Raw genomic sequence first — 57,671 nt, 5'->3', positions numbered from 1 at the left:
CTGACGTTTCTTTGATGGAGAACATTACATTGTCGCTCATCATATGGGCCTCCTCCACATTCATTTCTCTCCATATTACAACTTGGAGTTAACTCCAAGTCAAGCATGATCCGTTGAAGCCACCCTCTTGACTTGGAGTCGACTCCAAGTTATAGAATGAGCGCATCATACAGATTCGTTCTGTAATCCCATTCTTCTGGAGGTATATATGAATAACCAAAATCTGCTTCGCACCGCTCTCATCACAGGCTCAACGTCAGGAATTGGTCTTGAACTGACACGCAAGTTGCTGGATGAAGGATGGCAGGTAATCGGTCTCAACCGGTCGGCTTTCCCATCCGAGGATACCGATATACAGAACGCCTTACGTTCAGGCAAGCTTCGTTGGGTTCAGGCTAATCTGACCAACTACGATAGTCTGAGAACTGCACTGGATCAGATCAAATCCGATACCGATTCAATTGATATCTTGTTTAACAATGCCGGGGGTAGCGCTTCCGAGCTTCGTTTCTCTGATCAGGGGCATGAACTACACTTCGAACTTCAGACGGTAATTCCATACATCATCTACATGGAATTAGTTGAGCTATTGCTCAAAGGACAGATGAAAACAGTCGTTAATACTTCCACCACCGCGTTCAAAATGGTCAAACAATTTGATCTGAATATCTTGGAGCGTCCAGTTGAATTCAAAAAGCTGTTTGGTCCCTATGCCATTTCAAAGCTCGGCTTATCTCTGTGGACACGCGAGGTTGCCAAATCTGCCAAGGCAGACGGTATTCAACTGCTAAGCGTAGATCCCGGTGGAAATAATACGCTACGGGGCAACAAAACATCCGGTCTGCCCTTCTATATCAAACCCATTATGAAATGGTTCTTTCCCCATCCAAGTCATGGCGCTTCATTGCTCTACAGTGCGGCTTTATCACCCACCAGACATGAATCCGGTACATTTCTGGTGAAAAATAAAGCGGTAGCGCTTCGTTTTACAGAGCAAGGCCCTGCCGTTCTCCAGCGTGTAAACGAGATCTACGAGCAGCGTTTTCGTACAACGCAGTCTGGAAAGCCCGCCTCCAACCCATCCACATGACGGACAGACCGCCGAACGGCTGATGAAAGAGCATCTTCAGTCCAATCTGGAATTCTGACTTTATTTGATTCGATCACCGGATTTATGGATTGTTTGACCATCTCATTAGGTGTAAAGACGTGACCACATGCGGTCACGTCTTTTTTTGTCGTTTGTCCCTCATATTATCCAGGCCCTGATTCATAAGTGTAAACATAACGATACAATGTCGCGTGTGACATGCCACTGAATCTGGAGGGATCACTCAATGACCAAAGGACAGCAACCAAATGATAAACCTCTTATCATCCCGCAACCCATTCGCAGTGATGGCGCTGGAGGACCTGATCTGGGACCCAGAGACGTCATGAGAGATATACAAAACCCCGATATGCTGGTACCTCCAGCTACTGATAACGGGTTATTGCCCAATCTGAGAATGTCTTTTTCCGATACCCATATGCAATTGAACCATGGGGGTTGGTCACGTGAAATCACCGTAAGGGATCTTCCTATTGCCACAACACTGGCTGGTGTGAACATGAGCCTGACTCCCGGCGGTGTACGAGAACTCCATTGGCACCAGCAATCCGAGTGGGCCTATATGATCTGGGGAACAGCGAGAATTACCTCGGTAGATCAGAACGGACGTAATTTTATTGCAGATGTTGGGCCGGGCGATCTCTGGTTTTTCCCAAAAGGTCTACCCCATTCCATTCAGGGACTGGAGGATGGTTGTGAATTTCTACTCGTGTTTGATGACGGGTCTTTCTCCGATCTGAATACGTTATCCATATCCGACTGGTTTGCCCATACGCCACCGGAAGTATTGTCTGTCAATTTCGGCGTGCCTGAATCTGCTTTTCAGTCGATGCCGAAGGAACAGGTGTACATTTTCCAAGATACTGTCCCAGGTTCCATCGAGAGCCAGGAAGTTGAGTCTCCATACGGTACTGTTCCTCTCACTTTCAAACACCGATTGCTGGCCCAGGAACCACTCATTACACCTGGCGGAAGCGTTCGAATTGTAGATTCCACCAACTTCCCCATCTCTACCACTGTTGCAGCCGCACTTGTTGAGATCCGGCCTGGGGCCATGCGTGAACTGCACTGGCATCCTAATGCAGATGAATGGCAATATTATCTGACAGGACAAGGAAGAATGACCGTCTTTGGAGGTAACGGCATTGCTCGCACCTTTGATTATCGCGCCGGTGATGTGGGATATGTTCCCGTCGCATTGGGACATTACATACAGAATACCGGTACCGACACCTTATGGTTTTTGGAGATATTCCGAAGTGATCGCTTCGAGGATGTATCGCTGAATCAGTGGATGGCCTTAACCCCTCGGGATCTGGTCCGTGACAACCTGAATGCACCGCCTGAGTTACTCGATGCCTTGCGTAAAGTGAAATGGCCTGTAGTTTAATTTAGTATGTTCCTCTATCATTTGTGCTGAAAAGGGGTAATTGTCAGAGAATCCCACTATACAAGGAGGAATATGAAGATGAGAGCCGTTACGTTTCAGGGAATGAAGGACATTCAAGTCAAAGAGGTTGAAGATCCCACACTGCAACAGAAGGATGATATTATCGTTCGTATTACTTCCACCGCCATATGTGGATCCGATTTGCATATTTATCAGGGAGCTCTGCCTGCTGCCAAAGATTACGTTATCGGTCATGAACCGATGGGCATTGTAGAAGAAGTCGGTCCGGAAGTGACACGTGTGAAGAAGGGGGACCGGGTGGTCCTGCCTTTTAACATCGCTTGTGGTGAATGCTTCTATTGCAATCATGACATGGAGAGCCAGTGTGATAATTCCAATGGCAATCCGGATATTCATACAGGTGGTTATTTTGGATTCACCGAACGCTACGGCAACCACCCGGGAGGTCAGGCAGAATTATTGCGTGTCCCCTACGGAAACTTCACACCGTTTGTGATTCCGGAATCCTGTGAACTGGAAGATGAAGCTTTATTGTTTCTGTCGGATGTTCTTCCAACCGCTTACTGGAGTGTCGAGAATGCCGGAGTTAAACCGGGAGATACAGTCACTGTACTCGGTAGTGGCCCCATTGGGCTGATGACGCAAAAGTTCGCCTGGATGAAAGGTGCCAAACGCGTTATTGCTGTGGATCGTCTGCCCTATCGACTGGAGAAGGCCAAACGTTTGAACGATGCAGAAATTTTTAATTTTGAAGATTACGATGATATGGGTGAACACATTCGTGAGATTACACAAGGCGGAACCGACGTTGTGATTGACTGTGTAGGTATGGATGGCAAAAAAACCACGCTGGAGGAAATTGGACAGAAGCTAAAACTTCATGGCGGTTCACTGAGTGCGATTGAAATCGGCATGAAAGCGATCCGCAAATTCGGTACACTCCAGCTTACGGGTGTATATGGCTCTTCCTACAACATGTTTCCATTAGGCAATCTGTTTGAACGCAATATCAATCTCAAAATGGGACAAGCTCCTGTTATACATTATATGCCTGAGTTATTCCGTAAAATCACTGCTGGTGAGTTTGATCCGACCGAGATCATCTCCCATCGGATTCCACTGGAGAATGCAAGCGAAGCGTATCGCATTTTCAACGATCATGAAGATGAATGTACCAAGGTTATATTAAAACCCTGAACCTTCGCTTTGATTATTATATATGCCAAATAAAACAAGCAGATCTACCTGTTCAAGGTACTCTGCTTGTTTTATTTATTTTATTGTCATTCATCCTTCTACTCGTTCATAACCTGCTAACCTTAATGGTTTGCTCTATCGAATCAGACATGAGTCGGCTTAATCGCTTGGATATATACACTTTCTCCTTGGAAGCTGTCGAGCTTCCCGTTCTTTGTCACTTCAAAATCAAAAAATTTTCTGATGATGGACGGCGCGCTCAACATGCTTGCTTCAAGTTCACTTCTCTCCCGTTCCGGCAGTGCTGCACGGTTGCACCACTCTTCAAACTTAAAGCGCTTCTGGAAGGAAACCATCGTTTCCATTCGGAAGCCCGCATACTCCAGCATATGAATCCATTCCGTCTTGCGCCATGCTCGAACATGGCTTGCATCTCGGCACTTCTCCACTTCATTGTAAAACTGGTCATTCTCATCACGTTCAGGTGCCACGTTGTCAATCAATAACAACTTTCCACCGGGCTTCATGACTCGTAACGCCTCATGAACAAATGAAGAAACGTCCGGAAAATGGTGAGCAGCGATTCGACAGGTCACAAGGTCAAAGACATCATCATCGAATGGCAGCTTCTCAGCATCCCCGGCTACAAAATCTACATTATCGTGTCCATTCCCCAGGATAAACTGTTCAGCGGCCTGCAGCATCTCCTTCGTTAAATCCAGAGCTGTCACCCGCTGAACAAGCGGAGCCAAAGCGTTGGCGACATGCCCTCCTCCAGTGGCGATATCCAGCACGTTCATATCTGGAGTGGCTTGAGATGAAGCCACGAGCAACTCGAGATCCTCACCTTTAGCATGTCCCGTACTCGTCACGTATTTTCCCGCATTCTTCGCAAACTGCTTCTGCACCTGACTCTTGATTACATCAGACATTCGAATTCCTCCTGCACAAGTTTCATTAGTCGAAACACGGTTTCATAATATATTTTTATTTTACCACATATTCGTAGGAATGCTAAATAAGCATTTTACACAAACGCAAATTCAGAGGCAACTTTCCATTGCCTGATGAAAAAGTTGAAACAAAAAAACATCCCCCAGGTGAAGTCCACCCAGGAGATGTTTCTAATATTCCTTACTTCACAAGCGTTGGTGCCTTCTTCCACAGTCCCAGAATCAGACCGGAGATCACCGCACCAATGGCAACGGCAAGCAGGAACAATATTGCGTGGTTCGCCAGTGCAGCAACAAAGATGCCGCCGTGCGGAGCTGGTACATTAATACTCCACAATTGTGTCAGTCCGCCCGCAACAGCAGAACCAATGATGCACGATGTCAATACACGAAGTGGATCAGCTGCTGCAAATGGAATTGCACCTTCCGTAATGAAAGACAATCCAAGAACATAGTTGGTCAAGCCCGATTTGCGTTCTTGCTCCGTAAATTTGGATTTGAAGAACGTCGTTGCCAGGGCAATTGCCAGAGGAGGCGCCATACCACCTGCCATAACTGCTGCCATCCATGCACCGTCTGTGTTACCACTGGATGTGAATACCCCAATCGCGAACGTATATGCCGCTTTGTTGAACGGTCCGCCCATATCGATCGCCATCATGCCACCAAGCAACAAACCAAGCAATACTTTATTTCCTGTTCCCAGATTACCAAGTGCATCTACAAGCCATGTGTTCAGGGAACCAAAGATTGGATCGAAGACGTAGAAGCTGATTGCACCTACGATCAGCAAACCGAATACCGGGTACAGCAAGATTGGTTTCAAGCCATCAATTGCTTTTGGCAAACCTTTCAATGCCTTACGAAGACCGATGACTACATAACCCGCCAGGAAACCGGCAGCCAGACCACCAAGGAAACCGGCGTTCGAGTTAACCGCCATCAATCCACCGACCATACCAGGCATCAGGGCTGGGCGATCACCGATACTCATCGCGATAAATCCGGCAAGGACCGGAATCAGGAAGTGGAATGCACCTGTTCCGCCACCGATCGTTTGAAGCAGTTGCACAATCGGATTTTCAGGACTAGCAATCTGCTCGAACAAGAAGGAGATTGCAAGAAGGATACCGCCACCTACAACAAATGGCAGCATATGAGAGATACCATTCATCAGATCTTTATAGATTTTGCTACCTACGCTGATCTTGCCTGTGCTTGCTCCCTCTTCCTTGGTATTTCCGCCTTGACTGCGATAGATAGGTGCATCACCGTTAACAGCTTTGCGAATCAACTCTTCGGATTTGCGAATTCCATCGCTCACCGGTCTTTGTAGTACCGGTTTGCCATCGAAACGTGCCATCTCCACATTTTTGTCTGCGGCAACGATAACCCCTTTGGCGCGGGCAATCTCATCAGCCGTCAACACATTCTGCGCTCCTTCGGAACCGTTTGTCTCTACGCGAATGTTAATGCCCATTTCCTGAGCTTTCTTTTTAAGTGCATCTTCAGCCATGTACGTATGCGCTATACCTGTCGGACAAGCTGTAACCGCAACAACAAAATCTTCCGAATTTTCATTACCTACAATGACACCAAAGGTATTCTGTTGCTGACCACTAGCAGAGCCGGATGTGGCATTTGCTGCTTTTTCCGCTTTTGCTTTCTCTTTGGCTGCTTCTTTTTCTGCTGCTTCCGCCTGTTTGGCATCAAACAATGCACTGACTTCGGCGGGTGTATCTGTACTCATCAACTGTGAGATGAAATCGCTATCAATCAACAACCTGGAAAGAGCTGCAAGCGTACGCAGATGGGTATTACCTGCGCCTTCTGGAGCGGCAATCATGAAGAACACATGAGCTGGCTGGTCATCCAACGCTTCAAAATCAAGTCCATTCCTGCTCTTGGCGAATACAACCGTCGGTTCATTCACTGCTGTTGTTTTGGCATGCGGCATCGCAATTCCGCCACCGATACCCGTGCTGGATTCAGCTTCTCTTTTATAGATCATTTCCTTGAACAGGACCGGATCATTAATACGTCCGCTTCGGTTCAGACTTGCAATTAGTTCATCAATAGCCTCATCTTTGGTTGTGGCTTGCAGGTCCATGATCATCGTTTCCTGGATCATCAAGTCTGTTATTCTCATCTTGGTACACTCCCTTAAGTTCAGTCGGCCTGCATAGGCAGGCCTCACTACATTACAATTACATTTACAATGAAAACCTTTTATATGACGTTAGACTAGATCGTCGTAATGGTTACTTGATTGCGTAATTCATCAATCAATTCACGTGTTGCCAGATCATCCGAGAAAGCAGTCGCGCTTCCAGATGCAACACCTGTACGGAAAGCTTCCAGCAGATCGCCGCTCTGTACATAGGTACCTACGAATCCGCCAATCATGGAGTCACCGGCACCAACCGAGTTTTTCACAGTACCTTTTGGCACACTCGCATGATGAACTTCCGCTTTGGTAATGAATAGTGCACCCTCGCCTGCCATGGAGATCAATACATGTTTGGCTCCGGCTTCAAGCAACTTACGCCCGTATAAAACCAGTTCCTCGCGAGTCTCAATGGTTACACCGAACAGTTCGGCCAGTTCATGATGATTCGGCTTCACCAGCAATGGTGCATGTTCAAGAGCTTCCATTAACGCAGGGCCAGTGGTATCAATCACGAATTCCGCACCCGTTTGCTTGCAGACTTTAATGAGACGATCATAGAAATCTGTTCCAAGAGAAGGTGGTACGCTTCCGGAGAGAATGACGATATCTCCTTTTTCCAATGAAGACAATTTGTGAAGTAACTTCTCTGCCTCTTCTGCGCTTATCGCAGGTCCAAGACCATTAATCTCTGTCTCTTCTCCATGCTTCAGCTTGATGTTAATACGAGTATCGTCTGCAATTGTGACAAAGTCTGTCCGGATGTTATCTTCTTGCAACTTATCATTAATGAAGCGTCCGGTGAATCCACCAAGGAAACCAATGGTCGTGTTATCTGCTCCAAGTTGATTCAATATGCGAGAAACATTAATGCCTTTGCCGCCCGGGAGCTTCAAGTCCCGATTCATTCGATTCAATCCACCAAGCTTCAGCTCATCGACTTCCACGATGTAATCAATGGACGGGTTAAGTGTTATTGTATATATCATCGTTATCCCTCAATTATTTTAGTTTTCTGGGCGATTCCAGGCCGCCAGTGTTCTGGCATCCGCTCGGTAATCAAATCAGCCTCCTCCAAATCAAACAATTTGGCAAAAGTAATTTCCCCTATTTTGCTGGAATCAGCCAGCACATAAGATTTTCCCGACAATTGATGTGCACGCCTTTTAATCAAGGCTTCCTCCGGATCCGGTGTTGTATACCCCATTTCGGGGTCAACGCCGTTGCTTCCCAGAAAACATTTATCAAAACGGAAGTTATCCATGTTCTGTAATGCGATACTGCCAATGACTGCTTTCGTATGAATTTTCATCATACCTCCAAGCAAGTAACTGCGAATACGCTTGCTTACCAAAGCTTCAACATGTGAAAGTCCGTTGGTAACAACCGTTACGTCCTTCGCTTCAATAAAGGGAATCATGGCTAACGTTGTCGTTCCTGCATCCAGATAAATGCATTCGCCATTTTCGATCTCCTGTGCAGCCAAACGGGCAATCGTTGTTTTTTGTTGAATGTTTTTGAACGTTTTTTCTTCCATGCCCGGTTCCAGCGTTTTTTCGTTCACCAGTGCGGCACCGCCGTGGATGCGTTTGAGCATCTGACGACTCTCCAGATCGATCAAGTCACGCCTAATCGTTGATTCAGAAGCACCTAACACATCAACAAGCTCTTGCAATTTCACAATCCCCTGTACATGTAAGCGCTCTATAATTGCAGCATATCGTTCTTCAGTCAGCATCTTCATTCCTCCAACTGCTTCTATAGTATCATAATCTCCTCAAAAAACAACCATTTTCATTCAAAATAATTTAAAAACCTTCAAAAAGTTGCATCTTTCGACTTATTTTCTTGTCCAATTGTCCCTTTCCCCAGCTACTGAACACGCATCTGATAATCTAGACCCTATGTTACCAAAGGTGGTGACCTGATGACAGACCGTCCACACAAACGGCGAAAGCCCTGTGCCCTGTAAAAGAAAAAGAAAGATTCCCCTTCTCACTTTGGGTGGATCTCCTCCAACTGGAGCGGCTACGCTCGTTCAGGAACACGGAATAAATACCGTCGCATCTCAGCGGAATGGACTGTCCCTTATGTTCTACCTAGCACACACTCCTCATATTCATCCGCATGGATTGGGATAGATGGCTTCAAGAACAGCAGTCTGATTCAGACCGGAACAGGTCACGACTGGATTCAAGGCAAGCCCAGCTATTATGCCTGGTGGGAGATCCTGCCTGACGCGGAGACCATTATTCCACATCCCGTTTCCCCTGGTCATCGCATTCGAGCAGTCATCGCCAAATTAACGCGTAAAACCTGGTGCATTACGCTCTCTAATCTAACGTTAGGCTGGACCTTCCGCACCATTCAGTGTTATTCGGGTCCGCAATCCTCTGCGGAATGGATTGTTGAAGCACCCACTGTTGGAAGCTCCATCGGCTCCATGGCGCGGCTTACCCCTATAACCTTCAACAAATGTCGCCTGAACGGACAATCTCCTGCTTTTCGTGCCTGCCAGAAGGGAATCATGATCCAAGGGCGGGGTATTGTCTCCATCCCTGGCCCCCCTAATCGTTGCAAAGATGGATTTACGGTTCGCCGCAACACTTAAGTATTTAATGATCGAAAGATGTTTAATACTTCATGTTTTTAAAGTCGGGGTCTCTAACGTTTCGGATCTCCATTAAAAATCCTGCAGCTCCAGCGCTTTATGCGCGGCGTTGCAGGATTTTGCTTTTCATGGGAATCTCATGACGCTTATGACTCTACAAGCCTTGCATCCGGTTTGGGTTTAAGCCATTTGCCATCCTCATTAATAAACGCCCCCTTGAAGCGGCCCATCTCCAATTGTTCAATCAGCCTCTCCTCGTCCATGACGAGAATCTCAGCGAGCTGCCCCGAGGTGTAATAATGAGCGGGATTGTAATCAAGCAGCACAGGAACAGACGTATCATATAGTTCTTTGATCAGATTCTCAAAGGAATGCCGCCCCAAGTTATCCATATCTCTATAAAACTGCAAATGTTGGGACACCATATTACGAAAAGATTTATTCTCCAGATGCAACCACAACGTATTGCAGGCCTGAACACTCATATGATTTTGTTCCACATCAAAATATTGCACTTCTTCAATCTTCATGTATTTCTCCTGAAATGCAACGATTTTAATCAAAGGTACATTTCGTTTACGTGACGCTTTCTTCACATGGGCTCTAAACTGTTCATAGTTCATTTTTATTTCATTCATCTATTATCCCTGCCTTTAACATGTTCCAACCGACATTTTACAACAAATTAAAGGCAAGTGTAACCTTCATCATGTGAAAAACAAAAAAACGTGCAGCATCAGGTGCCACACGTTCGCTATCTTAAGGGGTGCGTTTACTCAGCAAGGGCACCCGTTTTCACCCACGTAGCCGTAAATTCCTGTTCTTCATAAGCATAGAATTGTTGCAAAATAACCTCCCGATCATCGAGGAACAATTGATCCGCGATGGCAGTGACCAGTTTGGGCACCGCACTCTTGGTCCCGGATATGGCAGATGCCGACAGACCACAGCTGGCGAGTGCAGAGTAATTGAATACAAACAGTCCATGCAACTGCTTCTCACCTTGTTCACTCCTGCTAGTCATGGCAAACCCGGAACTCAGGTATGGATGTGCATCCAGCAATGCATTGCGATGCTCTGGCGGAGCCTGATAACAGTCCTCCCAGCGCGCGATATATGGCTCCACGAGCCTCAGTTCAGGACGAAGTGCTGGATCACTGAGCAGACCTGTGCTAATAATTAGAAAATCAAACGTATATGCTCCCTGTGCTGTATGCACAATCGCGCCTTGGTCCGTCGCTTCTACGTTCAGCCAAGGCGAGTTCAAATGCAGTTCGAATCCAGGCCAGGCTGCCGCACGATTAAACGTATCGTTGGTTGGCGGTTGATTGAATTTGAAGAAATGAGAAATCACTTCATATTTATCGGCAACCGGAAGAGCGTGGTATCGCTCAATCATACCGGATTGCTCCATCTGACGTATAGGATTAACACTAGGCAATTGTTCCCGCCGTACAAATACATGAGCTTCCGCCACACCCGTGGCAAGAGCATAGCTCGCATTATCGAATGCAGAAGCGCCGCCGCCAAGCACAGCAACCCTTTTACCTTTTAACCGATCAAAATTAATCGCTTCAGACGTATGGGCATACAGCTCCCGAGGTAATCTATTCGCAATCAAGGATGGCACATGCCACTCTCCGCCACCTTGTATACCCGTAGCAAACACGACTTTGCGAGCAAGTATAACATCCATCTGAGTTCCTGCCTTGTTCACATGAAGTCGATGTATTCCGTTCTCTATTGGCTCAACAAGTGTCAATTTCACCTCATTCAGCACAGGCAGATTCAGCACTTCCCGATACCAGCGCAAATAATTCATCCATTCACCACGCGGGATCTTGTCTACCTCTTCCCAACCTTCCCGTCCAACCTGTGCTTCCCACCATGAACGAAAGGTTAACGAGGGGATACCCAGATCGATGGAAGTCAGATGCTTGGGAGTACGCAAAGTTACCATACGCGCATAAGTCTCCCAAGGTCCTTCAAGCCCTGATGGATTCTCGTCAATGACGACAATATTGGAGATCCGTTCTCGAAGAAGTCCAAAGGCCGCCCCTAATCCACTCTGGCCCCCGCCGACAATGACAACATCATAGACATGACCATCTGCATGTTCTCTTGGACGCACCCAATTCGTACCACCAAATGACAAATAATCCAGATCATTCTTCACACGCTCATTCAAAGCTTCCAGGCTCATGATTCATCAACCCTTTCGAGATACATATATGATCTAGTCTTTTTTAATTGTTTTGATGTAAGTTTGTTGTCAGTTAATATAAGAATAATGGTCCTATCCCCTTGTATTCCTGAAATATATTAGCGTTATTATATGGGTTATCGGAGATGAATTGAAGTTGGCGGTAGCTTTATTGTCATCAAAACTAAAAATAACTGACATGCTTGTTAATCTGCACGAAATACTTAACGGATAGTACCTTCCTCTTTTGATGTACTTCCTTTTAGACGGAAGATTCGCAGAATATAAAAAAAGACAGACCAAGATGTAATCTTGGTCTGTCTTATTAAAGGAATGCTATTGGCCGGCCTGTTCACGGCGCTGCATTTTTTCAATGGTTAATTTCTCGGGGGTCACATCATGACCCAGTGGGTCCACAACGGATACTGCCAGCATGGTTGTCAGTACCTGACCTCGAATAGCCTGCAAATATTGTTTTCTAAGCTCGTGCTGCTCACTTTGTTCTTCTTTGGTCAAACCAACGCTGCGTTGTTTTCGACTTAATTCGTTAATGCGTCCCAAAATAGGAATCATGAAATCCACCTCACTTGTTAGTCCACTTTCCAAAAGATATTTCGAATATCTTCAAACTAACTTATTACAAGTTTACGAATTTGTCCATAGGCACAATCCGTTGGAAAGTTATTAGGTGATCTCATGTACAGACCAAAAAATACCATTTGTTGCACCGCTGCCCAAGTTCAACGTAATCGTTAGCCCGTTTGCGGCATAGAACAATCCAATTACATCTCCAGCATTCAATGCCACTTCTACCGCCAAAGTAACTGAACTGCTCCCCAAGACAGCCCGTAGGGTAAGCAATGTAACGGCTACGTTCAAGATAGGCAGCAAGCCACTAACAAGCGTAGTTACCGTAGGTGATGTTCTCTGAACAAGAAAGGCTGGGTTAACCCCAGCGCCCAGTGATAAGGCGATCGCTGCAGTCGTTGCATAATTGATCGTGGCGACAATGGAATATCTTCCTGTCACGGGCACCGTATAATTTCCTGTCGTTGCGTTGAAGTTGGCGTTACCATAATAAGGACTCGTTGTTGTCCAGTTGGTTAACTGTGTGCTCGTTGCTGTAGAAAGTGTAGCCAAGAAGGCCGAGAACCCTTGTGTGGCAAAGTTAGGCCCTGTTGGCCCAGTGGCCCCCGTTTCCCCGGTTGCACCTGTAGCCCCTGTGATACCTGTTGCACCCGTAGTGCCAGTTGCTCCTGTTGCACTCGTTACGCCAGTAGCACCCGTAATTCCGGTAGCTCCAGTTGGTCCTGTCGGGCCGGTTGCTCCTGTAATACCTGCTGTTCCAGTTATTCCTGTAGAACCAGTCGCACCCGTGCTTCCTGTGGCCCCAGTGGCTCCCGTATTTCCAGTCGTGCCTGTAACTCCCGCAAGACCTGTGATTCCTGTTGCACCCGTGGCTCCTGTGATTCCCGTAAATCCAGTAATTCCTGTTTCGCCAGTTGCACCTGTAAATCCAGTATTTCCAGTTACCCCTGTTGCTCCCGTAACGCCAGTTATCCCTGTAGGTCCTGTCGCGCCAGTAACTCCCGTGCTACCTATTGCACCCGTAAATCCTGTGATTCCCGTTACGCCTGTGACACCTGTTGACCCGGTCACACCCGTCGTACCTGTGACCCCGGTTATCCCTGTCTCTCCTGTAATACCCGTGGCACCAGTTATCCCTGTCGTGCCAGTGGCACCTGTTGCTCCAGTCAATCCCGTCACACCTGTCGCACCCGTGATGCCCGTCGTGCCGGTAGATCCGGTAGCCCCAGTCGATCCTGTTTCTCCAGTAGAACCAGTAGGCCCGATAACACCCGTTGGACCTGTGACGCCAGTTATACCGGTAACTCCTGTGGTACCTGTGACTCCCGTAAACCCCGTCTGTCCAGTAATACCAGTTATCCCAATTGCTCCTGTAAATCCAGTATTTCCAGTTACCCCTGTTGCTCCAGTCGGTCCCGTCACACCTATCGCACCCGTGATGCCGGTGGTACCTGTTTCTCCAGTTTCCCCAGTTATCCCTGTCGCACCTGTAACTCCTGTGCTACCTGTTGCTCCCGTTGCTCCCGTTGCTCCTGTGATTCCCGTTACACCTGTTGGCCCTGTTACACCCGTCGTACCTGTGACTCCGGTTATCCCTGTCGTGCCCTGTTCGCCAGTCGTGCCAGTGGCACCTGTTGCTCCAGTCGATCCCGTTTCTCCAGTAGATCCAGTGGGTCCTGTAACACCAATTGGACCTGTGACGCCGGTTATACCGGTAACTCCTGTGGTACCTGTGTTCCCTGTTGCACCCGTAGCTCCTGTGATTCCTGTTACGCCTGTGACACCCGTAAATCCAGTAATTCCTGTTTCGCCAGTTGCACCTGTTGGCCCTGTTACACCCGTCGTACCTGTGACTCCGGTTATACCGGTAACTCCTGTGGTACCTGTGACTCCCGTAAGCCCCGTCTCTCCAGTGATACCAGTTATCCCAGTCGAACCTGTGATACCCGTGGCACCAGTTGCACCTGTTGACCCAGTCACACCCGTCGTACCCGTGATGCCGGTACTACCTGTTTCTCCAGTAATTCCAGTTTCTCCAGTGGTTCCTGTCTCGCCAGTAACTCCCGTGCTACCTGTTGCTCCCGTTGCTCCTGTGATTCCTGTTACGCCAGTGACACCCGTAAATCCAGTAATTCCTGTTTCGCCAGTTGCACCTGTTGGCCCTGTTACACCTGTCGGACCTGTGACTCCGGTTATCCCTGTCTCTCCTGTAATACCTGTGACCCCGGTTATCCCCGTCTCTCCTGTAATACCCGTGGCACCTGTTATGCCTGTCGTGCCCTGTTCGCCAGTTGTGCCAGTGGCACCTGTTATGCCTGTCGTGCCCTGTTCGCCAGTTGTGCCAGTGGCACCGGTTGCTCCAGTCAGTCCCGTCACACCTGTTGCACCCGTGATGCCCGTCGTGCCGGTAGATCCGGTAGCCCCAGTCGATCCTGTTTCTCCAGTAGAACCAGTAGGTCCGATAACACCAGTTGGACCTGTGACGCCAGTTATACCGGTAACTCCTGTGGTACCTGTGAATCCCGTAAGCCCCGTCTCACCTGTGATACCTGTATTCCCTGTTACACCCGTAGCGCCTGTGATTCCCGTTACGCCGGTGGCACCCGTAAATCCAGTAATTCCTGTTTCGCCAGTTGCACCTGTTGGCCCTGTCACACCCGTCGTGCCTGTGACCCCGGTTATCCCTGTCTCACCTGTAATACCCGTCGTGCCGGTAGATCCCATTTCTCCAGTAGATCCGGTGGGTCCGGTAACTCCTGTGGTACCTGTGACTCCCGTAAACCCCGTCTGTCCAGTAATACCAGTTATCCCAGTTGCACCTGTAAATCCAGTATTTCCAGTTACCCCTGTTGCTCCAGTCGGTCCCGTCACACCTATTGCACCCGTGATGCCAGTGCTACCAGTTTCCCCAGTTATTCCTGTCGCACCTGTAACTCCTGTGCTACCTGTTACACCCGTAGCTCCTGTGATTCCTGTTACGCCTGTGACACCCGTAAATCCAGTAATTCCTGTTTCGCCAGTGGCACCTGTTGCTCCCGTATTCCCAGTTCCCCCTGTGACTCCCGTAAATCCCGTCTCTCCAGTGATACCCGTGGCACCAGTTGCACCTGTTGACCCAGTCACACCCGCCGTACCCGTGATGCCGGTGCTACCTGTTTCTCCAGTGGTTCCTCTCTCGCCAGTATCTCCCGTGCTACCTGTTGCTCCCGTTGCTCCTGTGATTCCCGTTACGCCAGTGGCACCCGTAAATCCAGTAATTCCTATTTCGCCAGTTGCACCTGTTGACCCGGTCACACCTGTTGGACCTGTGACCCCGGTTATCCCTGTCTCTCCTGTAATACCCATGGCACCGGTTGCACCCGTGATGCCGGTCGTGCCGGTAGATCCGGTAGCCCCAGTCGATCCTGTTGCTCCAGTAGAACCAGTGGGTCCTGTAACACCAGTTGGACCTGTGACGCCGGTTATCCCTGTCTCTCCAGTGATACCCGTGGCACCAGTTATGCCTGTCGTGCCCGGTTCGCCTGTCGTGCCAGTGACACCTGTTGCTCCAGTCAGTCCCGTCACACCTGTCGCACCCGCGATGCCCGTCGTGCCGGTAGATCCGGTAGCCCCAGTCGATCCCGTTTCTCCAGTAATTCCTGTTTCGCCAGTTGTACCTGTTGGCCCTGTCACACCCGTCGTACCTGTGACCCCGGTTATCCCTGTCGCACCCGTGATGCCCGTCGTGCCGGTAGATCCCATTTCTCCAGTAGATCCGGTGGGTCCGGTAACTCCTGTGGTACCTGTGACTCCCGTAAACCCCGTCTGTCCAGTAATACCAGTTATCCCAGTTGCACCTGTAAATCCAGTATTTCCAGTTACCCCTGTTGCTCCAGTCGGTCCCGTCACACCTATTGCACCCGTGATGCCAGTGCTACCAGTTTCCCCAGTTATTCCTGTCGCACCTGTAACTCCTGTGCTACCTGTTACACCCGTAGCTCCTGTGATTCCCGCTACGCCTGTGACACCCGTAAATCCAGTAATTCCTGTTTCGCCAGTTGCACCTGTAATACCCGTCGCACCGGTTATGCCTGTCGTGCCCTGTTCGCCAGTCGTGCCAGTGGCACCTGTTGCTCCAGTCAGTCCTGTCGCACCTGTCGCACCCGTGATACCGGTCGTGCCGGTAGATCCCGGTTCTCCAGTAGATCCAGTGGGTCCGGTTATCCCAGTTGCACCTGTAACTCCTGTAGTTCCCGTAACGCCAGTTATGCCTGTAGTTCCTGTCTCGCCAGTAACTCCCGTGCTACCGGTTGCTCCTGTGATTCCCGTTACGCCAGTGGCACCTGTTGGCCCTGTCACACCCGTCGTACCTGTGACCCCGGTCGTGCCGGTAGCCCCGGTCGATCCCGGTTCTCCAGTAGATCCAGTGGGTCCTGTAACACCAGTTGGACCTGTAACTCCGGTTATGCCGGTAACTCCTGTGGTACCTGTGAATCCCGTAAAACCCGTCTCTCCAGTGACACCGGTTATTCCTGTTGCTCCTGTTGGACCCGTCGTGCCTGTTTCGCCAGTGACCCCGGTTATCCCCGTAGTCCCGGTTAGTCCTGTCGTGCCAGTACTTCCAGTTAATCCGGCAACCCCAGTCGGACCTGTAACACCTGTTACACCCGTCACCCCTGTGATACCCGTAGTTCCTGTTTCTCCAGTAAATCCAGTTGCTCCGGTCGCACCAGTAGTGCCGGTAAATCCTGTAGCACCTGTAACTCCGGTGAAACCTGTGGTACCGGTTATACCAGTAATTCCAGTCGGACCTGTGCTCCCAATTAGACCCGTCTCTCCAGTGACGCCTGTGGCTCCGGTCACACCAGTTGTACCCGTAACGCCAGTTATGCCAGTCATACCTGTCATGCCAGTAACTCCGGTAATCCCCGTGATCCCAGTAAGTCCAGTTGCACCGGTCGTTCCTATGGTTCCTGTATCTCCCGTAGATCCAGTAATCCCTGTCGTTCCGGTTGCACCAGTGATTCCGGTTATCCCAGTAGGGCCCGTTTCCCCAGTCACCCCGGTTACCCCAGTCCCTCCAATGGCTCCGGTTAAGCCAGTAAGTCCTATTGCACCTGTTGGACCCGTCGTTCCTGTATCTCCAGTTGAGCCGGTAGGGCCTGTAATTCCTAAAGCACCAGTACTTCCCGTTGCTCCTGTGCTACCTGTTTCTCCAGTTATTCCTGTTTCACCGGTTATGCCAGTAATTCCAGATGCACCCGTCGGGCCCGTGATTCCTGTAGTTCCGGTTACACCTGTGATGCCTGTGGTTCCGGTAATGCCAGTTGAACCTGTAACACCAGTCGGACCGGTGACCCCAGTTAACCCCGTTTCTCCAGTGACACCTGTTACTCCAGTGGCACCCGTAATGCCAGTAGTCCCGGTAACGCCTGTAACTCCTGAAGCACCAGTACTTCCAGTAGCTCCAGTTACACCCGTGATTCCCGTCATTCCGGTTATCCCAGTAGCCCCCGTGGGTCCCGTGGCACCATCCGTACCTGCAACCCCGGTCACCCCCGTCTCTCCAGTGGCTCCGATTGGGCCCGTTACACCTGTAATCCCAGTTAGACCCGTTTCTCCGGTGACGCCAGTAATTCCAGCTGCACCAGTCGGACCCGTGACTCCTGTTTCACCAGTTGGGCCCGTAAAACCAGTTACTCCCGTCACACCTGTCGTACCTGTGATACCGGTGGTGCCTGTAACACCCATTAGACCAATAGCTCCTGTGATACCGATGCTTCCTGTTGCTCCAGTTATGCCAGTAACTCCCGTTTCACCCGTAACACCAGTTATACCGGTCAATCCGGTCGGTCCTATTGTGCCAGCTTCCCCTGTAGCTCCTGTGTTTCCAGTAGTCCCCGTTGAACCGGTCAATCCGGTTAGTCCTGTCTCACCAGTTGCTCCAGTTAGTCCCATCACACCAATTCCAGTTGGACCAGTAGCTCCTGTAAATCCGGTGCTGCCCGTAAAGCCAGTTATACCAGTATTTCCTGTAGCACCGGTCACGCCTGTAATACCAAATCCAGTTATTCCAGTTTCGCCGGTTGTTCCTGTGACTCCAGTCGATCCGATGCCAGTTGCGCCTGTAGCTCCTGTGCTTCCTGTAGATCCTGTTGCTCCCGCCTCACCCGTTGGACCGGTCTTACCTGTGCTTCCTGTAGTTCCAGTCACACCTGAAATCCCGATTAGTCCGGTAGCTCCTGTTGCACCTGTTGTAGCTGTGGCTCCAGTTACTCCGGTACTTCCCGTGATTCCAGTTACTCCAGTTCGTCCTGTTAGACCGATTGCTCCCCTTTTGCCTGGAGACCCAGGGTCTCCGATTAACCCTGTAGCTCCAGTTGCTCCGGTGTATCCTCTCATTCCCCGATAACCCCGTGGGCCTCGAAGGAAAGGGCTTCTGTGGCTTTTCTTTTTTTTGCATGAACGTCTGATTTTCTTACAAGACTTACTCTTCTTCTTTGAAATAGAGTGCTTTTTGGATTTTTTGGATTTCCGTTTAACTTTGCTGATTGATGAAATTTTACGCTTCTTTCTGAATACACCGCTCACAAGAACATCCCCCCTCCTTGTACACCACGTCAAATCTCCGCTTTTTACAATAGTACACTCTATGCCCGGGACTAGCTTTGTGCGCCCTATTCAATAAGCCTAATGAAAGCCACAAAATTAGTGATCAATCAATTACTTCTTAACAAAAAATATATTCCTCTCTACTCTCCCTGCAACTCCTTAATCGTTAACGCAATTCCTTCTTCAAAAGATGTTGCCACAACCGGGCCAATCCGTTCCTCATACTTTTGTCTACTCAAGATCAGCGGGTCCTCAGTCAGATATAACATCTCTACAATTTCTTTCATAACGGGTACACCCAGTCCAATTAATGACAGTCCCATTTTTCCTAACGCGATCACAGGCTTTCTTCTTCCCGCAGCCTTCTGTGCCATATGCACAATCTCATGACCCGAGATGATCCCTGATCCAGGAATGTTCCAGTTCTGCCGATATGTCGTCTCCCTGCTTGCCAACTCCACCACCATGACCGCAGCATCCGGTAAATAGATATACTCTCTGGGTACCTTCATATTTCCGATAAAAAAAGCCATCTTGCCTTTCGCTATTGCTTCAAGCGTCGAACCCAGATAGGAAGCCTGATTGGCCGTTGGGCCATAATAGTCCGGCAAGCGAACGATCATCACCTGAGCTCTGCTCCATCTTGTGCTGAATAACATTTGTTCATAGGCGAGTCGTGTCTTGCCTTTGCGGGTATGTGGCTGTTTTGGATGTTCTTCCGTTACCTCTTTCATCTGTCTTTTGCCATAAGGGTAGATTCCGTCTATTACAACCACGTTCAGACCCAAGTGTTCTGCCGCCGCCATTACGGATTCACCCAGCGGAATCAGCCTGCTCTCCATCTCGTTATACGGAACGTTTGCACAATGGAACATGACATCAATTTCCTGGGAAGCGGCAATAATATCATCCGACCGAAATGCATCTCCCACTGCGATGTGCAGGTGATCCGGAGATCCCAGCTTTACCGCAAGTTGCTCCAGTTTTTGACGGGAGCGCCCAAATGCAATCGTAGAAATTCCCCGTCTAATCAATTCCTCCGTAATCGCTGCACCTGTTCCACCAGTAGCTCCAATAACAATAGCTTTTTTCATCATATACCGACCTCTTTCATTAATTTAGTGATTGATCAATTACTTACCTAGAACTAATATAAACCATATTTAGTGATTGATCAATAACTAAAATTAAAAAAGGGAATTTCCCTCCCTCTCTATCTCTCCTTCAGCTCCGGCATATCCAGTGCTGTAGATACATTACACAACATCCCGATCGCCAGGAAAATCATGGTCCTTTTAAGTGGTTCCGCAATTCCTGCAACTGTGAAAGCTTCCAGTACCATGCTTCGTACATCACTAATGCCCTTTTGCATGGCCTGACGAATGACTTCTTCCCGGATCGTTTGCGCCTGCATTTGAAGCAAGATTTCGCTCTTGTGAGATTCCAGAATCTTATCATAGGCTTCAATTAGGTCATTTTCCAACTGATCAGGCGTCGCCGTCTCCACAACGATTCGGAACGATTCAATCACTCGTGTCCATGAGACTTCAATAGCAGTTAATAATAAAGCTTCTTTTGTTTTAAAAAAACGAAAGATATACGGCTGTGAAATCTCCGCCCGTTCAGCCACTTGAGCTGTAGTCGCACGATAATAGCCAATTTCCGCGAAGACGTCAATCGCTGCAGAGATAATATCATTTCGCCGATTAACCGATGCTGCTGTATCTTTAGCCATCATTTTTCCCCTTCCAACGCACAGTTATGAATTGATCAATAACCTGAAGTATATCCGATTCATGTAATCAACGCAAAATCCAAAAGCGTGAAAAGTCATTCATTTTTGAGCTTACTGGAATTTTCCATACGTTTGCCTGAACCTTCTCTCCAAAACCAACAAACCCGCAGACGTTGGCTTAAGCCGCTGCAGGTTATGGAACATGTCGATGTCCAGACCGATTCCTTATAAAGAGGATTTTGGACATGGTCTCTCCCAAGCCTCTGGCGTCAGTTTCGAAGAGAACAAGGATCGTCGAAATAGATACGACGATGCGGTACGAAATGTCAGTTCACTCCTGTAGAAGATTGTGCAATCGGGATTCCGAATCTAGCTTCGGACAACTGTTGCAATAACCATGTGTATGACTGCCGTCTCCAACTTGATAAGCCAAACAACAATATCGACGTATCAAGAAAGGCGGTCCTTGCCACTCGGGGTGATCAAAGCGATTCAGCTTCATGGCAAATGTAAATGCATTTTCATTTTGTTCGTCAAGCCATATGCTCTGATCTTCCTTGATCTGTGCAAGCCGTTGATCCGTCTTCCATATTCTTTGATCATTAATCATACGTGCATACAATTGTTGCACATTATGCGCAACCAGAGACCACATGACCTTATCACTCGCCCCTGTACTAATAGCTACCGCTCGCAGAACAGGCACCAGATGTAACAGCATTCTCTTCTTGAGCAAGGTACTCTCTGACCTGCGCTGGACAGGATCGGGACCTTCCAGAAAGGTTTTCTCTAGCAGAGTCTCATATCGCATGCCGCCTGATCCATTCAATGCTAACCGTATATCATCATCAACCATACTAAGTGTAGTGTCGTATAGACTGAATGCAGAGATTACGGCCATTACCAACACCGAATAACGCTTGGCAAAAAGTGTACCGACAGCTACACTCCCTTTTCCATCCAATTGAAGCCCTTGTTGCATAGCCTGTTCACGCAATATTAAGTCTCGTTTCTCTTCATCCAGCAAATCCTTCACTCGGAAAGGATACTTGGAATCATTGCAGTCTGCTCGGATCGTCGTCACAAAGAATTGCTGTAATACTTCCGACATCTCTGAATGGTTATGTCCTGGATAACGTCCCATCTATTGAATCATATCTTCAACTTCGTTAATAATCTCGCTGCGACCGATTGCTCCCCAGCCCTTAAATAACCAGAACGAGTCTGTCGTATAGACCTGATCTTCACCAACAGCCGGCACTCTCTTCCAGAGTGAGCTTGCATTGATGTTGTTTAGATAGTCCTCGGCATTCGGATCAACCTCAAGAACGACGAAATTGGCATCGATATCCGCGATCTTCTCTATAGACAGGTCCTCACGCTGTTCAACAGGCGTCACAGCAGTGGGCACAAATCCAAGATCATGATACAACAGTGTGTTGGTTGGATGCCCTTTTTCCGCATAAATTTGCAAAGTCTTCTCTCTGACACGCAAGTAAGCCAGCTTTTTCTGATCCAATTGTTCGATCTTCGCTTTGAGTTGTTCCGCCTGTTGTTCCACCTCTACGATTTTCTCCTTGGCCAGATCGACCTTGTTGAACAACCCGGCTATGGTCAACAGATCCTGTGTCCAATACGTTGTGTCATCTTCATAATCCAGCCATTCGTTACCAAGTACAATCGTCGGAGCAATTTTCTCCAACTGCTCGTATGTACTATCAGCAGTTCGACTCTCAACAACGATGACATCCGGATTGATCTGAAGAATAGCCTCCAGATTAGGACTATCTGCCGACCCTACTGTTGGCACATCAGCAAGCTGATCTGCAAGATAAGGAAGATAATCTCCGCCGTAACGAACTTCTACATTAACGCCTGCTGGTTTCTCACCAATCGTTAGCATGTGATCGATGTAAGCGGCGGACAACACAACCATACGCTCTATCTTTTGCGGTACAACCGCGGTTCCTTTAAGATGCTCGATCGTTTGTGTACCACTCTCTTCCACAGGTGTATCCTGTTGCTCAGGCATTGCTTCATTTACTTCCGATGTCTTGCCACATGCGGCCAGTACGAATATAAGCAAGGCCAATAGTACCATCGTTGCTACTCTCTGTCTTACCATTTGTAGTAAATCCCCTCTACTATGTAATAATAATAATCATTATCACTATAGTAGGGAAAAGCGAACAGGCTTACCATGGATTATTCCACTCTCTTCTCTTGCATAATATCACCGTAAGGTAATCCCAAGTTGCTCTGCTACATATCGCATAGCCCACATGCGTCCGGTTGGACCCAGCGTCTTGAAGAAAATATCTCCTGCATTATAGACATGGCTTTCTTGAACAGCCTTTAATGCCAACCATGCACTGGATTGCTGTAATTGCCTCAGTTGAGCACGTGCCTCTTCTGTGGGATCGACCATTACAAACACATGATCTGCGTCATATAACTGCAAATCGCTAACTTTACTCTCTACAGCCCACTGTTGTTCCGGAAAATCACGAGGCAAGTAAAATCCCAGATCATCATACAATAGGGCCCCTGTCTGGTTATTCAATCCATACATTCGGTAGAAATGAGAAGTCACCCGGATGAACATGGCACTCTGTTTCCCCCATCTCGATTGAATTCGTCTTCGAAGCACCTGACTCAGGTTCGCATGTTGTTCAATCCACTGTACAGCCTGTTCGGTACGTCCCATAATGTCCGCCATATACAGAAGTCTTTCACCACAATGGTTGGTATGCTCCAGCATAGCGGTGGGTGCGATATGATGCAGGGATTCATTCGGCTCCAAACGATCACTTGTAATGATCAGATCCGGTTGGACGCGCCTCAACCCGTCATAGTTCTGATTGAAGCTGTCCAGGATAAGTCCCTGATGACTGTGTGCTTGAAGCGCAGGAACAGCAACATGTCGAGCCACTCTCTGACCATAAGATAGTGCGGACACTGGCGTCATACCAAGCGTTATTACGTAGTCATCCAACCCGTAATACAATGTGGCAATGCGACTCACTTTATTTTTCATATACAATGTCGGGGCGACACCTTCGTTTTTCTTGAAGACTCTGCTGAAATAGTGCTCATCCCTATAGCCCACCTGCTCCGCAATTTCCTTGATTTTGTCTGAAGAAAACAACAGCTGCTTGGCCTTCGCCATACGTTGTTTCAGGATGTATTCGATCGGAGTCATATTTAATTGCCGTTTGAATGTTCTTATAAAATGATTCACACTTAGCCCTGCCATGCGGGCCATCTGATCGATTCGAATGTCTTTCATATACTGATGCGTCATGTATTCAAGTGCCCGATCCATCCCCGCTAAAGGGGGAGCTGCTTCATTCACATGCATCATTAGCTGGATCAACAACTGATGCAAAAGATGTTTCCTGCGCGTCTTTTCCAGACTCGTGAAAGAGTCTTTTCCACGTACCAGGGTATCCATGATCTCCCGAATATCAGGTGCGTTGGAAGAAATGTTAAGCTTGCCTTTAACAGGAAAATCAACCGCACCGCTATGCCAAGCATTTCGACTCCGGGTAAGTGTCACACAGGAAAATAAAATGATCTGATATCGGACAGGGGCTTCCACATCTGTCTGAAACTCCACATGCATTCCTGGTTTCAACAAAATCCAATCGTCTTGGGACACCGTATGTACAACTTCATCCATAGTCAAAGATCCCTTGCCAGCGATAACCCTGCAAATGGCGTACCTCCTCCAGACCCTGCGGCTGAGAGTCCCCGAATTGCAGGTGTAATAGCAGATGTGGACAGCAGTGAAATATAGTTGCTCCAGTCGTTGCACCCAATCATTTTCTTTCATGCTGACGTCCCTTCTCTTGTCGGACCGAAGACTGTAATCGCCTGACTAAGCTCTATTATTTTGCTTTCAGTAATATGTTTGTGGTCGTATCCAGTGATTCCACAGCTTGATGTAATCATTCAAATTCATATCTTCTGTACTTAAACTCCGATTGCCATTTCCTCTTATTATAGATCAATTGATAATAATTCTCAATAACTCAACCCATCGATAGAAATTCATGCAGATGGACATCCTATACAGACGACAATGCTTATGTACCGGGGTAATACAGGTATAATCATCCTCTTTTTCTGAACCTGTTGCAAAATCCTAAAAGGCATGATATATTAATTGAGCCATCAATGATTGAGGCATCAACTATTGATACATCAATGATCGAGAGCATCCAAATAATCATTAGGCAATGGCATTGTATACTGGAACATCATTTATTGGTTAACATACGCCGTTGTTCATGATTCAGATTCACCCGGGAGGTCTAGTCATGACACGTATTGTTTCCAAAGAAGAACAGATCATCAACCTGCTGAACGTGCTGGGCAACAAAATCAGTCCCAAGTTCGAACGCTGTACAGGTATCAGTTCCTCACGCTTTGAAATTCTCCATGAACTGGATCAGGTCGATGAGATCAACCAGTCCATGCTGCAGAAAATCATTAACATTGATAGTGCTGCGATTACACGCCACTTGAAACAGCTTGAGGCAGACCTGATGGTAACAAGACGTAAAAACCCCGAAGATAATCGGGTAACTTTTGTTCGTCTCACCGACCACGGTCGAAAGCAGATTGAAGGTTACAAAGCAGAGAAGACGAATTTCATCAACCAGATTTTGCAAGATTTCAGTGAAGATGAAGTTCAAGCTCTCGCCGATTTTCTGGAACGTATGCAGAACAATTTTTAACCCATATATAGAGGAGAGATCCATTCATGAGTACAATTCAAAGCAAATTCCAAAAAACAAATGATTTTAACGAAATTACCTACGGTCGTCGTTCTGTTAAACTTTACGATCCTGAAGTAAAAATCAGCCGTGAAGAAATGACTGAAATTCTGTCAGAAGCTTCCCGTGCACCATCTTCGATCAATTTGCAGCCTTGGCGTTTTCTGGTTGTAGATACAGCTGAAGGCAAAGAAAAGCTTGCGCCTCTTGCAAGATTCAATCAAAATCAGGTCCTGACTTCTGCTGCTGTTATTGGCGTATTCATTGATATGAACAACGTTGAATATATGGATGAGATTTTTGGTAAAGCTGTAGAACTTGGTTACATGCCACAAGACATTAAGGATATGCAGCTCAAAACTGTAATGCCTTATTACGAAAAGATGGCTGCTTCCGATCTTCGTGATGTTAACCTGATTGATGCGGGTCTTGCTTCCATGCAATTGATGCTTGCTGCACGTGCTCATGGTTATGACACCAACCCAATTGGTGGTTACGAGAAAGATCAAATTGCAGAAACATTCGGCATGGACAAAGAGCGTTATCAACCTGTTATGTTGATCTCTATTGGTAAATCCGCCAAAGAAGGTCACCCTTCTTATCGTCTGCCAGTAGAAACCATCACTACTTGGGCATAATATCAGGGGCTTTTTCCCTGTAAGTCATGATTATATTGTTCCAATAGGTTTATATTACTAACAAATCTCAAACACACTCTGGAGGTTAACTATTATGATTATCATTCACGCACATCTGCAAATTCAAGCGGCTCAAGAACAAGCTTTTCTGGCTGCAGCTAAAGAACTGATCACAGCTACACGTCAAGAAGAAGGTAACATCAGCTACGATCTGGCAAAAAGTACAGAACACGAACAACAATACACGATGATCGAACTGTGGAAAGACGAAGCTGCTACAGCTGCCCACAACACAAGCTCACATTTCCAGGCTTTTGTTCAACAAGCAGCAGCTTTTATGGCCGCTCCAATGAACGTGGAAGTATTTGCGGGAGAAAAAGTTAACGTTTAATTGCCCAATAACTGACATGCGTAGTTGACATGTGAAGAAACTGCTCTTGGTCATATGACCGAGGGCGTTTTTTTCGTTCGTTGTTCGCGCTTCTTCACGGGTTATTTTCATTTCTAGTTTTGGCATTTATACTTTACATACCAAAAAACACGCCAATTAAGGCGTGTTTTTTCACTCATTGATCAGACATTGAACAAGTGAATATGGATTGTACTCTCCGGGCGGGAGTGATACTTTGCGGATTGTTAAACACATTTTTCGGATCATACTTGGCTTTGACTCTCCGCAGTCTGGCATAGTTGGCTCCATAGTACACTGGACCGGAATTTTTGATCCCTTGGTCTGGAACGTTGATATAGGAACCCACAATGTATGGTTGCAATTTCTTGCGAGTATTACGAGCGAGTGCGATATTTTTGGCGGCATGGGATGGTTTGAGCCACGTACTGGTCCATTCCACATAGAACTTCTCTTTCCGCCAGAAGAAGGCGGTTGATCTAGGCGATTTGCGACTTACTGCTCCGCCCCAGTTGAGGAAATAGAACCCGCCTGGTCCCTCTTCCAAGTTCTCCAAAAATGCGCGCATCGATTTGATGGCTTTATCGGGAAATGGTTTTCGTCCAAAACCGGATGAGAACTGGTTACTGTACCTTTGCGTTTCAATCGGGTCGGGCAGCAATAAGAACTTCACAACTTCTGTGTATGGTAACAAACGAACGATGGAGCTCGTCGGCGTGCCGACACTAGTCATTGGCTGCAATAATCGGAGGGCCTCTGTTTTAGAGCCTAAGAACAGTCCCTCCATCATAACGTTACCACCCTTTTTCGGTCCGATGGACAACTCGCTGCCCAGTCTCGTATCAACAGAGGGAGCCCAATGCTGCCACACTTTGAGTACCTTCTCGAATTGAGCCCATGGCCAGGTGATTTTAAATACTGTCGCTTTCGCTGGAGCACGGCGCACTTTGAACTTGTAGCGGGTGTACACTCCGAAGTTACCACCGCCCCCTCCCCGGGATGCCCAAAAGAGATCTGCATTATGATGTTTATTAGCCCGAATCACTTTTCCCTTGGCGTCCACCATCTCTACCTCAAGCAGGTTATCACTAATGAGACCAATGGTACGTTGGAGAGGTCCAATTCCCCCACCTAATGTAATTCCACCGATCCCTACAGTAGGGCTATCACCAAAAGGCGCTATGAAACCTTGCTTGGCAAGGGTATTCGCAATTCTTCCCACGCGGTTTCCTGTTCCAACAACAACCGTTCCATTTTTTTTATCAAGCTTGATGGAATTCAGATCGCTCACATCAATCACAATTCCCCCGTTAACCTGTGAAAGATTCACTTCAAGCGCATGTCTGCCACTCCGCGGCCGGATCGGAACATTGTTTTCACGAGCCCAACGGATAGCGTTGGAGACATCTTTTGTCTTTTGAGCAAAAACAAAAACTTTGGGATATCTGTCGGTATGCGGGTCCCAGTTCTTGCGTGCCGCTTCATATCCTGGATCACCTTTGTATATAACCCGTCCGGTAAGCTTTGTTGATGATTTCACACATCCCACTCCCTGCTGAATAATTGTCCTACAGCCTCTGGTGCATCAAGCACTTTATACTGTATGAAGGGCATTCGCGGAGGGAATGGGCTGACGCCTTAATTTCAAAATTCGTGTTTCAGAGGAATCAAAAAGGAATTTCCCTTTCAGGCCACAGACAGCCTTGAGGAAAATCTCTTTAATGGTGTTGAACTAGTCTCTGCCCAAATCGGAATCAATTCTGATTAATTTACGCGCTTCCTGTTCTTTTTCACCATACCAGACAAGCACGTCGGCAAACAGATCCATGATGCGAACAAAGTTCTGCTTATCCGCTTCTGAAATCTGATCTGCATACTTGAAAATCTCATCAAAGCAAAGTTCCCTTACAAATTCGGTATACTTCACATATACCTCGCGACCTTTCTCCGAAGGTTTGATGTATATGTCTTTACGGTTACCGCTTAAATGAAATTTTTCGAGCAGCCCTTTTTCCGTCAGATTCTTCACGTTCTTGGAAAATGTACTGCGGCTTACGCCCAAGCGTGCGGCCATCTCCGACATCTTCTCTTCCTTGTCCTCGGCTTCCAGAATGTATTCCAGCGTCTGAATCTGTGAAGCCGAGAACATCATGTCTGTACCATAACTTCGCTGCAACTTGTAAGTGTTCGAGTACGCATTACCGTATTTGATAATTTTCTCAATCAGTTCCCGATGGTCGCCCATCCAATCTAATTTCATGAGTAATCCCTTTCATCATTCAGATTCTCTCTCTTACTCTACTGAAATCAGATCCGTTTTTCAATCCATGTAATCGCTTCTTCAATAACGTCATCACGGGTTGGTTCATTAAATATCTCATGCATCAGATGAGCATAAATTTTAAGTGTTTTATCGGTTGAAGCAATATCTCCGTAAAAATCACGAGAATCCTGTTCACTGACCAACCCATCGTTCGCCCCATGCAGAACAAGTACGGGATCTATAAACTGCTCAGCGTTCTCCTTCAGCCATGTTATGCCATTTCCCAGAGAGTTAAATAGATCTACAGAAATCTGTTTTTCTACCAGCGGGTCATTCGCGTAAGCGGATACAACTGCGGGATCACTACATACGCCACTGCCCAGCTCATTCGGGAAATACGTGCCTGTAGGCAGATCCATAGGTAATTCTCCGGCAACTTTTGTATTGTACCGAGTGAGAGCTCCGGATAACACGATGCCTTTGACCTTGCCTGGATATTTCGTTCCAAAGGACGAGGTTGCGAAGCCGCCCATACTATGTCCGATAACAAACAGCGGAAGATTGCCGCTTTCTTGCAAAGCAGTCTCTACCACAACGTTGACATCCTCTATGATCTGGTGAAAATCATTGTAGAACGTACGTTGTCCTTCCGATCTGGCATGACCGCGATGATCGAATCGATATACGTTAAACCCGCGCTGAAGCAGCTTCTCTGTCACATAGTCATAACGACCGGTATGTTCCGCTAATCCGTGTACAATAACGACAGCGGCTTTGGCATTTTCCACTGTATCCTTGCTGAAATAAAGCTGTGTGCCGTCAAAGGATTGAATTGTTGTCTCGATTTTAGTCATCTTTTCCCCGTCCTTTTTGTAGTGTCCAAGCTTAAGCTCCGAGAGATCATTTTCTTTCGTCCTTAACAAGGACACGTATAATATAGTTCTCAACAAAAATAATATTGTTTCTTACAGAAACAATATACCATCTGATATGCTCTCTTGTCTACACAAAAATGAAGCGCTTTCAGATTAGTTTCCAAGAACACATCTATGAGTTAGAAATAACCCGACAAACACTAGGATAGCCTTGTGTTTACCGGGTTGTTTAGATTTACAGCTTTAACTCTTCTATCTGTAATATCCTCTTGCAAACGTTTGACCAGCTTCTCTGGAAAAAAATCATTAAACCAACTGAAATAGTAGTGAATACTCAAACTGTATTACCTCCATATGTATAATTAAAATGTTTCTATTTTTGAAAAAAAATTAAAAGACAACTTTGCATTATCATAACATCGAATTGAATGATGAGAATAGTTCCATTTCCGAAAGGCAGTGTGTCTGTTGCCCTATTCAGAACTGATCATCTTGTAGGATAATATAGAGTATATATCAACTTTATATAAGGGATGGGATGACAATGAGTACGCTTCAACCGATTATCCATGTCTTGAAACATTCGTCCGATGAAGACATCTTGGAACAGTTTTTCGAGTACGAGTCGTTAATCTGGATTGATTGGAGAGAAGACGAGGGAGATATCATCCATTACTTTAACGGTCAACTGCCGGAACCTCACCAAATCCAGTGTAAAATTATCCAAATCGACAAACCAAGGGGCGTCGATATCGTGTTAAGTTCGGACGAGCGTACACTGACGATTCCGTTCGCCGATGATCGGACCGATCGGGATAGTGCCGTTCGGGCTATGGAAGAGATGATCGCTCCCCAATATCAGATTCGATGGTTTATGGAGTCCCTGGGCAGTGACACGTTGGCATTTTTATTATTGTCAACAGAGCAGTGGATGGAGCTGGAGAAGCAATTCGGAAAAGAAAAGCTGGAATTCCACTTCCAGCCGATAACGAGCGAGAGCATTATGTTCTCACTCGATGTGGATGCCGTGTTTAAATTAATTGAAACAAGACAAAAAGCGCGTACCTCTGTTTAGGCAACGAAAAATCGTTCTTGTACCTAGTTACCCAGTGTTCCAAATAAAAACGCCATCACGAATGTGATGGCGTTTCTCTATACTTAACGTGTCTACATCAAACCCAACACATTATAAATCATCACTGCAGCTTCTGCACGGCTCGCATTTTTCTTCGGTGCAAACTCATCGTTACCTACACCGTTGATTATGCCTGCTCCCTGTATTGCCTCCACCGCTTGCTTCGCGTAGTTTGCGATGTTTGCTTCATCCTTGAAAGCAGTAGCTTCACCACTTGCTAACGCTAGTTGCTTCATTTGGATCGCCTTGTATACCATAACCGCCATATCTTCTCGTGTAATGTTCTCATGAACTCCGAATCTTCCATTTGGTTTCCCGTTCACAATCCCCAGCTTCTGCGCAGTTGCGATATTTCCATGGTACCATTCTCCTTGCTTCACATCATTAAAACTTGTCGTTGCGCTCTCATCCGATAACTCCAACATATTCATCAGCATGGTGATAAATTCTGCTCTGGTCACTTGACCCTTCGGATTAAACTCGCCGTCGCCTACACCCTTCACAATGCCTCTTGCTCCCAATCCCGAGATCGCATCCTTCGCCCAGTCTTGGGTCACATCCTTAAAGTTCGTTGCAACATACGCTACCGTATACTTGCTTGCATACGTTGGCTTGAACTCTACTTTTCCTGTCGCTGCATTGTATTTACCATTCGTCACCACTCGTAGCTCTCCGTTGTCCTTCACATCGTATACGATGACATTGTTTGGATTTTCGCCAGCACTTAATGTGTATGGCAATGAAATTACGAGATCATCTCTGCCATCAAACGCTGTAAGCTTCTTACCATCAATCGTTAGCTCGATATCGTATACGACCTCACCGTTCAGCTGAGCTTGTGCATTAGCTGACAATTGATTAGCTGTTATTTTCTTAATCGACAATCCTAACGTTTTCCCCACACTTGTTCCTCTTCCAAGCAGTTCGGTTGCCACGGTTACGACTGCAGAGCCTGTGTTGATCTCGATGCGATCTACCGTAGAAGATCCACTGGTTAAGCGCGCATCTACTGCCAGCTCAATCGTTAGCCCGTTCAAGCTTGGATCAGCTTCAACTCGCACCTGTAGCTTACCGCCTGTCGTTTGATCAAGCGCACGCTTCACCGTATCCGCACTTAACTTCACGTTAAAAGCACCGTTCTCACTTGCGACTGGCTTAATGTTTATTTGGCCGTTGTCCATTACCACTGGCTCATTTCCACCTGGAGCTGCTGGTACTGTAGGTGAAGGGATGTTACCGTCACCGCCACCATTTCCATTACCACTGCCTGGTGCTTGTGGTGTTCCATCAACCAATGGTGTTACCGTTACCACAGCACTGGATGAAAACCCACCATCTACTGTAGTTACTGTAATGCTTGCTGTACCTGGTGCCACAGCTGTTACTTGACCTGTCGCACTTACAGTGGCTACAGCTGGATTGCTAGAGCTCCAGGTTACTGCCTTTTTCGTTGCATTAGCTGGTAATACGGTAGCTGTCAATTGCCCTGATTGACCTTCTACGATGGACAACGTCGTTTTGTCCAAGCTAATTCCACTAACGGGTACGTTCTTCCCACTGAGTGCATCATACTCACGTTGTGTAATTGGAATTACCGTTCCGTGACGCGGACTAGCTGGTAGGTTGTAGTTAGAAGATAATGTCCAGACACCTGATGCAAGATTGGTTGTCTCGAATGGAATATAACCTCTTCCACCAAACTCATCCACGAATAAATACCATTTTTCATCTGTATTTGATTTGAAGATCGTTGGCCCCTCAACCCATTTCATGTTACCCACGCCTTGATTAATCATCTTGAAGGCTGGATCCAGGATCGAGTTACCCACCTCTTGGAAGACCATCTTGCCAAATGGAGCAGAAGCTCCGTTGTCTTGCTCATTCTTCGTAAAACGATACACTTTTCCATCGTGCTCAATCATCGTTGTGTCAATGATGGAAAATCCATAATCCAAGTATACTTTCGGTTCAGTAAACGTATAGAAATCTCTTGTCTTGCTATACATCATTTTTTGATATGCACTGCCTGTATGGGATACATCATCAAACATTCTTGATGCCCAGAATACGATATATTCACCAGTTGTTTTGTCGTACAACATTTCTGGTGCCCATGTATTACCCGCTTCTTCCGGTGCAACCTCTACCATGCGTTGATCTGTCCAGTTGACTAGATCATTCGATTCCCACACCATAATGGAACGACTGCCCCATGTCTGTGCTCTGCCCCAGTTACCATTGCCGTTAATTTTCAGATCGGTAGCAATCATGTAGAACTTGTCACCTTCAGGCGAACGAATAATGAATGGATCACGTACCCCCTTCTCCCCTAAGGTAGAGGTCAATACAGGTTTACCATTATTCAATTCTCGCCAGTTCAACGGATCATTACCGTTACTTAGTGCAAAGTGAACTTGCTCGCCTGTTGCAGTACCTTCTCCAGTGAAATATGTGAAGAAGTATCCCGCATAATTTTCATCGGCAGGCATTTCCTTCACCTTCGCCATAAATTCCTTCGTAGTGGATGCTGCATTTAATGTAATCGTAGCTGTAAGCTTCACGTCTACATCTCCACTACCGTGCGCCGGACGTTGTACTTCACCAGTCACTGAAATGACGTTTGGTTGAGCAGAAGCCCAAGTAATGGTTGTTCCATATAGTCCAGATTCCGGTAAGGAGAGATGACCTCTAACATCACCAATGTTATGAACGACTAGCGCTGATTTTGCTTCATCTACAGAAGTGGCATCGCTGGGCAATGCCTTAACCATCAACTGAAAAGTTTTGTTAACTGTCTCTGTACCATCTGTAAATACTGCTGTTAACGTTACAACTTGATCACCTGTTGCGTTAGCTGGTCTAGTTACGGCACCTGTAGTTGAGATGACATTCCCCTTATCTGAAGTCCAGCTTATTGTTGTGCCATAAGCACCTGATGTTGGCAATGTTACATTGCTTATAATCTCATCTTTTGATGTATTCGAGGCAAGAAGATCATGAATCATTAATTTCTCTGTCGCAGCCGATACAAGCATGCCCTCCATTAAAGCAATCTTCTGATCTGCCTGAGCCTTAAGTGATGCAATATCCGCAGCAGTCATAGCACCATCATAGATTTGGAAGTCTGCAATCATTCCGCCGAAGTATGGATCATCTGTATAGAATGACTTACCGATGTATCCACTACTGCCTAAAGTATTTTTTATTTGTTCTAGTGTCATTCCATTCGTAGAGCCTGATGCAACAGCAACACCATCAATATAAAGCGTTAGTGTACCATCCGTGCCTGAAACAACAGTCGTAACGACTTTCCATTCGTTATTCTTTAAGCCCGTGGTCGAAGTTGAAGACTCATTATTCCAGGCATTCGTCGCGATACCTAAGCGAGCCAGACCGTTAGCGTTATAACGTGGTGTGAAATACGTATAGTGTGTATTATTGTTTGGTCTTCCTAATGCATATAACCACTCCGCAGCATTTTTACCGCTCCAGTTCACAATGGATGAAACGGTGACATCCGTTAATCCATCGAGAACTCCTTGTGGCAGCTCTACATAGGAGTTAGTTGTGCCACCAGTAAAGCTTAGTACACCAGCATCTTGTGTACGAATCCATTCTGCTTTAGACGGATTCATCCATTTTCCGTTAAAGTTTCCTGTTTGGTCAACAACCGTCGCACCATCGATATCATTCATATCGTAATGGAGAATGAGTTCTGCCCCAGATGGCTGCTCAACTGGAGGAGTAACGTCTTCATTAGCTAAAGTTGCAATCTCTTCAACGGATAATGCACGATTATAAATACGGAAATCATCCAGTTTACCATCAAATAGACTATGAGAGCTGTTTCTCGATTTACCAATATAATTCATCGTTGTTTCCAGTAACATTCTCGGCTCCACGTTAAATGTCGAGCTGCGTTTAACCTCTTGACCATTCACGTACAAAACGGCATCAAATTCATCCATTGTAATTGCAACATGCTGCCAAGTCTTCGTTGGTAAAAGTCCAGCATTTCTCACTGCATATTTATAATCTGATCCTAGTTTCGTGCTGTCATTGCTAAATTTCTCTGTAAAAGGGGTTACGACAGCGAACTCCAGACTACCTGTATCCCCTTGTGTACTCAAGTACATGGTGTTGCGGTTAACCTGACTTCCTGTTTCGGAAGCAAAATCAAATATTCTTTGATTGGCTTGATTTTTGTCCATTTGAACCCATGTAGAGAACGTAGCCTTCTCCAGATTCAAGGATTGAATCAAGTGATCTGGCAGCTTCACATATCCTGTTGATCCATTAAGCTCTAGTGCACCACCCGTTTTACCGATACGATCCTCTTCATTAATCGTTGCTCCACCTACGAGTGTTGCGTGATGGCCATTACCAGAAATGTCATTCAACGTTGTACCATTCACTGTATCTGTATCAAATGAGTAATGTACAACCGGGTCTGTTGATGGTTCTGGGCCCTTCCATGCATACTTCTCTTGCAAAGCATTATACTCTGCACGTGAGATTGGAATCACCGTTCCGTGTCGTGGTCCTGGCGGAAGTGCATATTGATCACTACTTAACACATTGTTTATATATTGCGTGCTACTGTCCAAATCTGTTGTATAACGTACATGATATGGCCATGAATCAAGGAACAGATACCATTTGTCTTCATGAATATCCTTAAATATCGTTTGTCCTTCGTTGTTTCCATTTTTTCCGATCAAGCCAAGTTTATTATCACGTGTACCAGGAACAGCGTCGTATTGAAGGCCATTTGCTGCAATACCGTCCTTGTCATAGTAGAACGTTGGTGCTTTCTCCACATACACTTTCGTATTCACTTCTGATTTGGTGAATCGGTACAACATTTTATTGTGCTCAATAAATGTCGTATCAATGGTCGGAAGTGATTCATCAATCATGACCTTGGCCTCAGAAAAGGTGTAGAAATCTCTTGTTGTCGCGTAGTACATCACATTGTACTGACCTTCCGGTCTTCCGTTATAGTCACCATATGTCTCTGTGTTTTTCATCGATGATGCCCAGAATACAATATACTCTCCAGTTACCGGATCATAGATCGCTTCTGGCGCCCACGTATTTCCTCCCGTTTTAGGAGCCACCTTGATCATTCGCTGCTCGCTCCAGTTCACGAGATCCTCTGACTCCCAAACCATCATGTAATGACTGCCTGTCATTTGAGCTTGATCGAAATTTGTACTTTCGCCCATTTTCAAATCGGTTGCCAACATATAGAATTTATCACCTTCTGCTGACCGAATAACGAATGGGTCACGAAGTCCTTTTTCCCCCATATCCGATTGAAGGATCGACTTTCCATTATTCAGCGCTCTCCAGAACAATGGATCTTCCGCTGTAGCGAAGGAGATCTCTTCACCACCCTCATACTCACCTGTAAAGTAAGCAAAGAAGTACGCATCAGGCTCTACTGGCGCAGCTGCTTTTTTAATTGTAACGTTAAACGTAAGCTCTTTAGAAGCTGCACCATTTGTAATAGTAGCGATTAGCGTAACGGGTATATCCGTAGCTTGACGGCTTACCCAGCCTAATTGTGTAGCGTTACCAGCCGCTTCTGCCGTTCCTTTAACAACCGTCGGCCTGCTCGATGTCCATGTAATGGTGGATCCTTGTTCACCTGTATTGACAAGACGTAAGTTGCCTTTAACATTGTCCGCATTGTAGATCTCTAATTGTTCAGCGTCCAGATCAACCTTCTGCTGATCATCGAATTGCTTCAAGATCGTAACCGGGAATACAGCCTCTCTAGATACGCCTTGATACGTTAAAGTAGCCGTAAGCTCTGCTTGAACATTACCTGCTTGAACAGCTGGACGTTGTACAGTACCACTGTTAGAAATGACCGTAGGATGACTGGAACTCCACGTAATATTCACGCCATTTTTACCGCTTTTCGGTAAATTTACGTTTCTCGTTATCTTGTCAGCACTCTGATCTGCCTCGTCTAAGTAATGACCGATGTTAAGTTGATTCGCTGCATCATCAACAGTGAGCTGACGTATTTTGGAGATGTGAGTTGCTGCTTCTTGTTGATATAACTCGCCCATTTCTTGCTCCGTCAACGCACGATCATATACTTGGAAATCAGCCACGCTACCTTGAAGGTATGGATCGTTTGAGAAGATGGACTTACCGATAAAGCCAGAGAACGTAGCATCCGGATTAATAATGTCTGACAGCTTTAGTCCCTTCGTATTACCTGAAGCAACCTTAACTCCATCAACGAATAATGTGATCCTGTTGCTAGCTTCAGAGAAGGACACCGTTACATGCTTCCACTGTCCACTGATCAGGTTTGAGTTTGCGCCACCTGTAACTAATGCTTCGTTCGGCCAGCCATTTCTGGAGATACCTGTAGCGATCATATTACCTGATCCACTACCGTGACGTGGGGTTACAAAAAAATATTTGTTCGTTTCCGGCGTTAACACCGTACCCAAACCGAAAATCCAGCGATTCGTACCATCATTCGTCCAGTTCACGATGGAAGATACGGTAATTTCATTCAGACCTTGTAATAGATCCAGCCCATTGGAGCCCTTGGGAATCTCAACATATCCACTGTTCGATGTAGAGCTTCCACCATTGAAGGAAATAAAGCCAACTTCACTATTTGAAATGAATTGTCCATTGTCTGGATTTTTAAATATTCCATCGAATGTAACTGGCTTATTGGCCACATCCTTTAGTACGAGTTGACCGTCTACTTCTTCGGTCGTTTTCATGTTGTAATGAAGAATAAGATCATCTTTGAGTGATTTTCCCTTAACGGTAACGGCTGATGTAGCTGTAAACTCTCCATCTTCAGTCTGTACCATAATTGTGGCATTACCATCACTAACCGCTGTAACTTTACCCGTTGAATTGACAACCGCTACACTGGAGTCACTAGATGTCCAGACGACGCTTGTATTGGTTGCATTTGAAGGTGAAATTGTAGCCACTAATGTCTCGCTGTCCCCCATGGATAAACGAAGTTCAGCTTCATTAAGCGAAACCTCCTTAACGGCAATCTGCTCCACAGTAGCACCTTTAGGTAGTAAGGTAACCACAAACTCCTTCGTTGCCTGGCTTCCACCTAAAGAAATGGTTGCAGTTAACGTCACTTGTTGCTCCATTTCTCGTAAGGTTACTTCCCCGGTTGTACTAACCACACTCTCATCACTGGAAGTCCACGATATCAATGCGCCATACTTATTGGTAGAAGGAAGTTCAAGAGATTCTGTAACTGCCGATATATCACCTAACGTTAGCTCTATTTTGCCTTGTTGTACTTGCTTTTCATTAAATGATTGTTCATATACTGCCGCGATATCTTCATTATTTAGTGCTTCTCCGTAAATTCTCAAATCTTGAAAGCTGCCCGCAAAAGTAGCATCCCCTAAATAATTGGAGCGACCGATGTAAGCTTGCAAATCCGTACCAAAGCTGGCTGTTGTTTTCTCTTTGGCGGTCGTACCTATGCTTACACCGTTAATGTAACCTGTAATAGAGCGTTCTGTGATGACCGTCGTATAGTGAACCCATTGACCTTGATACTGTGACGTAGAAGCGCCTGATACTCCTATCTCAGTTGTCCAAGGCTGGTTCACATTATTGTTATTCGTAAATACGGACTTGAATTCACCACTTGGATTCGATGGATTAAACAGCCAATAGTTCGTTGGTAATTTATTTTCAGCTGCTGGCGTACCGTAGAACAATGCTGCGTAGTTTCCGCTTCCCGTGTTGCTTTTGATCCATACAGATATTGTTGTATTTTCTTGATGATCAAACAATCCAGTAGGAAGCTGCACGTAGTTCGTACTACTATCGGTCCCTCCAGGTAAAGTAAGACCATCGGCATACGTAATGTTGCCTACAGCCGTTCCATGTTTGCCATTACCGGATGTATCCTGTACATCCTCAAGCAGTGGATAATGTGCCAACATCGTTGGTGTTATGGGGTCTGCTGAAGCTTGATTGTTAAATGGCAGAACAAGACTCAAACAGTTACTGAAGGTCAAAAGTAAAGCTAACGTTATGATTGAAATCCGCTTTCGCATAGCATTCTTCCCCTCGTTTAATATTCAAAAGCACGTAATCCTTATTTCATCTTTAAAACAAGACCACCTCGCTCAAGGAGCTAAAGAAACACCCCGAAATGAATGCGCTTACATTTCTCCTCATATTACGTCTTCAACTCTTCTAATTCAATGTAGTTTCTTGTTCATAAGGTGGATTTTTTTATTGCAATTTGAAATGAATGCAGACTGCAACACTATTCATATGAAGCAATCTACATGTACAGATGCGTACAAGATTATCAAACAATAAAACGGCATCTCTGCCGTTCTAGATGTTTACGTATGGTTTATGTGTAAATTAAAGGATTGAACCCCTGATAAACTTAATATATATAGTTGGGCGCTTGTCAAATGGACAATGTGTCCGAATACGATGCGGGTAAGCCGCCGTGGGCGAACCGGATCGAAAAATAAGGAGGATTTTCATTTATGCCAAAACGATTTAGCAGAATGCTCGCGTTTCTATGTTGCTTGGTAATGGTGGCGTCGCTATTGCCTACCAGCTATGCTGCCGCCACTGACAACATCGAGAACGCAGAAGCGAATGAAACACCAACCGCCATTTTTGGAACTCCCGAACTCGGGTCAAACGATCCCCTCTGGGACCAAACCATGGAGCATCACATCAACAAAAGCACGGTACCCACCGACCCCAGACCCCATGCCACGGGCACAGCAAGAATCCTTTGGGATCATGACTACCTGTATGCCCGCGTAGTTGTGAATGACAGTAATCTATATCAGGGAGCTGGCGCAGATCACCGATACGACAGCCTGGAGTTTTATGTTGGTACCGGAACCGGCGGCTCGAACCAATGGCGTGTTAGCTCGACGGGTGTGTTTTCAGGGCAGGCCGCTCCAGGCAGAGCTGCATGGACCCAGATCACGGAAACCGGATACATCGTGGAAATGAGAATACCAAAAAGAACCCTGACCTTACAGGAGGGGAACCTTACCTTTGAGGTCTATATCAATAACTCGACAGAAAAAGGCGCTGACCGTTATGAAGTCGTTTCCTGTTTTGGAGTCCCGGACGCGGCTTATACCAGCGCTGATTCATTTACAGACAGTCTGCAGCTCACTTCAGCCAATGAAGTGGATAACAGATTTTCAATCACCGCAACGGCGGGACCGGGCGGCTCAATCATGTCGAACCCACCCGGGGATGTTCTGAGAGTAGATCGGGGCTCTAATAAAGAAATTACGTTCACCCCCGATTACGGCAAAATTGTGGATACCGTAACGGTAGACGGCGAGACCGTGACTCTATCTGCCGGCACTTATACCTTTACGAATATTGAGGCTGATCATACCATTCATGTGACATTCAAAAACGATCCGGACGCGGGGATACTTCCCTTTATCGTATGGAATGACAACTTTGCCAGTGGCGAGTACACAACGGCTATTATCATTGATTTAGGCGAGGGGAAGGCGGCGTTAGGCTCCGAGCTTAGTCCAGACTTGTTTGCCTTATCAGCTAGGAACACGACCCTGAACGGCGAAGCGGTGACCTTTGAAGGACCACGCAAGATCACAAGGGTGTATGCTAATGATGAACCGAAGGTACGCGGCTACGTGGGGCCGATTAGCCATTCACCAGATTATCAGGACGGACTGGCGAGCGGTCGTTACATCGTGGTTGAGTCTGAGTTTTATTCAGAGAGCGGCGGCAGTACAACGCTAGATGGCAGCAGTAACTCGACAAAGCAGGTCTACACTATTATCCAAAAGGGTGAGATTGTACTGACAGAAGGGAATCCGCTTCACAATGTGGTTTTTGAACAGGAAAAAGTTGTGAATCCAATCCTTGATAAATTTGCAACATTCACGGACAATTCGGTCAATCGTTCGCTCTACCTTCACAAGGATGAAGACGGTAACGTGATGAACGGATTGCCGCTTTATGTCTATACCCACGGCATGTCACGCGGCGGTACAAGCGCTGCGACAGACCAAAAAGCGGCCATGAAATCAGCCAACGGCTCAGTCGCTCTAATGAAAAAGATGGAGCAAAATCCCGATAAGTATGCCAGCCATGTTCTGAATATTTCCTATAATGGCGTATCTGTTCCCTCCACAGAGAATGTTAAGAAGGTCATAGACGCCCTGATTGCCAGCGGCGAAGTAGACCCTAACCGTGTTTACGCAGCAGGCTTCTCCTGGGGCGGCCAGTATACGAATAACTTAGTTAATAGCTATCCTGGCTTCTTCGCTGCCGCCGCACCTATGGCCCCGGTAAGCGGTTCACCGAACGCTAAGGACAATGACGCTCACAACAACCTGGCCTATTGGATGTTTTTAAATGCTCATAATGTTGGAGGCTACCAGACGAACCTCAATAACTTCATCAATAACAATATGCCAAAAATGATCAACGCGAGGGCTTCACGCTTTGAGAGTAATGAGGTTCTTACCTGGCCCTACAATCAATTTGATCAGCCGAATCTGAGGCCGAATCCTGCCAACACACCTGTTCTGGCTGATTATATAGCCCATGAAGTTGAAGCGGCGGTTCTTTATAACCAGATCACTATGGGAACTTGGACAATAGCTCCCACGGCACAGTCCTCTAACTTGCCGGCTTGGAACAATGACTACACAGATGTCTTTGATTGGATGTTTGCGCAGAGAAAACCGGTCGTGCCTGGTGCGCCGAGTGACTTCAAAGCGACAGCGGGTGACGGACAGGTCACATTGAGCTGGACTGCTCCTGCTGATGACGGTGGCAGCGCAATATTGGGCTACAAGGTATGGTATGGCAATGTAACACCGATTGCATTGGATGCGGCGGAGACCAAGTATACCTTCAACAATCTGACAAACGGCCAAGGCTACAACTTCACCATCATCGCGGTGAACGGGAAGGGAGACGGCGCGGAGATCAGTGCGACGGCGACACCAATGAAGACGACGACTCCTACTGTGCCTGATTCTGGTGGCAATACGGGCAACACCGGTAACACAAGCAACAGTGGTAATACACACAACACCAACAATACGGGCACTGGGACAGACGCTGAAACGTCGAAGTCGACCTACACAGTGAATACACCGAAGGATAAGCCCGCGGTCACAGACAAAAACGGCAACACTACCCTCCCCGGCGGCGGCGAGATTGCGACCAAAGGCGGAACGAAGATTAAGGTACCCGAGGGCACAACGATAGACTCAAACGGGAAGGTAACCATTCCAGCAGACAAAAGCGCCGAAGTGACACTACCCGGCGGCAACAGCACAGTGACCATCTCGGGCGGCTCGACGATCGCTAGCGACGGTACCGTTACAGTAGGCGGCAAAGATGCATATGTGGACCTGCCCAACGGCAACCGTGTGCATATCCACGGCGGATCGAAGATACGGAGCAGCGGAGCGGTTGTGGTAGGACCGAGCGGCGCAAGAGTTGGCTTAGACAACGGCATGTCGCTGAACATCCGTGAGGGTACGGAGCTGGCGTTCGATGACACCACCCCACTGGGCTTCCTCGTGTTATCAGGCAATCCTTTCACGGATGCCAACATGGGTGACTGGTTCTACAACGATATAAATTTTGCCTACACATACGATCTTTTCAACGGCACGACGTCCACGACGTCCACGACGTTCGCACCGGGCACCGCAATGACGCGTGCCATGTTCGTACAGGTACTGGCTAATCTCGAAAATGTAAACCTCTCCAACTACACGAGTTCCCGCTTTAGCGACGTGACGGACGGACAGTGGTACACGGCGGCAGCCGAGTGGGCGGCCGAAAAAAACATAGTCAACGGCACAACCGCAGACCTGTTTGACCCCAATTCACCGATGACACGCGAGCAAATGCTGGTGATACTGTACAACTACATGAAGTACAAGGGTTATGAGATACCTGAAAGCAACTCTAAGCCCTTCACGGACGAGAATGAGATCAGCTCCTGGGCATTGGAGGCCGTTCAGGCGCTGCAAGGCAACGGCATTGTATTAGGCAAGCCGGACAACTTGTTTGCTCCCAAAGCCACCGCCACGCGGGCCGAAGTAGCTACGATCTTTGTAAGATTCGTTGAATATCAGGCTAACTGAAAGCGTATACAAAATTAAGGTGCCCCCTCCCGGTTGGACAATATCCAGCCGGAAGGGTCTTCTTGTTTTCAAACTGCACTTTTTTGACAACTCCCCGGTCAGGATTTTAAACCCTCGATTTTTGGCATCTAGAATATTTCGTACCCAAGCTCGTCCCCAAGTCCAAAATTCTACTTCATTAGTGCATGTTCTGATTTATTTCACCACACAAGAAAAACGCCATCGCATTAATGCGATGGCGTTCTTGATTATGGAGCCTAGGGGGATCGAACCCCTGACTCATCGCTGCCAGCGATGCGCTCTACCACGAGTGGCAAATTAAGAGACCGCCCCTTCCTAGTGCACATACTCCCGCTCAATGCGCACTAACTTGTTACTATCCTCAAAATCGACGGACAGACCTAACTGCTCAGAGACAAATCGTAGTGGCACAAAGGTAACACCCCGGACGACAGTTGGAGCTACGGAAACTGTCGTTTCTATGCCGTTGACCCGGACTTGCTGACTACCCGTATTCAAAACAATCTCCTTCTTATGATCTGAGATCCGAATGATTCGATCAGCCTTATCCCACTGGACATCAAGTCCCAGTGACTCGCTAACAAGCCTTAAAGGAACGAGTGTACTTCCTTTTTCAATAAAAGGGTGATTATCATCATCAAAATATTTTGTTCCTGTACGCGTCTCATATGACCCTGCTTTCTCAACAGAAAACTGCAGGTTCCATTTCTCCGTCTCACCCGGATAGAAATGCTGGGATAAATCATAAAAATCTACTGTATAGGTAAGCTCGGCCGCCTGTCCAGCCGCTGTACGCAAGCCGCTAATATCAACTCGGTATTTCCCTGTGTACTCCTGTACTCCGTCCAGGCGGAAAATAATAGCGTTAGAAACTCCGAATCCACTCAACTCCACATTCATGTAAAGATCCTTGTTTAGATCATTATTTGTACTGTCTAATGTCCATGTTTTTTGGCTTTGTACATCGGTTACTTTCACTTTTACATTCTGCAAAGTAGGCTTCTCATACTTGTCAGGATTTAACGTGACAGACCATGGGTGAGAACCTCCGAATAACTGCTGCGGAAATTCTGCTGCCGGCCATGCGATGTAATCATAATTTACTGACTCTGCACGAGACTTGTCAAAGACTTGCATTGAACCATAGTCACCAGCCAGACCAAAACCTACCTTCTGCAAGGAAGGATTCAGCACCCAACGGCGATGTCCTACTCGATCTGCATTCCTGCCTGTATCCGGCATATAACCGTCAAGTACACTATCACTTAAATTATCTCTCCCGCTAGATAGATTGCTGCTTCTAGTGGATTGATATCCTTTGTTATAGAAATCATCTGTCATATCTGCCGGCTTCTCAGGATAGTGAGTCAGTTTATCGGTAGCAGCCAGTAAGACCGCACCATGCTGCGCCAACTCATTCAACTCAGAATCCAACTGCACATCACTTGGTAATCCCGCCAATGAACGAACAAGATTCGTAGCTAACAAAGCCTGATCTAGCATCGCCTGATTTACCTTTCCTACCTCATAAGGCGCTTTAAAGGAAGGTTCCGTATCATACGCCTTTAATCCAGTGTTCATGCTTTGCAGTTGATTCCATACTCGCTTAACCTCATCCCGTTCCGGAAAATGAAGTCCCGCTGCTGATGTCAGATTAGGCGTGAGCATGAAAATCACAACCCACATCATCATAACAGTAGACCATCGCAATACATTTTGTCTCATCTCTCTTTATTCCCCATTCTCTTAGTAGCTATTGTTGCAAGAAGTTTTTGATCTAAAAAATAATGTCCCTCTAGTTTTGATTATGTATCGCTCCAACAAGATGTACCTTAAGAAAAACTCCCTCCTTCACTATAATATTTAGTAGCTTCTGTACCTCATTGCATACAAACCTTTCATCATCATAACAGAACCCTTATATAGGTTCTACTATATCTTACCAAAATTGCTTTATCCCAGTGATTGATTCCCATTCTTAAATGTTTATTTCGTGTGTACTGAATCTCTTGTCATTTAAAATTTGAACTTACATAGCAAAAACCCGCCAAACACTTGGAAATCCTTGTGTTTAGCGGGTTCTTTAGTTATGGAGCCTAGGGGGATCGAACCCCTGACCTCATCGCTGCCAGCGATGCGCTCTCCCAGCTGAGCTAAGGCCCCAGGATATGAAATAGATCACTTGTCCAGCCCTGCTACGTTCCACAGGCGACTCCTATATCATATAAAATCCAGCTTTCGCTGTCAATCACTTTTTAAGATCCAAAGTGATTGGAGAAGAACAACCGATTTCTCTGGTACACACGGACTGGAACTCCAGACTGCTCTTCTCCCTTTCCCCACTTCACTAATCCTCCAGATTGTCTTTGGACAACAGGGATTTCAGTTCTTTCATGAACATATTGATATCTTTGAACTGGCGGTATACCGACGCGAAACGGACATATGCCACTTCATCGACTGGAAACAACTGTTCCATCAATAGCTCACCAATCTGGCGACTCTCCACTTCAGCATCAGCTGTATTACGCAGTGATTTCTCCACTTCAGATACCATCATTTCCAGGGTCTCTACGGAGACTGGACGTTTCTCACAGGCACGTATAAGCCCGCGGAGAATCTTGTCCCGGCTGAACTCTTCACGACTGCCATCTTTCTTAATGACAATCAGTGGAGTCTCCTCAATCATCTCAAACGTTGTAAATCTTCGAGCACACTGCTCACACTCACGGCGACGACGAATGGATTTTGCTTCGTTGGCCGGACGCGAATCAAGCACTTTGGTACCCATATAACCGCAATAAGGACACTTCAAATCAGATCACTTCCCACGTTTTACTTTTACCACATATTCCCTGTCTTGATTTTGTAATGAAAAATGCATTGCCGAGACATAATACTTTTACCAACTCACGAGGAGGTGAACAGCAATGGCACAAAGCAACGGTAACTCCAACAACCTGGTGGTAACTAAAGCTTCCGCAGCACTCGAGCAAATGAAATATGAAGTTGCTCAAGAACTCGGAATCAGCATCCCACAAGACGGATACCAAGGTAACATGACTTCTTACGAGAACGGTTCGATCGGTGGATACATCACGAAGCGTCTGGTAACAATTGCAGAACAGCAATTGGCAGGTCAATACCAATAATATCTGCATCGTAATACGCTACACAGAGGAGCATGGAGCGGCCGGTGAACAACCGGCCTGCTCTGTGCTTCTACTTATATACTCAGAACGTATTATAGATCTTTACATACTGATTATAATAGTAAATGACTCTTTGTACATAGTGACGCGTCTCACCAAACGGAATATCTTTCACCGTATCGAATGAACCATCCCACACACCATCTCTGAGCCAACTATTCACTTTGCCTGGACCCGCATTATAAGCAGCGATCATCACCGCTTCATTGCCACCGAATTGATCGGACAGGTTACGCAGATACCATGTGCCTAACTGAATATTTCGTTCAGGCTCGTGCTTCAATTCCTCCAGCGAAGTGTCGGGAATTTTGGCTTGTTCCAGTATCCAGTTTGCCGTGTCTGGCATCAGTTGCATGAGTCCAATGGCACCACGTTTGGATTCCTTGCTTGTCTTGAAATTGGTCTCCACTTTGATAATGGAAGCAATCAGAAACGGATCAACCTCATAGCTCTGAGATTGGGCACGAATCTCTTCCTTATAATGAATCGGATAGAACCATGCCATCCAGTTTGTATTCAGAAATAACACCAGTACAAAGGACACAAACATCAACAGCAGGACACGTTTCTTACGCAATATTTTCATAACAAACCCTTACGCTGTAGATATGAGTCAATTTGCTGCTCCGTCTCAGTCCATAAACCGCTGTTATCGATGACAATGTCTGCCAGCTGCTTTTTGCGCTCAATATCCATCTGTACATCCATCCGGGCCTCAGCCTGTGCTGCAGTCATTCCATCCCGACTCATCAATCGATCTCGTTGCACTAATCTTGGAACATATACAACCATGACTTCCTCGAAACCATCCTCCAGACCCGATTCGTACAGCAAAGGGATATCAGATACCACAAGTTTATCCGGATGTTGCAACGCGTATGCAGCAGCCCGTTCACGCATCTCTTTACGGATTGCCGGATGTGTGATAGCCTCCAATGCCTTTCGTTCTTCTGGTTGTTCAAAAACAATACTTCCAAGCTTTTTCCGATCCAGTGTTCCATCTTCGTTCAGTATGGCTTGTCCAAACCGCTTAACAGCGGCGGCCAACACGGGATGCCCGGGCATCATAACTTCCCGGGCAATAACGTCTGCATCGATGAGCAACGCTCCCTTACTGGCGAGATAGGCGGAAACACTACTTTTGCCTGTTGCGATCCCACCGGTTAAGCCTATATTCATCGTTTCACCTCATAACAGCTTCATTATTCCCATAATCATTAACAATAGTGCTGGCAATACAGATAGTCTTCGCATCCAGCGCAGAGCTGAGAATCGTAGTCCAACCTTCATGCCGAGTGACAGAAACGCCCCACTAAACAGGGCAATAATGAGTGCCGTCCATAGCGTGGGGAATCCCAAAAGAGCCGCTCCCAGGCCCGCTCCAAACGCATCCAGAGACAGGGCAATCCCCAGCCACATCGCTTCCTGAGCAGATATACTTCCCGAGTTATCCATATCCGCCTTGGAAGGGCTGCGAAGGATCTGGATGACGACCCCCAGCTTACGCAGCTCCAGTGTGAATACCATTCGTTCGAGAGAATCACCCGAAGCCGATTGCTCCAGATCCAGTGCAAGCACCTGATTCCTGCCCTTGGAATCCGGCTGCGTCCCTTGTACGTTTTTCCCCAGCGCATTAACCGTTGTTTCTCCTGCTCCCTCAACCGTTACGATGCCTGTTTCCAGCTGTTCTTTGCCTTGCTTTCGAATAAGTTGCAACAGTGACCATGCACCAATTCCTATTAATATAACGGCTCCCACGATCGAAGCGATATCCGGTGACACGACATGGGACAACAGCACACCTACTTGCATCGACAAGGCAATAACCAATCCCGAACAGATCGAAATAACAGCGATAGATAACAGGGGAATCTTAGTCCTCCGTAACCCATATGTAATCCCGACTCCAAAACCATCTAAACTAAGCGCCAAAGCAAGCGCCAGCAATGAAATAAAATGATGCAGCACCCCGGACTCCTCCTCTGTGCGGTACTCGTGCCAACTGAAGATGCCAGTATGGGTATACGCCCGCTTATTTCTGCCATATCAGTATATGGAGGGAGGAATCCAAGGGTGCTATGATTTCATCATTTCGTTCATTCAGTTCATGTTACAGCAGCTGACAGTTCGGACAAAAATGCGTGCCACGGCCACCAACCACCGTTTTTTCAATTAACGTACCACATGTTGCACAAGGCTCCGATTTGCGTCCATAGATTTTCAGTTGATGCTGGAACATGCCCATCTCACCCTGTCCATTCACATAGGATTTAATGGAAGATCCTCCTGCATTCACTGCATCTTGCAACGTAGCCACAATCGCTTCATGGAGCACCGTTAACTGAGCTTCGGTCAGTGTCTTGGCGATGGTCTCGGGATGGATACCGGCGCGAAATAGAGCCTCGTCCACATAAATATTCCCGATACCTACCACATATGCCTGATTTAAAAGCACAGCCTTGATTTTGGTTGTGCGCTTGCCAACCGCCTCGCGGAATGCAGTTACCGTAAAGGCTGGATCAAGTGGCTCCAGTCCCAGCTTCAGCAAAGGTTTCGATATCAGTTCCTCACCTGCATTGAACAGATGCATCGTACCGAACTGGCGCACATCCTTATAACGCAATTCCGTACCATCATTAAAATGGAAGATCACATGTGTATGCTTCTCCACATCTTCATGCTGCTCGTACACACCGTACCTTCCTTCCATCCGCAGATGGGAGACAAGCACCAGCCCGTCCAGCAAAATACGCAAAAATTTACCTCGTCGCTCCACGCCAATTACGGTATGTCCCGCGAGTTCCATTGCAAATGCATCTATGTCGTCCGGCCGCTGAATAATCCGCGGCAAGCTAACGGTAACATGATCAATCGTTTTACCCACAATAAGTTGGTTCAATGTTCTTCTGACTGTTTCGACTTCCGGTAATTCCGGCATGATGTTCTCACCTCCCCTATATTATAACGGAAGATGGCGCTCAGCGGGACCCTTTTCTTATATCTCTAACATAGAAGGCCCTATTGTAAAATACCGGAAAAACCGCGCGGTGCTTGATTATTTCGCTTCGTACCAGTTATCCCCAAAGCTGACTTCAGCTTTCAGCGGAACTGACAGTTCCAATGCTTTTTCCATGACCGAAGGCACGAGTTCTTTCATCAGCTCCAATTCATCGGCAGGCACTTCGAACACAAGTTCATCGTGCACCTGAAGCAACATACGGCTCTTCAACTTGCGTTCCCGTAGCGCTTCATCCATCTGTACCATGGCCAGCTTAATGATATCTGCCGCAGTTCCCTGAATAGGTGTATTCATCGCCGTACGTTCTGCGAAGGAGCGCAGATTGAAGTTGCTGGCATTAATCTCTGGCAAGTAACGACGTCGCTCAAGCAGCGTTTTGACGTAACCATCCTGGCGAGCTTCTTTCACAATGTCATCCATATATCGGCGCACACCCTGGAATACTTCAAAATACTGATCAATGAACTGCGCAGCCTCTTTACGAGTAATGTGCAGGTTCTGTGACAACCCATAATCACTTATTCCATATACGATACCAAAGTTAACTGCCTTGGCGGAACGACGCATATCCCCGTCCACATCCTCAGGCTTCACGCCAAATACATCCGAAGCGGTCTTTGTATGAATATCCATATCGTTGACAAATGCTTCCTTCAAGCGCTCATCGTCCGAAATATGTGCCAGAACACGCAGTTCAATCTGGGAATAGTCTGCTGCCAAAATGGACCAACCGGGTTCGGAAGGAACAAATACCTTCCGGATTTTGCGACCTTCTTCCATCCGGATCGGAATGTTCTGCAAATTCGGGAATTGACTGCTAAGTCGTCCCGTTGCAGCAATGGTCTGACGATAATACGTATGCACCTTGCCATCTCGATCGGAGATCTCTTTGAGCAGTCCTTCCACATAAGTAGATTGCAGCTTGGCAAGCTGACGGTATTGCAGGATATGCTTAACCACATCATTATAAGGCGCTAATTTCTCTAATACTTCAGCATCTGTGGAGTAGCCTGTTTTTGTTTTCTTCACGACTGGCAAGCCCAGTCTGTCGAACAAAATCTCCCCCAGTTGCTTCGGCGAATTCAGATTGAATTCTGTCCCTGACAACTTGTAGATTTCAGCCATAAGTCTGCTGATATGCTCTTCGAACTCGCTTCCCAGCGCCTGCAGATCGGCTGTATTAGCCTTAATACCCTGCTTCTCCATATCTGCCAGAATACGCGACAACGGCATCTCCAGCTCATGGAAAAGTGAGTTCATCTCATCGCCCTCCAGCGCCTGTTCCTGAAGAGGAATAATCGCTGCCACAGCAGCAGTTTTCCGGCAAAGGAAATCGCCCAGGATCTCTGCTTCCGGCACCTTATACTTGGCCCCTTTGCCCATAACCGTGTCATCCTCTACGAGAGAAGGCAGACCATATTTGGTCGTAAGCCCACTAATCGTCTGGTTGGATTCAGTGGGATCAAGCAAATACGCAGCCAGCTGCACATCGAATGACGCACCAGCAAATTCAATGCCATGCGCATGAAGGGCCAGGTCTACGCGATGAAGATCATAACCACGCTTCGGCTGGTCTGAATTACCAAGCCATGCCCGCACTGGAGCTGCTGCCTCAGACTTCAGCAATTCAGGAGATATGAATGTATAGGTTCCGGCGGAACCTACAGCTAGTCCAATCAGTTTCGCCTGATGCGGGTTATCACCGTGTGTCTCCACATGGAGGACATCAATGGAATCGAGGGAACTGAACAGCTCGCCTATGTTGTCCTCTGTTGCGATGGAAGACTCCACCTCGGCAGCAGGGACCGCTTCCTGCTCAGAACCAATGCTGCCACTGAACGACAGGCGTTCGAGCAAGGATTTGAATTCGAGCTTGGCCAGTGCAGGACCAGCCTGTTCTTCTTTTAATCCAGCGAATTGCATATCCTCCCACGTCTGCTCCAGCGGAACTTCCCGGTGAATCGTCGCGAGTTGCTTGCTCATCCTAGCATCTTCGGCATGGGCCTCGATCTTTTCCTTCATCTTGCCCTTCAGCTCACTTGTACCATTCAGCACATCTTCCACTGATCCGAACTGGTGCAAAAGCTTCAACGCTGTTTTCTCTCCAACCCCGGGAATACCCGGAATATTATCGGACGCATCACCCATCAGACCTTTGAGATCAATGATTTGCATCGGCGTCAGACCGTAACGTTCCTTAATCTGAGCAGGATCATACAGTTCAATATCGGTTACCCCTTTACGCGTCAGTCCGATATGTACATGTTCGGAGGCGAGCTGCAGCATATCTTTGTCACCCGATACCACTAGCACCTGTCTGCCCGCTTCATCAGCGCGTTTGGTTAATGTTCCGATAATGTCATCCGCTTCGAATCCAGCCAGCTCAAACTGGGCAATGCCAAGTCCTTTCAGCAGTTCTTTGAGCAACGGGAATTGCTCTGACAACTCTGGTGGTGTTTTCTCCCGACCACCCTTGTATTCCTGATACCCTTCGTGGCGGAACGTGATTTTGCCGGCATCAAATGCAACCATCACATGTGTAGGTTTATGCTCTTCAAGCAGTCTCAGCAGCATCGTGGTGAAGCCATATACCGCATTGGTATGCAGACCTTTCGAGTTGGTCAAAGGCGGCATTGCAAAAAACGCCCTGTAAATAATGCTATTTCCATCTATGAGAATAAACTTGTCCATTCCAGCACCTCGCGTATTATATGGTCAACCTCTTCAAATTACATCTACTCTCATGATACCATACCCACCTGTCACATCAAAAAGAATAGCCTCTTCTCACTTCATTTTAATCGCAAAAAAGAACCTTCTCCACAGACAGCTGTACACAGTCTACCTGAGAGAAAGTCCTTTTCCATTCATATGATTGCATTACTTAATCAGCACTGATTCCCCAATTCCAAAGTAATACTCTTCTATTGATTCAGATCCGGGCGTTTACCTGTCACCAGGTATACCGTGCTCTCACCAATGTTGGTCGCATGATCACCAATACGTTCAATGTAACGTCCAACCATCATCAGCAGCATAGCCTGAGAAGCCTGATTAGGATGCTCTGTCATTAACGTGTAGAGATCACTGATCATGTGGCTGTACAGTTGATCGACCTGATCGTCCGTCTGAGCCATTTTGTAGGCCAGATCTGTGTTTTCTTTCAGGAAAGATTCGATGGATTCATCAATCATGGATTTCACGATTTCTGCCATTTGCGGGATATCCACCAGAGGTTTAATCAGCTTCTGTCCATCCATCCGGAGTGTCACCTTCGCCACGTCGAGAGCAAGATCTCCCATACGCTCCAGATCACTGGAAATTTTGAATGCCACGATAATACGTCTGAGGTCCTTCGCCACCGGCTGTTGTGTGATGATCAGTTTGGAGCCAAGTTCCATAATTTTGTCTTCAAGGGCATTCAGATTCGCATCATTCTTGATGATGACCTGAGCTTTCTCCGCGTTCATCGTTTGTAAACTCTCAATAGCACCATCCAGTGCTGCTCCTACATGTTCACCCATTTGTTTGAGCAAGGTACGCAGCTCTTCAAGCTCCTGATCAAATTCTTTTCTGCGAATCATAGATTTCATGTCCTCCTTATCCATCGTCTCCGGTTATGCCGGGATCATTCCAACTCAGCTCGCTTAACCGAACCTTCCAGAGATATAATCCTCGGTTCGGGAATCTTGCGGTGTGGAGAATAACGTCTCCGTATCAGCTGCCTCCACCACTTCACCATTCAGGAAAAATACCGTACGTCCAGATACCCGTGCCGCCTGGTGCATATTGTGGGTAACCATAACGATGGTGTACTTGTGATGCAATTCCTTCACCAGTTCCTCAATCTTCAATGTGGAGATCGGGTCGAGTGCGGACGTTGCTTCATCCATCAGCAGAACGTCTGGCTGTACAGCCAGTGCCCGTGCAATACAGAGACGCTGCTGTTGTCCGCCGGACAGACTAAGTGCCGACTTTTTCAATACATCCTTCACTTCATCCCACAGTGCAGCATGGACAAGACTTTGTTCCACCAACTGATCCAGTTCAGCCTTTTGGGTTACTCCATGCAAGCGTGGTCCATAAGCGACGTTATCATAGATGGATTTCGGGAACGGATTCGGTTGTTGAAATACCATGCCAACTCGTTTGCGCAGTGTCTCCACTTCAATCTCATTACTATAGATATCGGAGCCATCCAACATAACCTGTCCTTCCACACGAACACCCGGAATCATGTCATTCATCCGGTTCAATGTGCGAAGCAATGTCGACTTACCACAACCTGACGGCCCGATGAACGCAGTAACGGTTTTTTCCGGCAGATCCATCGATATATTTTTAAGCGCGTGATGCGTATCATAGTATAAATTAAGTTTATCAATGTGAATGAGGTCCTTCATGGATGTTCACTTCTCCTTCGCTGCAGGGACACGGAAACTCCCTTTACGTTGAGACCGATGCTGATAATTGTTCATCGCTGCTCGGCCATCTTTAATATCCTACCCTTTCATTGTAAAAACAGTATCACTTTCATGTTAACGGAATGTAAAAAGACATCCTAAACCTTCATGATCTGCTTGATGGATCAATCCGATTCCTGATGCCTGCCTTATCGATTGCCTTATACTCTACTCACTATTCAGAACCATCTCATCCAGTTTCGTACGAATGTGCTCTGCGACTTCTCCAGCTTTCCCGCCTTCCATGGCGATCTCCTCTGCTATACGGGACAGATCTCTCACCGCACTGTTCAGTTGTCGGAACGTTGCTCCCCCTGCGGTGACATGCACCGAACTGTCGTCAATCTCCGCTCCGCTTGCCTTAACCAGTTCTACAGTCTGAAGGGTCAATCCACCAATATTCTCTAGCAATGAAGACATGTTGCCTGCAACCTCACGGGTCTGTTTCGCGAGCGCTCGAATCTCGCCTGCAACAATCTGAAAACCTCGTCCATATTCACCAGCATGAGCTGCTTCGATGGAAGCATTCAGGGCAAGGAGCCCACTCTGATCTGCCAGGGATCGAATGGAGTGTGCCATGCCTGAGCCTGTTTTAATCGAATTCAACATGTGATCCGCATGTTGTCCTTGACTCTCCATATGCTGATGTACCCGGTTATAGGAAGCATCGACGTGTTTCAAACTCTCTTCGCCCTGCTTGGACAATGCCATGATCTCACGGGCCTCATGTACGGTCTGATTCGCTGCATGCACCAGCTTAGTGACTGCATCATTGATTCTCGATATCTCCTGCCTGCTCTCGGATACCGTACGAACCCGTTCTGCCGAAGAAACCTGTTGCAATCTCCGGGAGAGGGACATCACATCACGCATTGTCAGCACACCGAGCAGTCGATCTTGTTCCGTAACGAGTAGACAATCGTAGAAATGTTGTTCATTCCTTCCAAGTGCGATATCAATAATTGTTGTGGCTTCCATATGAATATCTGCAATAACCGGAGATGTATTCACTACTTGTATGACCGGCTTACGATAGAATAGATCTGCGGCAAAACGACCGTTTAACATCCGATATAACGTCTCTCGCATTAACAATCCAGTAGGTTTCATCTGCTCATCACATAATACAATGCAAGGGTGCTCCTGACCCTGATTCATCATCGCCGCTGCTTCTCCACAGGTCGTGTGGACTCCGGCGACAGGAACCTGGCGGTAATAGTCTAGCAGATGGATTACAGGTTCTTCAGCAACCACCGTTACTTCATGAGGCTGTTGTTCGGGTGTTGCTAATTCTTCATTATGTAAAACAACATGAGGCTGGTCGGGTTTCACTTCGAGCAACATGGGCATAAATGCGCAATCTCCTTTACGTATTATCTCCGTCTTAAGATAGATTATGTAGGCATAAAGTATCACCCAGATAAGTCCATGCTACTCCCTCTAAGTAAAGTAAAATCCTCCTTTATGTTAAACGAACGTAAAATAAAACTCCCCGATCATTGCTAACTAGAATGATGGGGAGTTTTTCTTTTGACAACCAATTTATAACCTACACCACGAATGGAATCAATGTGAACCGATTCCGGGTCAAGCTCCAGCTTTTTACGTAATGAGCTGACGTGTACGTCCACCGTTCGTTGACCTCCGATATAATCGAAACCCCACACAGCGTTCATCAGATCATCCCTTGTCAGTACCACACCCGGCTTTTTGGCCAAGTATAAAAGAACTTCGAACTCTTTCGGACGAAGACTGATGGATTGTCCACCCAGTGTCACTTCATATTTCAGAGGATAAATCTCAAGCTCTCCCAGAATAATTCGTGAACCATCCTTGTCCTCAGGCTGTGGTAAGTCTTCACCATTGGAATAACGTCTTAATACTGCATCTACTCGGGCTAATAACTCAGATACACCAAAGGGTTTGGTAATATAATCATCGGCACCCGATTTCAGTCCCTGTACAACCTCAGCTTCACCGTTCTTGGCCGTCAGAATGATGACGGGTGTACTGACACCCTGTATTCTTAACTTGTTCAGAATGTCCAGACCATTCATGCCCGGAAGCATCAGATCAAGCAAAATGAGATCAAATTCCTGGGACAAGGCCCGATCATATCCTGCAGATCCGTGATCCTCTGCCGTAACGTCGTAACCTTCCTGTGTCAGGTTATACGTGAGTAATCTCGATAATGTAGGTTCATCTTCAATAACTAGCAAACGCTGTGCCATGATACCCCTTCTCTCTTCATAGGTTGTCTGTTGCCACAACACTTTTTCTATCATAGCACTAATTTGTTAACGGGGTGTAAAACAATACAACCTTTTTACAATTTGCTACTTAGTGTCTAGATCTCTTCATCCTGAATGAATGGAAGGATAACACGGAACGTTGTCCCCATGCCCAGCTCACTCTCAACAGACAATTTGCCATGATGCAATTCCACCAGATGTTTCACGATGGAAAGTCCAAGGCCTGTGCCCCCTGAATTACGGGATCTGCCTTTATCAACGCGATAGAACCGTTCGAAGATTCGCGGCAAATCTTTTTTCGGTATGCCAATTCCTGTATCCGACACCGCAAAGACCACTTCATCGTCGTTATCCATCGTCACCTGTAACTTCACTCGTCCGCCATCCGGGGTATAGTTGATTCCGTTGGATAACAGATTGATGAAGATCTGCTTCATCTTGTCCTCATCTGCTTCAATGTACAGTTCCTCCGGAACATGCATTTCCAGACGAATCTGCTTTTTCTCCGCCACCTTGGACAAGGTGCCCAGCACCATTTCGAAGAAAGAGTGTACATGAACAGGTGAGCATTGCAGCGGCGCGCGTTTAGATTCAATTTTGGATAACTCCAGAATATCCCCAATCAATCGGTTAAGTCGATCTCCTTCATCATAGATGATTTTCAGGAATGAACGCTCCGTCTCCTTATCCTGTACCCCGCCGCTGAGCAGCGTTTCGGCAAAGCCTTTGACCGCAGCAACAGGTGTCTTGAGCTCATGTGAGACATTCGCGACAAACTCACTGCGCATCGACTCCAAGCGGCGAATCGCCGTCACGTCCTGCAACAGGAACAACATGCCTCGATACCCGCCATCATCTTCGGACATCGGCACTCCATCAATACGGATCAGTTTTTCCTCCGGGTTGAACACACTCACTTCTTCATGCATCCGTTCTTTCAGTGCAACACTCTCTTCAATGGTACGTGTTAATTCGTAGTGTCTTTTCAATTCAGTATAAGGCTTACCCGTAACCTTTCCTGCCTGAATACTAAGCATACGCTCCGCTTCCCGATTAACCAATGCAATGGATTGCCCTGCATCGATCATAACAATACCTCCGGTCATGTTCGCGAGGACACTCTGTAGTAACGCTTCATTGTCACGAATCGTCTTCAGCTGGGACTGCAAGCTGTCTGCCATTCCGTTGATCGCAAGCCCCAGCTGTCCGATCTCATCTCTACGCGTTACATCAACTCTCGCATCGTATTCCAACTTGGTGATTCGATGAGCCACTTTTGTAATATGCTCAATCGGGGAAGTTAATCCGCGTGCAACCCGATAACTGACAAACGCGACAATTAAGAACAGTAGTCCAAGTGCAGCAAACATAATCATCCATCCACGCTGAAGACCCTGATCAACCGCATGCAGACTCATCGAAAGGCGGATGTAACCATCAAATTTACCGCTAGGCATTTCAATCATGTCACTTTGATCCGAATTAACAGGTAGCGCTACATACAGCATGTCCTGTCCCAATGTTTCACTGTAACGTATGGACTGCCCGTATCCATCCCCTACCGCATCCTTGATTTCTTCCCGGTTCAAGTGATTATCCATCGCTGCCGGACTACTCTCGGAATCTCCAATGACCGTGCCGTCCTTATTAATGAAGGTCACCCGGGAATCCGTGAGGCGATCCAGTTCCAGCGCCCGATCTGAATAATACTTTCGTGTAGCTTCCGAGGTTGGATCACTTGCATCATGGAATGGAAAAGTAGCTTTGAGCAAATTAATCTCGCGCACCATAGTTTGCTCCAATGCAGTTATATGCGTAGTCTTAAACACTCTGCCCATCGTATATCCAGCTACAATGACGGATATACCGATCAAC

40 protein-coding genes and 2 tRNA genes (2 of these 42 only partly in view) are annotated in these 57,671 nt (G+C 46.8%); 10 read left to right on the top strand and 32 right to left on the bottom strand.

All coding sequences use genetic code 11. From position 1 onward, the window contains the following. A protein-coding gene (locus tag NKT06_RS09850) for a MerR family transcriptional regulator (protein ID WP_253433179.1) crosses the window boundary here: on the bottom strand, positions 1–43 show its 5' end (the start). 395 nt of this gene lie to the left of the window's left edge; the window shows 43 of its 438 coding nt (coding positions 1–43); it begins with the start codon at positions 41–43; its stop codon lies beyond the left edge, outside the window. 165 nt (positions 44–208) lie between these two features. On the opposite strand from NKT06_RS09850, the gene NKT06_RS09845 reads away from it, so the two are divergent. The 3 genes from NKT06_RS09845 (at position 209) to NKT06_RS09835 (ending at position 3,719) form a co-directional block, all read left to right on the top strand. Further along, positions 209–1,090, top strand: a complete 882-nt coding sequence (locus tag NKT06_RS09845; protein WP_253433175.1) for an SDR family NAD(P)-dependent oxidoreductase — start codon at positions 209–211, stop codon at positions 1,088–1,090. Between the two features lie 247 nt (positions 1,091–1,337). Continuing rightward, complete coding sequence (locus NKT06_RS09840) at positions 1,338–2,501, top strand: oxalate decarboxylase family bicupin (RefSeq protein WP_253433172.1); 1,164 nt, start codon at positions 1,338–1,340, stop codon at positions 2,499–2,501. 78 nt (positions 2,502–2,579) lie between these two features. Then, a complete protein-coding gene (locus tag NKT06_RS09835; protein WP_253433169.1) occupies positions 2,580–3,719 on the top strand; it encodes a zinc-dependent alcohol dehydrogenase in 1,140 nt (379 codons plus the stop codon). Positions 3,720–3,862: 143 nt separating this feature from the next. Here the strand turns inward: NKT06_RS09835 and NKT06_RS09830 are convergent, their stop codons facing one another. From NKT06_RS09830 to NKT06_RS09815, 4 genes are all read right to left on the bottom strand, one after another. Next, complete coding sequence (locus NKT06_RS09830) at positions 3,863–4,651, bottom strand: class I SAM-dependent methyltransferase (protein ID WP_253433166.1); 789 nt, start codon at positions 4,649–4,651, stop codon at positions 3,863–3,865. 202 nt (positions 4,652–4,853) lie between these two features. After that, positions 4,854–6,821 carry a PTS fructose transporter subunit IIABC gene (locus tag NKT06_RS09825; protein ID WP_253433163.1) on the bottom strand — a complete coding sequence of 656 codons (1,968 nt, stop codon included), beginning with the start codon at positions 6,819–6,821 and terminating at the stop codon, positions 4,854–4,856. A 95-nt stretch (positions 6,822–6,916) separates the two neighbouring features. Further along, positions 6,917–7,828 carry a 1-phosphofructokinase gene (gene pfkB, locus NKT06_RS09820; RefSeq protein WP_253433160.1) on the bottom strand — a complete coding sequence of 304 codons (912 nt, stop codon included), beginning with the start codon at positions 7,826–7,828 and terminating at the stop codon, positions 6,917–6,919. 2 nt (positions 7,829–7,830) lie between these two features. After that, complete coding sequence (locus NKT06_RS09815; RefSeq protein ID WP_253433157.1) at positions 7,831–8,577, bottom strand: DeoR/GlpR family DNA-binding transcription regulator; 747 nt, start codon at positions 8,575–8,577, stop codon at positions 7,831–7,833. 270 nt (positions 8,578–8,847) lie between these two features. Here NKT06_RS09815 and NKT06_RS31885 point away from each other — a divergent pair, with 270 nt between their 5' ends. Beyond that, on the top strand, positions 8,848–9,450 hold the full coding sequence (locus NKT06_RS31885; RefSeq protein WP_367399889.1) for a G1 family glutamic endopeptidase: 603 nt from the start codon (positions 8,848–8,850) through the stop codon (positions 9,448–9,450). A 146-nt stretch (positions 9,451–9,596) separates the two neighbouring features. On the opposite strand, the gene NKT06_RS09800 is transcribed toward NKT06_RS31885, so the two are convergent. From NKT06_RS09800 to NKT06_RS09760, 9 genes are all read right to left on the bottom strand, one after another. Then, positions 9,597–10,088, bottom strand: coding sequence for a hypothetical protein (locus NKT06_RS09800; protein WP_253433147.1), 492 nt, complete (start codon positions 10,086–10,088; stop codon positions 9,597–9,599). 134 nt (positions 10,089–10,222) lie between these two features. Further along, positions 10,223–11,653: an NAD(P)-binding domain-containing protein gene (locus tag NKT06_RS09795; protein WP_253433144.1), complete on the bottom strand. Its 1,431-nt coding sequence runs from the start codon at positions 11,651–11,653 to the stop codon at positions 10,223–10,225. 336 nt (positions 11,654–11,989) lie between these two features. Beyond that, on the bottom strand, positions 11,990–12,226 hold the full coding sequence (locus NKT06_RS09790; protein WP_253433141.1) for a DUF896 domain-containing protein: 237 nt from the start codon (positions 12,224–12,226) through the stop codon (positions 11,990–11,992). Positions 12,227–12,337: 111 nt separating this feature from the next. After that, entirely contained in the window at positions 12,338–18,622 is a 6,285-nt protein-coding gene (locus NKT06_RS31670; protein WP_301289881.1) for a beta strand repeat-containing protein, read from the bottom strand. Positions 18,623–18,972: 350 nt separating this feature from the next. Continuing rightward, positions 18,973–19,926, bottom strand: coding sequence for an SDR family NAD(P)-dependent oxidoreductase (locus tag NKT06_RS09780; RefSeq protein WP_253442462.1), 954 nt, complete (start codon positions 19,924–19,926; stop codon positions 18,973–18,975). 119 nt (positions 19,927–20,045) lie between these two features. Further along, the gene (locus NKT06_RS09775; protein ID WP_253442460.1) at positions 20,046–20,567 is read right to left on the bottom strand and encodes a TetR/AcrR family transcriptional regulator; all 522 of its coding nucleotides are present in this window, start codon (positions 20,565–20,567) and stop codon (positions 20,046–20,048) included. A gap of 331 nt (positions 20,568–20,898) precedes the next feature. After that, complete coding sequence (locus NKT06_RS09770) at positions 20,899–21,678, bottom strand: hypothetical protein (protein ID WP_253433138.1); 780 nt, start codon at positions 21,676–21,678, stop codon at positions 20,899–20,901. Positions 21,679–21,711: 33 nt separating this feature from the next. Further along, a complete protein-coding gene (locus NKT06_RS09765; protein WP_253433135.1) occupies positions 21,712–22,692 on the bottom strand; it encodes an ABC transporter substrate-binding protein in 981 nt (326 codons plus the stop codon). A gap of 108 nt (positions 22,693–22,800) precedes the next feature. Continuing rightward, positions 22,801–24,402, bottom strand: a complete 1,602-nt coding sequence (locus tag NKT06_RS09760) for an AraC family transcriptional regulator (protein WP_253433132.1) — start codon at positions 24,400–24,402, stop codon at positions 22,801–22,803. A 487-nt stretch (positions 24,403–24,889) separates the two neighbouring features. Between NKT06_RS09760 and NKT06_RS09755 the strand changes: the two genes are divergently transcribed. From NKT06_RS09755 to NKT06_RS09745, 3 genes are all read left to right on the top strand, one after another. Continuing rightward, complete coding sequence (locus tag NKT06_RS09755) at positions 24,890–25,309, top strand: MarR family winged helix-turn-helix transcriptional regulator (RefSeq protein WP_253433129.1); 420 nt, start codon at positions 24,890–24,892, stop codon at positions 25,307–25,309. A gap of 26 nt (positions 25,310–25,335) precedes the next feature. Next, complete coding sequence (locus NKT06_RS09750; RefSeq protein WP_253433126.1) at positions 25,336–25,986, top strand: nitroreductase family protein; 651 nt, start codon at positions 25,336–25,338, stop codon at positions 25,984–25,986. A gap of 94 nt (positions 25,987–26,080) precedes the next feature. Continuing rightward, the gene (locus NKT06_RS09745; protein ID WP_124113890.1) at positions 26,081–26,377 is read left to right on the top strand and encodes a putative quinol monooxygenase; all 297 of its coding nucleotides are present in this window, start codon (positions 26,081–26,083) and stop codon (positions 26,375–26,377) included. 175 nt (positions 26,378–26,552) lie between these two features. Here the strand turns inward: NKT06_RS09745 and NKT06_RS09740 are convergent, their stop codons facing one another. The 3 genes from NKT06_RS09740 to NKT06_RS09730 form a co-directional block, all read right to left on the bottom strand. Then, the gene (locus NKT06_RS09740) at positions 26,553–27,935 is read right to left on the bottom strand and encodes an FAD-binding oxidoreductase (RefSeq protein WP_253433123.1); all 1,383 of its coding nucleotides are present in this window, start codon (positions 27,933–27,935) and stop codon (positions 26,553–26,555) included. A gap of 192 nt (positions 27,936–28,127) precedes the next feature. Continuing rightward, on the bottom strand, positions 28,128–28,655 hold the full coding sequence (locus NKT06_RS09735; RefSeq protein ID WP_253433117.1) for a MarR family winged helix-turn-helix transcriptional regulator: 528 nt from the start codon (positions 28,653–28,655) through the stop codon (positions 28,128–28,130). 47 nt (positions 28,656–28,702) lie between these two features. Further along, entirely contained in the window at positions 28,703–29,512 is an 810-nt protein-coding gene (locus tag NKT06_RS09730) for an alpha/beta hydrolase (protein ID WP_253433114.1), read from the bottom strand. Between the two features lie 565 nt (positions 29,513–30,077). Here NKT06_RS09730 and NKT06_RS09725 point away from each other — a divergent pair. Beyond that, positions 30,078–30,608, top strand: a complete 531-nt coding sequence (locus NKT06_RS09725) for a hypothetical protein (RefSeq protein WP_253433111.1) — start codon at positions 30,078–30,080, stop codon at positions 30,606–30,608. Positions 30,609–30,700: 92 nt separating this feature from the next. On the opposite strand, the gene NKT06_RS09720 is transcribed toward NKT06_RS09725, so the two are convergent. Continuing rightward, positions 30,701–38,749 (bottom strand): immunoglobulin-like domain-containing protein, encoded by an 8,049-nt coding sequence (locus NKT06_RS09720; RefSeq protein ID WP_253433109.1) that lies wholly within the window; start codon positions 38,747–38,749, stop codon positions 30,701–30,703. Positions 38,750–39,199: 450 nt separating this feature from the next. Here NKT06_RS09720 and NKT06_RS09715 point away from each other — a divergent pair, with 450 nt between their 5' ends. Next, the gene (locus NKT06_RS09715) at positions 39,200–42,829 is read left to right on the top strand and encodes an S-layer homology domain-containing protein (RefSeq protein ID WP_253433106.1); all 3,630 of its coding nucleotides are present in this window, start codon (positions 39,200–39,202) and stop codon (positions 42,827–42,829) included. 251 nt (positions 42,830–43,080) lie between these two features. Here NKT06_RS09715 and NKT06_RS09710 read toward each other — a convergent pair. The 4 genes from NKT06_RS09710 to nrdR form a co-directional block, all read right to left on the bottom strand. Next, positions 43,081–43,162, bottom strand: a tRNA-Ala gene (locus NKT06_RS09710). Positions 43,163–43,165: 3 nt separating this feature from the next. After that, positions 43,166–44,575: a stalk domain-containing protein gene (locus NKT06_RS09705; RefSeq protein ID WP_253433103.1), complete on the bottom strand. Its 1,410-nt coding sequence runs from the start codon at positions 44,573–44,575 to the stop codon at positions 43,166–43,168. 365 nt (positions 44,576–44,940) lie between these two features. After that, positions 44,941–45,013, bottom strand: a tRNA-Ala gene (locus NKT06_RS09700). 184 nt (positions 45,014–45,197) lie between these two features. Next, complete coding sequence (gene nrdR / locus NKT06_RS09695; protein ID WP_026081166.1) at positions 45,198–45,665, bottom strand: transcriptional regulator NrdR; 468 nt, start codon at positions 45,663–45,665, stop codon at positions 45,198–45,200. Between the two features lie 115 nt (positions 45,666–45,780). Here nrdR and NKT06_RS09690 point away from each other — a divergent pair, with 115 nt between their 5' ends. Then, positions 45,781–46,002 (top strand): alpha/beta-type small acid-soluble spore protein, encoded by a 222-nt coding sequence (locus NKT06_RS09690; protein WP_017689472.1) that lies wholly within the window; start codon positions 45,781–45,783, stop codon positions 46,000–46,002. An 82-nt stretch (positions 46,003–46,084) separates the two neighbouring features. Here NKT06_RS09690 and NKT06_RS09685 read toward each other — a convergent pair whose 3' ends face one another. From NKT06_RS09685 to pnpS, 10 genes are all read right to left on the bottom strand, one after another. Further along, complete coding sequence (locus NKT06_RS09685) at positions 46,085–46,648, bottom strand: lytic transglycosylase domain-containing protein (RefSeq protein WP_253433100.1); 564 nt, start codon at positions 46,646–46,648, stop codon at positions 46,085–46,087. Beyond that, a complete protein-coding gene (gene coaE, locus NKT06_RS09680) occupies positions 46,645–47,241 on the bottom strand; it encodes a dephospho-CoA kinase (RefSeq protein ID WP_253433097.1) in 597 nt (198 codons plus the stop codon). Before coaE ends, NKT06_RS09685 begins: the two co-directional genes overlap by 4 nt. Before the next feature lie 9 nt (positions 47,242–47,250). Continuing rightward, positions 47,251–48,030: a manganese efflux pump gene (locus NKT06_RS09675; RefSeq protein WP_253433094.1), complete on the bottom strand. Its 780-nt coding sequence runs from the start codon at positions 48,028–48,030 to the stop codon at positions 47,251–47,253. Positions 48,031–48,172: 142 nt separating this feature from the next. Continuing rightward, a complete protein-coding gene (gene mutM / locus NKT06_RS09670; protein ID WP_253433091.1) occupies positions 48,173–49,000 on the bottom strand; it encodes a DNA-formamidopyrimidine glycosylase in 828 nt (275 codons plus the stop codon). A gap of 117 nt (positions 49,001–49,117) precedes the next feature. Then, positions 49,118–51,772, bottom strand: coding sequence for a DNA polymerase I (gene polA, locus NKT06_RS09665; RefSeq protein ID WP_253433088.1), 2,655 nt, complete (start codon positions 51,770–51,772; stop codon positions 49,118–49,120). Between the two features lie 233 nt (positions 51,773–52,005). Then, positions 52,006–52,665, bottom strand: a complete 660-nt coding sequence (gene phoU / locus NKT06_RS09660) for a phosphate signaling complex protein PhoU (RefSeq protein ID WP_017689478.1) — start codon at positions 52,663–52,665, stop codon at positions 52,006–52,008. A gap of 63 nt (positions 52,666–52,728) precedes the next feature. Then, the gene (gene pstB / locus NKT06_RS09655) at positions 52,729–53,484 is read right to left on the bottom strand and encodes a phosphate ABC transporter ATP-binding protein PstB (RefSeq protein ID WP_253433084.1); all 756 of its coding nucleotides are present in this window, start codon (positions 53,482–53,484) and stop codon (positions 52,729–52,731) included. Positions 53,485–53,712: 228 nt separating this feature from the next. Next, complete coding sequence (locus NKT06_RS09650) at positions 53,713–54,894, bottom strand: methyl-accepting chemotaxis protein (protein WP_253433081.1); 1,182 nt, start codon at positions 54,892–54,894, stop codon at positions 53,713–53,715. A gap of 152 nt (positions 54,895–55,046) precedes the next feature. Further along, positions 55,047–55,775 (bottom strand): response regulator transcription factor, encoded by a 729-nt coding sequence (locus tag NKT06_RS09645; protein ID WP_253433078.1) that lies wholly within the window; start codon positions 55,773–55,775, stop codon positions 55,047–55,049. A gap of 116 nt (positions 55,776–55,891) precedes the next feature. After that, positions 55,892–57,671, bottom strand: the 3' portion of a protein-coding gene (pnpS, locus tag NKT06_RS09640) for a two-component system histidine kinase PnpS (protein WP_253433075.1). Its footprint extends 41 nt past the window's final position; the window shows 1,780 of its 1,821 coding nt (coding positions 42–1,821); its start codon lies beyond the right edge, outside the window — the gene reads right to left on this strand; its stop codon occupies positions 55,892–55,894.

Source organism: Paenibacillus sp. 1781tsa1 (genome assembly GCF_024159265.1).
Lineage (GTDB): Bacteria > Bacillota > Bacilli > Paenibacillales > Paenibacillaceae > Paenibacillus.
The sequence above is the reverse complement of the archived record's forward strand: the minus strand, read 5'-3'. Positions and strand labels throughout refer to the sequence as shown.

Coding starts and splice junctions, on each gene's coding strand:
- NKT06_RS09845 (WP_253433175.1), top strand. CDS start 209: ATGAATAACCAAAATCTGCTTCGCACCGCTCTCATCACAGGCTCAACG.
- NKT06_RS09840 (WP_253433172.1), top strand. CDS start 1,338: ATGACCAAAGGACAGCAACCAAATGATAAACCTCTTATCATCCCGCAA.
- NKT06_RS09835 (WP_253433169.1), top strand. CDS start 2,580: ATGAGAGCCGTTACGTTTCAGGGAATGAAGGACATTCAAGTCAAAGAG.
- NKT06_RS09830 (WP_253433166.1), bottom strand. CDS start 4,651: ATGTCTGATGTAATCAAGAGTCAGGTGCAGAAGCAGTTTGCGAAGAAT.
- NKT06_RS09825 (WP_253433163.1), bottom strand. CDS start 6,821: ATGAGAATAACAGACTTGATGATCCAGGAAACGATGATCATGGACCTG.
- pfkB (WP_253433160.1), bottom strand. CDS start 7,828: ATGATATATACAATAACACTTAACCCGTCCATTGATTACATCGTGGAA.
- NKT06_RS09815 (WP_253433157.1), bottom strand. CDS start 8,577: ATGCTGACTGAAGAACGATATGCTGCAATTATAGAGCGCTTACATGTA.
- NKT06_RS09800 (WP_253433147.1), bottom strand. CDS start 10,088: ATGAATGAAATAAAAATGAACTATGAACAGTTTAGAGCCCATGTGAAG.
- NKT06_RS09795 (WP_253433144.1), bottom strand. CDS start 11,653: ATGAGCCTGGAAGCTTTGAATGAGCGTGTGAAGAATGATCTGGATTAT.
- NKT06_RS09790 (WP_253433141.1), bottom strand. CDS start 12,226: ATGATTCCTATTTTGGGACGCATTAACGAATTAAGTCGAAAACAACGC.
- NKT06_RS31670 (WP_301289881.1), bottom strand. CDS start 18,622: ATGAGAGGATACACCGGAGCAACTGGAGCTACAGGGTTAATCGGAGAC.
- NKT06_RS09780 (WP_253442462.1), bottom strand. CDS start 19,926: ATGAAAAAAGCTATTGTTATTGGAGCTACTGGTGGAACAGGTGCAGCG.
- NKT06_RS09775 (WP_253442460.1), bottom strand. CDS start 20,567: ATGGCTAAAGATACAGCAGCATCGGTTAATCGGCGAAATGATATTATC.
- NKT06_RS09770 (WP_253433138.1), bottom strand. CDS start 21,678: ATGTCGGAAGTATTACAGCAATTCTTTGTGACGACGATCCGAGCAGAC.
- NKT06_RS09765 (WP_253433135.1), bottom strand. CDS start 22,692: ATGGTAAGACAGAGAGTAGCAACGATGGTACTATTGGCCTTGCTTATA.
- NKT06_RS09760 (WP_253433132.1), bottom strand. CDS start 24,402: ATGAAAGAAAATGATTGGGTGCAACGACTGGAGCAACTATATTTCACT.
- NKT06_RS09755 (WP_253433129.1), top strand. CDS start 24,890: ATGACACGTATTGTTTCCAAAGAAGAACAGATCATCAACCTGCTGAAC.
- NKT06_RS09750 (WP_253433126.1), top strand. CDS start 25,336: ATGAGTACAATTCAAAGCAAATTCCAAAAAACAAATGATTTTAACGAA.
- NKT06_RS09745 (WP_124113890.1), top strand. CDS start 26,081: ATGATTATCATTCACGCACATCTGCAAATTCAAGCGGCTCAAGAACAA.
- NKT06_RS09735 (WP_253433117.1), bottom strand. CDS start 28,655: ATGAAATTAGATTGGATGGGCGACCATCGGGAACTGATTGAGAAAATT.
- NKT06_RS09730 (WP_253433114.1), bottom strand. CDS start 29,512: ATGACTAAAATCGAGACAACAATTCAATCCTTTGACGGCACACAGCTT.
- NKT06_RS09725 (WP_253433111.1), top strand. CDS start 30,078: ATGAGTACGCTTCAACCGATTATCCATGTCTTGAAACATTCGTCCGAT.
- NKT06_RS09720 (WP_253433109.1), bottom strand. CDS start 38,749: ATGCGAAAGCGGATTTCAATCATAACGTTAGCTTTACTTTTGACCTTC.
- NKT06_RS09715 (WP_253433106.1), top strand. CDS start 39,200: ATGCCAAAACGATTTAGCAGAATGCTCGCGTTTCTATGTTGCTTGGTA.
- NKT06_RS09705 (WP_253433103.1), bottom strand. CDS start 44,575: ATGAGACAAAATGTATTGCGATGGTCTACTGTTATGATGATGTGGGTT.
- NKT06_RS09690 (WP_017689472.1), top strand. CDS start 45,781: ATGGCACAAAGCAACGGTAACTCCAACAACCTGGTGGTAACTAAAGCT.
- NKT06_RS09685 (WP_253433100.1), bottom strand. CDS start 46,648: ATGAAAATATTGCGTAAGAAACGTGTCCTGCTGTTGATGTTTGTGTCC.
- coaE (WP_253433097.1), bottom strand. CDS start 47,241: ATGAATATAGGCTTAACCGGTGGGATCGCAACAGGCAAAAGTAGTGTT.
- mutM (WP_253433091.1), bottom strand. CDS start 49,000: ATGCCGGAATTACCGGAAGTCGAAACAGTCAGAAGAACATTGAACCAA.
- polA (WP_253433088.1), bottom strand. CDS start 51,772: ATGGACAAGTTTATTCTCATAGATGGAAATAGCATTATTTACAGGGCG.
- phoU (WP_017689478.1), bottom strand. CDS start 52,665: ATGATTCGCAGAAAAGAATTTGATCAGGAGCTTGAAGAGCTGCGTACC.
- pstB (WP_253433084.1), bottom strand. CDS start 53,484: ATGAAGGACCTCATTCACATTGATAAACTTAATTTATACTATGATACG.
- NKT06_RS09650 (WP_253433081.1), bottom strand. CDS start 54,894: ATGCCCATGTTGCTCGAAGTGAAACCCGACCAGCCTCATGTTGTTTTA.
- NKT06_RS09645 (WP_253433078.1), bottom strand. CDS start 55,775: ATGGCACAGCGTTTGCTAGTTATTGAAGATGAACCTACATTATCGAGA.